Below are 57,671 nucleotides of genomic sequence, written 5' to 3' on the forward strand. Positions count from 1 at the left end.
CAATATGCATTGATCCGTTTTTATACTGGTGGAAAAAGTCATTGATAATGCGAACAATAAAAGTAATGTACTACTTGCCTTAGCGACCCAATTGGTTTTGAAATTTGTAAGTAATAAAATACCTAATGCAATTTCTAATCCTGTTGCTGTGTAAGCTAAAAAGGGGACTAAACTATCTGGTGCAGCCGGGGTTAAGATTTTGGTGTAATTAACAAAGTTTTGCCAATTACCCCAGGCTGAAACTTCTTTCGGCCACATTCCAAATCGGTCTGCAGAAGCAGATAAAAATCCTGCGCTTAATGCAATGCGTAAAAACCATTCTGCTATTTTTATTTCTGATAATTTCATATTTATTAATTTATATTTTGCTAAGTTGAAAGTACTAATAATAAAGTTTTATTTAAAATAAATTTTAGTTGAAAGAAATAGGGTGAAAAAAACATAAAATCTAAAACAAGTAGATTTTATGTACTTAAAATTGTTAACCTATACAATTATTGAAAAAAAAAAGACATTATAATTTTTGTAGATGATAAACTAATAGGAGGAAAAATTTTCAAATAAAAAAGTAAAGTACTGTACACTAGAAATTTAAATTCAAATAATTTAAATTTAAGTTTAGTTACGTGATGTTTAGAAATAATCAGTGTTCAGATCAGGAATGAATAGAGTTTAGGCATTACGCAAATTGGTAATTTAACTTTAGAATTTCTTAAATACTTGTCTTTTATTCTGATAGATATTATAGAATCGAAATTTCTAAAAAAAACAATGTTAAAATAAAAAAATGCTGTATTCTTACATTTTTTATTTCGCTCCCAATTTTTAATCAGAATGACACTTTCTATCTAAGTTTATATATGAAAAAACTATTAATATTTCTTTTTTTTACCACAGTAAGCTTTGCTCAGTCTATTTATAAAGGAAATGTCAGTGAAGATGGTATGGGGCTTCCGGGAGCGACTATTTGTGTTATAAATACTCTAAAATGTACAACATCTGATTTTGATGGAAATTATTTTATTGAGGCAGGAATTGGCGATCATTTGGAGATTTCATATATAGGAATGGAAAAAAAGATAATTAAAATTACAAATCGGTCCTTGTTAAAAAATGATGAAAGAGTAACTCAGATTTTAAGTAATGATTATATTCAAAATTTGAAAAAAGGCGACGACTCTTTAATCGTTTCAAAACCATCTGGCAAATTTAATTTTGTTTTAAGGAGTGCAAAATTTCGTGATGATGATATAATGAAAATTAGTAGAAATAAGGATGGTTTTTACAATATCAAATCGCGTAATGAGTATAATAAATTGTTTTTTGAAGTACATCAGGAATTTAATGTTTCAACACCATTTCGCTTACCGAAATACCAAACTACTTATGCACAAGGCAGAAATATAAATGGCGGATTAGCATATCAGTCGCCGGAAACAGATGAAATTTTTAGTTGGGGACCAAACGTAAATTCTTTACAATATTCTCAGAATTTTTCTGAATATTATCCACAGGGTACTATTGTGAATCGATCATCATTTGGTGCATCACCATTGCAACTTTACGATCCGAATCATTTTTATCAAAATACAATTGATAGTAAAACGGGATTTAGTGCTCAGATAATAAGTCCAAAAGGAAATTTTTTAAAGGTTAATCTGTCTTATAAAACAGGAAATATTGCAATTCCAGAAACGAAAAATAACGAAATATTAACCTCTTTAAAATATTTCAGAAATGTTTCAAAGTATAGTAAAATTGAAACTCTTTTTTCTTATAACAATTTTGACAATAATTTTTCTAATTCTAATTTTGGTATCAATAAAGTTATTTTTGCCAATGCTGTTACTCCGATTCATTTTGATACTAAATGGGCTTCAACTTTAGAAAATGGTTCCCAAAGAAGTTATTCTCAGTTCGAAAACAATCCTTATTATCTCATAGCAAATAATCAGGACACGAATAAAAGTGAGACCACATCTTTTAGTTTTAAGCATATATATTCGATGAGTAAAAATTTCAATACGATAAATGCAGGTTTTCAGTCTTCTATAATTTCAAATTTAAGCGGGCAGCATTTTTATTTCGCAGGTAATACTCCAAATTTTAATAATAGAATTGAGAAGTTTAAAACTTTTACCGTTTCAGATGTATATAAACGCTCTATTAGAAATGGAGGGTTTGTTGAATCGAAGATTGATTTTAGATTTCAGGAAAGGAATCTGCAAAGAAATTATTTTAGTGGATTTAATACTGCTGAAGACTTTCCTAATCAGAATGCACTTCAAAGTAAGCTAGATGTATCACAAAACAGATTTGAAGTTTTTTCTACTGTGACGGGTTCGTATAATTTCCGGGATATATTTTCTTACTATGATGAAATAGTTTTAAAAGCGATATCAAATTTTAATTATTCATCAACCGTTAGAAATTACATTCTTCCGGGGTCTTTTGTTTCCGCCGAGTTTAAAGAGTTTTTTCATGAACATCTTACTTTTGTATTTAGTCACAGTTATACAGAAACAGAACCCTCACTTCAAAATAATAATCTAAATTTTAATTCATTACGTTACAATGTGAATCAGTTTAAGTTATTAAAGAATGATTTAGAACTGTTTACTCCAAGAAAAGCAGTTGCTATAAGTGAAAATAACGCCAATCTGAATGTAACTTACAGGTCTAGTTATTATTGGAATGTTAATTTGAGTGGCTATTTTAAAAAAGTAATGAATTTATACACACCGGTTTTTAACCTGAATACTGTGAATTGGTCTCCAGATGTGAATTATAAACAAAAAGGTTTTGAATTTTCAGTTGATAAATTGAGTAGTGGTTATAGAAGGTTAGCATATGGTTTCAATTTCAATTTTACCTATTACAGAAACGAAGTAACAAGTCTTAATAATAATCAGTCAAGGATACCATTTGCCGGTTTTGCAGACGTTAATAAAAATTATATTGTAGGACAGCCGCTTGGAGTTATTGTGGGAAACAGTTATTTAAGAGATCAAAATCAGAATATGATTATTGATAGCGATGGTTTTCCGATAAAAGATGTACAACACAAAATTATAGGAAATCCGAATCCTGATTTTGTAGTCGGTTTTTTGAATTCTTTTAACTATAAAAAATTTACACTCCAGCTTTCTTTTGACTGGAGTCAAGGTGGAGAAATCTGGAACGGTACACAGCAGACTTTAAATTATTATGGAAAATCAGAATTGACAGAAAAAGATCGAAATATAACCAATTATGTTTTTCCTGGTGTCACAACGTCCGGAGCTTTAAATACTAAAGTGGTTTCTTTTTACGATGTGAATCTTCCGGTAGAACAAAATCGATGGACAAGATATGGAATAGACGGTGTTGCTGAAAATGCTGTTGAAGATGCAACCTATTTTAGGTTCAATTCGATTAACTTATCTTATCTCAATGACTTTTACGAATATAATAATAACAAGTTAAGTTTTAAGATTGCTCTTTTTGTAAACAACATTTTTATAATTACCAAAAACAGGACAGCTTTTAGTAATAACGCCATGTTTAATTCGATAGATTCAAGTGGGTTAGATTATTTTAATTCACCGCTGATGAGAAGTTTTGGTTCTTCATTAACAATTAAATTTTAAGATAATGAAAAATATAAAATATATTTTCTTTTTAATGATATTTCAAACTGTTTTGGGACAAAATACAGAAGAAAACTGGAACACTGTTTATAAAAACTCAATTACGGAAAAAGTATACTTGCATTTAAACAACGTCTTGTACGAGGCAGGTGAAACTGTTTATTTTAAAGGTTACATTGCAGAAAGCAGTAATACTCCATCTACTTTAAGCGGTTATCTTTATGTAGATGTATTTGATGGAGCTAATCAAAAAATACTTACCCAGAATTACAACATAGATAACGCAAATATAGAGGGTTCCTATTCGATTCCTGAAGGCGCAGCCTCAGGAATGTATAAAATCAAAGCCTATACCAAGGTACAAAATGAGATCGGTGAGAATATTTTTGAAAAGAATTTTTTTGTACAAAAAGTCGTTTCTCCAAGAATATTGATGACACTTGATTTTACAAAAAAAGCTTATGGCAAAGACGAAATTTGTGAGGCCAATTTTGAACTTAAAAATTTAGAAAGTCAGCCGATAAAAAATTATGCTTTTGAATACGATATTTTTGTTGATGGAAAAAAAATTAATTCGCTTCAGGGAAAGACAGATGATCTAGGAAAAGCCGTAGTTGTTTTTAAGCTTCCAAATGATTTAAAATCAAATGATGGAATCTTGAATGTGATGCTGGATTACGACAATTTCAAGGAATCTGTAACACGTTCGATTCCAATTAACCTAAATTTTATTGATCTTCAATTTTTGCCGGAAAGTGGAAATCTTGTGTTAAATGAAGTTTCATCATTATTTTTTATAGCAAAAAATGAATTTGGTCTTCCTATGGATGTGGCCGGATTTATTGAAGATGAAAAAGGAAATAGGGTCAGTGATTTTAAAAGTATTCATGACGGAATGGGAAATGTGATTTTGAAAACCATGAAGGATAAGAAATATTTTGCTGTAGTAACTTCTCCTTTTCAATCTAAAGAGAAAATCGCATTGCCATCTGCCATCAATAACCTTTTTGTATTAAATGCAAAAAAAAATCCTGAAGATGTTATTTTAAATATCTACGCAACGCTGACAATACCAGCAAGATTGCTAGTAAGGAATACAGCTCAGATTTATCAAACGACTGAATTGAATTTAACACAAGGATGGAATTCTGTTACTATAAAAACAGAAGACTTGCCAGTTGGTATTCATTCTTTTTCTTTATTAGTAAAAAATGAAATCGTAGCAGAAAGATTAGTTTTTCTTAATTATCAGGATGGATTAAAAATAGAGATAAAAACAGATAAAGAGATTTATTTGCCAAGAGAAAAAGTAAAAGTTTCAATTCTCACAAAAGATAAAAATAATACGCCAATTGCATCTAATCTTTCCGTTTCCGTAGTCGATTCAAAACTTTTAACTTACATTGATGATAAACAGGATAATCTTTTAACGTGGTTTTATCTGGGTTTTGAACTAAAGGGTAAAATTTACGAGCCTAGATTTTATTTTGATGAAAATAAAAAATTAGAGGATAGGGAACAAGGTATTGATCTGCTTTTAAACACTTACGGCTGGCGAAAATACGACCAAAAAAATCTTCAAGACTTATTAGTAGAAACGAGTACAATAAAACCAGAAACCACTGATATTATTGAGGGTTTTGTTTTAAATCATAAAGATAAGCCGGTTCGCACAAAAGTTTTATTTTTGACAGATCAGGGAAAAGTTTTTGAAACAAAAAGTAATTCAAGTGGTTATTTCCAGTTCCATAAGGTTTCCTTTTCTGATTTAGCGTATTTAGTAGCTGAAGGTAAAAGAAAGGAAGAATATACCATAAAAAATTCATTTACAAATGAAAACGAGTTTGCTAAAATGAAGGATACACTTTCTAATTCAGTTAGTGATAATGTAACCTACAATTACATCAATAAAAAAGAAAGTGGACAAATTGTAAATAATACCAAAATTACGGGAAATTCTGTTTCTTTAGATACGCAACAGTCTTTATTAAACGAAAGTATAGTGGTAGGATATGGTACGGCGTCAAAAAAAAACAATACCACGGGTTCATATGCTACCTTACGCGTACAGTATGAAGAAATCGCAAGTAATATATTAAGCGGCCGTATAACAGGAGTTCAGGTTACATCGGCTTCAGGACAGGTTGGTTCAGCTGATAAAGTCATGATTAGAGGAGCAGGTTCAATTTATGGCAGCAGAGCGGGTGGTCAGCCTTTAATTGTAATAGATGGAATCCCTTATGCCAATAATGAGAGCTCTTCGTTTTTAGGAAGTATTCCTGTAAATAGTATAGAATCAATTTCTATTTTAAAAGATGCATCAGCCTCAGCTATTTATGGTTTAAGTGGTGCATATGGTGTTATTTTGATAAATACAAAAAGCAGGTTATATCAATATCAGGGTAATCAAATTTTTGGAAAAAAACATACTTATACTTTTCAAGATATCTGGAGATCAGGAACAAAAGCATTAAGCGAAGCGGAGTATTTTTATGCACCCAAATATAAAACAGTAATTGTTGAAGAAAAGACTGATTTTAGAAGCTGTATTTACTGGAATTCAATTATCCATACGAACAAGAAAGGCGAGGCTAATTTTGAATTTTATAATTCGGATGATAATACTTCTTTTAAGATTCTGGCAGAAGGAACTTCCTATAAAGGTCATATCGGAAAATCCGAAGCTTCTTATGCTGTTAAAGAATTAATTCAGACAGACGTAAAAGTTCCTGTTTATGCTTCTCAGGATGATGTAATTTTGATACCGGTTTGGTTGAAAAATAATTCAGATAAAAGTCTCCAATTACAATCTAAGCTGGAGTTTAATAAGCAAAATGTACAACAACAGGATTCTGTAATTCATTTAAAACCTAATGAATCAAAAACAATTTATTTGTCATTGTTTTCAAATACAATTGGAAAAAAGCTTCCATTAGAAATTACTCTAACAGGAGAAAATTTAAAATCAAAAATAAAAAAAACGATTGATATCTATTCAAAGGGATTTCCTATGAATATCGATATTTCTGGATCTGGCTCTCAGGTAAAAGATTTTGTTATTACTGAGCCGCTTCCAGGTACAATAGATAGTGGTTTTAAATTATTTTATAATCCATTTTCTTCTATTTTTGATATTTTAGAAGGTATGATGAGTGAGCCTCATGGTTGCTTCGAACAAGTTTCGTCAACCAATTATCCAAACATAATGGCGATGCAATTGTTAGAGTTTAAAAAAGTTTCGCCTGAATTTAAAGAGAAAGTTCTAAATTTTTTAAATAATGGATACCAAAAACTGAAAAATTATGAATCTAAAGATGGTGGTTTCGAATGGTATGGTGGTAATCCCGGTAATGAAGCTCTTACTGCTTATGGCTTATTACAGTTTAATGAAATGAAAAATTTTATCAATGTTGATAAAAAATTAGTGGAACGATCAATAAACTGGCTCAATTCCAGAAAAGATAATAAAGGCGGCTTTAAACAAAATCCGGGAAGATATGGTTTTTCAGGAATAAAATATGAAGTAAATAACGCTTATATTGTGTATGTTTTATCTGAAATAGGAGAGACTAATATTGAAAAAGAATATCAAACTGCGCTACAGGAAGCATTAAAAAGTAATGATTTGTACAGAATGAATTTATTAGCATTATCTTCTTTTAATCTGAAAAAATATGAGGAATACAAACAGTTAATGCAGCTAATAAGAGTAGAAGTAAAAAGACTAGGATTTAAAGAGTTGAGAGCAGAGCAGTCGGTTATAAACAGTTATGGGAAATCAATGAATATTGAAATTGTTTCGCTGTACACTTTAGCCTTGTTAAAAGATCGAACAATTAAAAGAGAAGTCATGTATGCTATAGATTATATTCAGGCTTCAAAAACATCATATGGATTTGGCTCAACACAGGCAACTGCTCTCGCACTAAAATGCATTACAGAGTGTATGAAAATCAATAATATGACTAGTGATTCTTTTTTTTCTGAAGCAACGATGAGTTTAAATAATGAATCGATTGACCTGACTCAAAAAGATAAAAACGGAAACGTAATTCTCAAAGATTTAAAAGCGAATTTAGGGTCTAATAATTTTTCAATTAAGATGCCGAAGGATAGTTATATTCCTTATTTATTTTATGTACAGTATCAAACTTATCGACCAAATAATTCAGAAGAATGTAAGTTGGTTTTAAATACAAAAACGGCAAATAAAAAAGTAAAAATAAGTGAAACTGCACGAGTAGAAATCCAAATTCAAAATAAGAGCAAACAAGAAGTTTCAAATCCAATTGCCCGAATTGGAATTCCTGGAGGATTGACTCCTGAGCCATGGCAATTAAAAGAGCTTACAGAAAAAAACATTGTCGATTATTACGAAATTTTAGGCAATGAACTGGTACTTTACTTCAGAAAATTAAACAGCATGGAAATTCGAAAAGTGAATATCGATTTAAAAGCTATAATTCCGGGTAATTATAAAGCAGTAGCTTCTTCGGCTTATTTGTATTATGAAAATGAACATAGAAACTGGAATTCTGGTTTAGAAATTGAAGTTCTAAAGTAAGTGATTTTTGTTTGTTTTTTGAAAAGATCAAGATTAAGTAAAAAGATTAGATAATCTGAATAAGAAGAAATTCCAAATTCTGGTCATTAATGATATGTTTAATCAGTAAAGGATCATGCCTAAAAGGAATTGTATAAAAAAATCCATAAAATCTAAATAATGTAGATTTTATGGATTTTAAATTTTAGAAATATGCCGGAATAGGATTTACCCTTTTATCCACTTTATTTCTTCGTTTTCTATTGCTACCGTAATAGTGTCGCCATCTTTCACTTCGCCTGCAATGATTTTCTTTGCCAGCGGACGTCTCAGGTGACTTCTAATGATACTTTTAATTGGTCTTGCTCCGTATTTGGCGTTGTATCCGTTTTCTGCCAGGTACAATTTTGCATCCATCGGAATTTCAACTGTTACATTGATGTTTTTAAGTAAATCCATAAATTCCTTTTTAAGGTGGATTTCGAAGATTTTCAATGCATTTTCTTTGCTGATAGGAGCGAAGGGTACAATTTCTGTTAAACGTCCTAAAAACTCTGGTCTGAAATAATTCCCCATAATTTCCATTAAAGAAGAAGAAGTCGGAATCTGACCTTGATTAAATGTTTCTACAATATGATCTGCTCCAATGTTTGACGTAAATAGGATAATTGCATTTGAGAAATCTCCTTCTTTACCTAATCTGTCATGAAGTTTACCTTCGTCCATTATTTGAAGGAAGACATCGTAAACAGAAGCATGTGCTTTTTCGATCTCGTCAAATAATACAATTGAGTATGGTTTTTGTCTGATCTTGTTTACTAGTAAACCACCTTCTTCATAACCAACATATCCCGGAGGAGCTCCATATAATAATGCTGCAGAGTGTTCTTCTTTAAACTCAGACATGTCAAATCGAATGATGGCATTTTCGTCCTGAAAAAGAAATTCTGCTAAGCTTTTTGCTAATTCTGTTTTTCCAGTTCCGGTTGGTCCTAAGAAAAAGAAAGATGCAATAGGTTGTCCTGCTTTGCTTAATCCTGATCTTGATTCTAAAATAGAACCTGCAACGGTTGCAATACAATGATCCTGACCAATAACACGTTTGTTAAGGACTTCCTCAATATTATTTAGTTTTTGCTTTTCTTCTTCTTTTAATTTTCCTGCCGGAATTCCTGTTTTTTTAGCAATAATAAGTGATAAATCAAAAGCTTCTATGTGAACGCGTTTGTCTAATGCTTTTTGCTCCAGTGTATTAATTAATGTCTCAATATGTTCAATTAGTGATGCCGCATTGTCGAATGTTTTGTTTTCGTTTTCTTCGTCTACATCAATTAAAAAAGCAGTTTTATTAATTAAATCTGTTAAGAACCAATTGGCTTCTTTGATTAATTGCTCTTCGGATAATTCGGCTTCGTTTTTCTTTAAAACGGCAAGTTTATCAACGATCGTTTGTTTTTCTTTTAAGAATGTTTCACCAGATGTTTTTAAAACTGACATCGTATGGTCAATCAGGTTTATAGCTGATTCCGGAAGACTTTTTTCTTTTAAATAACGTCGTGATAATCGAATAGATTCAGATATAGTTTCGTCATCTATTTGAATTTTGTGATGATCCTGATACGTTTTGATAGACTCGCGAATCATTCTGAATAGCGTTTCATCGTCTGCTTCTTCCAGTTTTACCAGTTCGAACATTCCGGATAAACCTTGTTCTTTTTCGATTCTTTTTGAGTATTCATCGATAGTAGAAGTAGCAATAATCGTTAATCCTTTGGCTAATTCTCCTTTTAAAACATTTGAAACTCCTGAATCACCACCATTTTTATCCAGTAATGTATGGATTTCTTCGATGATTAGAATTGCTTTTGGATATTGTCTTAACTCCTGAATACAGTTTTTTAAGCGGTCTTCTATTTCGCCTTTGTACGATGCTCCTGCAATTAGCGAAGATAAATCTAATTCAAAAAGCTGTACTTTGTTTAAAGCATCCGGAACCTGATTTGAAATTACATTTTGAACCAAGGTATCAATCAGAATAGATTTTCCGATTCCTCTGTCTCCAATAAGTAAAACATTGGGTTTAGAGAAACGGCAAAGGATTTCTTTTATAGTGTTTAATTCTATTTCGCGACCAATAGCTGGAATGCGTTTGGCCTTTTTTTCTATGTTTTTATGAATGCAGTATTTTCCTAAGAAGCCTTTTTTTACTTCTTGTTTTGCGCCGGGAACATTTGTGTCAGGAATAACAATTTGATCTTCCAGCAGTTCATTTCTGGAGATCGGATATGTCTTCATCTGGTCAAAACTAAAAGCTACTCCTGGCGAGCTAATCGCAACAACGATGGCGTATAGTGTAATTTCATCTTCGTTTAATAAAACGCGAACCGCTTCAGCTTCATTAATGATTTCATCAATAGTGTCGGCCGGTTCAGCATCCATAACATGATTTGTTTTGGGTTCGTCTTCCATTCGGACTTCAGCCCATTCATCAAGATAATAAACGTCTTTTCCCATGGCTTCCAAACGTTTTAAAAGAGATAAATCCCTGTTTAAAATCGCTTTGAGCAGGTGTGAGGCTGAATAAAATTTGTTTGAATTGGTCTTGGCAATTTTTTTAGCAATTTCAAGTGCACTTAATAATTCTACGCTAAAAACGTTTTTTTCTTCTTCCATACAATTTAATCTTTAGACCAGATCATGAATTTTTTTACTTTATAACTAATATCTAATCCCTTAACACAGTTGCTTTGTTTGTCTTTGTTAAGGCGTATTGATTCAATTTTTATCTTTTTTCCTTTGATTGCAGCACATAATTGCGAAAAAGTTATAAGATCAGCGTCATTTTTAACTACAGGAGCTTCAAGATCATCGCATAAAAATTCTGCAAAATCATCTTTTACTTTGCTGCCTTCTGCTACTTTTAGTAATAAAATTTCGAATTGATCTTCAGATATTTTAGGTGCTTTTTTAGTAGAGCTAACGCTGTCTTTTTCTGTTTTTGTTTTAGGGGCTACAGGAACGTATTGCAGCATTTCTTCTAATGGATCTTTTTTAACCGGTCCTCTTGGTAAGGCAAAAGCTTCGGCCTTTTTTTCGTATTCATAGGACATTACATCCAGCGGATTGGTCTTTTTGATTACTTTTGGATGAACATAAATAACCTTCTTCGCTACAGTGCTAAAGTTTCCGTTGGTAACAAGTGTAATTGTTTTTTCTCCCGGTGTGCTAAATGTATAAACGGCAGTCGAAGATGTTTCGTCTATTCCTTTGTTTTCTCCAAATGCCCATTCCCATGTTCTTGCTTCTTCAGAGGTTGATTTGAAATAAGCAGGCTGTCCAACGGTGATTGTTTTTGGAACAATAATTTTTGGAGTTCCCATTACATCTTCTGCGTATTTGTCTTTTATTTTGAGTACTCGGTTGTGTACACAGTTTCCGTTTATTGTTAAAGTGACGATGTATTCTCCAGGTTTTTTGTAAACATGAAAAGTATGCATTCTTACATCAGTATCGGTGCCATCTCCGAAGTCCCATTTCCATGAATTTGCATTAGGCGTTTTGTCGTAAAACTCAACAGACTCTTCGGTTTGATAATGATCAGCAAAAATGTAAAATTTTGCATCTTCACAATCTACATGGTTGAACAACTGTAAAATAAATATTATGATTCCTAGTGATAACATGATGACAAAGAAAAATACAACTCTAATATCAATATTCTTATTATTCATTTCTAAAATTTAAGTTTTACGCGAAGTAAGAGATTTTTTAACAAAAAGAAAGCAAAAATAAGTTTTATTATTTTAATACAGCCTAAATTATTACTATAAAAATTACAAAAAATATTTGTATTCTTACAGAATAATTTATTACGTTTGCAACCATATGTTTTTGAAAAGTAAATAAATTCATAAGAATTGAATTTACTTAGAAAACGTTGTAATTGTGGGGACTTTTACACTAAATGAAAAAAAGCAGTTTTGCTTTTTAATGTTGTTGGATATTTAGAATGAAATAAGGTGAGTTACCTGATTTTGAAAATCTTTTTTCAAAATCGGTAAAAAATAAATAGGATATTTATATGAGGCAGGCGATTTTTTTAATTCTACTAATGCATTTTTCTACAGAATGTTTTGCTCAGAAATATATTTCTCAAATTCCGTTTAAATACGATTATTCGCTTAAGCTTTTAAAAGAACAGGCTCAAATGGATAAAGGAGGTTTAAAGAATAAGTCGATTGTAAACGATAATTCAGAAAATTTGAGCGATGAGATTCTGGCATTAAAAGAAAAGTATTCTATTGTACTTGCTGTAATGCCAGTAAAAATTACAAACTACAGATTATACGGTTATATTGATCCCTGGATTAATACACCTTACCAGGAAAAAAGTTTTTCTAAAAAAGGAATTGACTGCGCTTACTTTCTGCAGTCGCTCTACAGTGATGTTTATAAAGTTACTCTTCCAAAAGATCCTGCTGGAATGTGGAAATCAAAATCGATTCAAATTTTTACCGGAAGAAGTTTCTTAACTGAAGGTGACCTGATATTTTTCAGATACGACAAGGATCATCCAATATCTGATGTGGCTTTATATCTGCACAACGATAGAATTTTAGCATGTACCGATAAGGGACTTGCAATATATAATTTCAATGATGAATATTTTCAATTACGTTATATAGGCGCTGGACGAATCAATGAAGATGCAAAGAAAAAATAACAAAAGTCTTGAGGATCTGGTATATGAAATAGAAAATATTTCATACGATATTAGAGCCGAAGTTATCACCAATGAACTCATTGAGAATAATGTCCTGAATCAGGATGAAATTACGATTTCTAATAATGGACAGTTTTCAAGAGCCTATAGAAGTGATATTTTAGGCGCAAAGATTCAGGATGATAATTACGATAAATACGAATATCTTAATATCGAATTATCGCGTGACAGTATTTATGATGCATTGCCGGAAGGTTTTGTACACAGTTTAACAGAGAATAATGCTGATAAATCTGTTAGGCAGATGATCAGAGAACATAAGCATCAGAAAAAACAGGAAGCGGAAGCCCGTAATTTCTTTACACCTTTTGAGAATGAAATTTTTCATTATCGTACAAAAATTGAAGGTGTAGAAAGAGACTTTTTGTATAAGTTAAACGGTAGTAAACCTTTGGATTTTTTCTATGACTTCTGGGGATTATCACATGAATATCCGGCAGTTTTGGTGTCAAAATTTATTCAGTTGCTGCCTTATTCTTATAAAATCGTTGGAAATATTGATTTAGCCTGCCAGTGTCTGTCAAGTATTATCGAAGAACAAGTTAGGTTTACAACGGTTAGTTCTAAAGAGTTTCGCGACGATGGACAAACTGTTAAACTTGGAGAAAACAGGTTAGGCGTTGATTTTATTACCGGAAATAATTATATGGACTATTCTATGAATCTAACTATTAAAATAGGTCCAATAGCAAATAAAGCTTATCATTTATATGTAAATGATGGGGAAATTAAAAAATTTATAGATTGTTTTTGCGAACATTTTTTCCCGATGGAAGTAGAGGTAAAAACAGTCTTATTAATGAACAAAGAAACAGAAGAGTTTAATTTTAATAAACAACCTGTGTTAGGGTATACAACACGAATTTAAAAATGGTAAAAAAGCATTTAGGAGCACTTATTGACGTTAGGCTTATTGTATTTTTAGTCGTAATAGTAGCAATTAGCGTTATACTTACGATGGTATTTAGTGACAAGGTAAAGGAGTTTGCTACAAAGTATAAGAGAAGATTTTATATCTACGTTTTTTCATTTGTACTGATCTATGCTTTGGTTGGTTTTTTGGGTTACAATAAATTATTTACAGAGTTGTCTGATGAATTTCTTTTCTATCAGATCGCTTCGTTGCTCTTTGGTATTTTGAATGTGTACTTATATCGATGGTATTTTGATGAATTTGATTTAAAAGATGTTGTTGGTATCGAATTATTATTTTCATTATTGATCACTTTATATTCAAGTATATTATTTGTTATTATTTATACAGCTTTAAATGGTTTGGCTTTAACTTTTATAATGTGTTCACATTTCTTAGTTTTTATCGTACCAACCGGTGTTTATGCGGTATTTAATTATATGATGCAAATACCTCCTAAAGAGTATGTTACATGGAGGATACCAGAAAGAAAAGATCCGTTTCCTGAAATAGAAAACGTACAAATGAAGGATTTATTGCTGATTACACTTTTAATTCAGAAAAAACCTGACAGTACCAACTATACTTCGATAAGATCTAAAGGTCCTGTAAGAATTGATTTCGGAGCACTTTTTTATCATACTGTTTCCGGATATAACGAACATAATGCGGATAGTAAGATTGAATTAAAGCATAACGGAGAAAATTGCAATTGGGTATTTTTTCTTCAGCCAAAATGGTATCAGTCAGCTAAATATGTAGATGGGAAATATACATTAGGAATGAATGGAATAACGGAGAATTCAGTTATTATTTGTAAAAGACAGATTGAAAAAGAAATTCAGCCTGTTAAAAATGATAAAGGCGATAAGGGTTTTATGTTTGAGCCTAAAATGCAGGAAGCAAAATAATTTGCTTTACAGATAAAATAAAAAAAAACAGTTTATTTAAAATAAATGCGCAATACGCGTCATTACTGGGGTTTTAACCCGAATAAGCTTGTTATAAGTTCCTTAAGAAGTTCTTTGAAAAATAATAAAAAGAAAATAACGAATATAAAATGAAGGTAAATTTTTTAGTGCTCTTTTTAGTTTTTGCTTTTGGTAAAAATGCAGTGGCTCAGAATATATCGATACAAGTTCTGTCTGCTGTCGAAAAAGATAAAGTATTAAGTAATGCGGAGGTAGTAGTTCAACGAAACGGAGAATCATCGACTAAACAATTTACAAATGAAAGTGGAAAAGTAACAATCAATGGTGGTTTTCAAGATGATTCCAATACATTATTGATTATTAAGAAAGATAATTATTCGAGTCTTGTAGTAAAGTGTCCATGTAATGAATTGACCTATGCTTTAAGCCCGGTTATGAAAAATCTGGATGGAATGCGAATTGTTTTGAACTGGGGAAGATATCCGGAGGATTTAGATTCTCATTTGAGTTTTCAGGGGAATCATATTTATTTTCAAAATAAAAAAGGTGCTTTGTCAAATCTTGATGTTGATGATACTGATAGTTATGGTCCTGAAACGATAACAATAGAAAATAAAAAATTTGGAGTTGAGTATCATTATTTCGTTCATGATTATTCAAACAGAGAGGATTTAGATTCTTATAAATTATCAGGAAGTCAGGCAAAAGTATTTGTTTATGTAGGGCAATCATTGGTTAAGACATACTATGTGCCAACAGATAAAAAAGGAAATGTATGGAACTTGTTTAAAATAAATAAGAACGGTGAAATTGTAGATATCAACAGAATAATTTCTAAAACGAAGAAAGAAGTTGGTCTTGATAATCCTAATCAGCAAGAGACAGAAGAAGAAGTTTATGTTGCTAGTAATGACAAAAAAACGGCTTTGGCGTTGAATAAAAAAGGAGATTTGGCTTATCAGGCTAAAGATGTAGACGGAGCTTTAAGTTTTTATAAGCAAGCGTTGGAGTATTATCCAACATTTGGACAGGCGTATGGCAATTTGGGGCTAATGTATATTAAGAAAGGATTAAAGGCAGAAGCAATTTATGCAAATAGAAAGGCGATAAGCTATGCTTCCGGTAATTCTATTAACATCACAAAGGCTAGTGCATATTACAATATTGCCAAAATTTTTGAGAATGATAATGATTTTGAAGAGGCTTTAAATTATTACAAACTCGCAAAAGAACATAAAGAGAATGTAGTTTATGATAATGCAATAAGTAGAGTACAAAACAAAATATAGAGAATTAGATAAGAGTTAAAATCTTATTTCAAATAAAAAACATAAATAATTATGATTGAAAAATTACATCATTTTCCCGTAAACTGGATTGATGGGATGAAAATAAACAAGAATCACTTTTTAGCTATTCAGGATAATGTTTCTGAATTGGTAAATGATGCGATTGGAATTCATACTACTCCCATTAGTTATGGATTATTAGATTCTGGAAATCAAAATAAGGAAGCTACTAAAATCACATTAGGTGTTGATAACCATAAATTGCTTCGTGTACGTGTAGAAGAGTGTCATGCTATTACACCAAACGGATCAAGAATAGAAATCAGTAAAAGTAATACGGACACATTAGATCTTCAGGTACCTTATCCTGAAGGAACTTACGAAATGAAACCGGGTGAACAAATGGTATTGCTGGCTTGTATTTCTGTAAATACTAAAAAAAGAATTCCGTTTGGCGAGCCGGATCCGGATGAGGTTCCGCCAAGATATCCTTTTACACAGCCTGATTATAAACTTCATTTAATCAAAGCAGATGAATTTCGTTCAGGAATTGGATATGGAGGTTTTTATTTAGCAATTGGAAAAGTACTTATTGGAGATACGACTATACTTGATGAAAATTATATTCCGCCATCAGTAACCGTTTCCTGTCATCCAAAGCTAATAGACATACAGGCACAAATTGCGCGCTCATTAGGGCAGATCGAAATTTATTCGGTGCAAATTTCTCAAAAAATCAATAGAAGTCAGCAAACAGGAGTTTTGGCTCAGACTGTAATGCAGTTGGCTGATAATACGGGGTTTTTCTTAGGGAATTGCTTAACGCAGTTTCGCTGGTTCTCACTGCACCAGCATCCTGCATCAATGTTAAGTACAGTTGTTTCTTTTGCCAGAGTAATGAAGAATTTTATTGATTCGAAATCTGGTGCAGGAAAAGAGGAATTACTGAATTATTTTGCAGAATGGTGTGATATATCTCAGGGAGATTTAGAAATTCTTTTCACTACGCTTATCAATGCAGGATACGATCACGTTCATATTGATAAAACAGCAACTTTAGCTATTAATTCACTTACTAAGATAGAAACGTTATTCGAAACACTTTATAGACTGGATTATATTGGGAAGAAGAAAGAGAATATCGAATTATTCGTTGCAGAGACGGACAAGAAAGATATCATTCAGAACCCGAAACGTCACGGTTTTTTTATAAAAGATTAAAAAATATAGCAATATTAATTTATGGAAGTTTTAAACAAAAAAGAACGTCAAAAAGCATTTTTCGCATTTCTTATCGCCTTTACTTTAACTTTTACGGTGATGTTAATCGCAGTATCATTCAACTTTTACATGCCTAAGGCAGAGAATAAAATGTTAAAAGCAGAGAATGAAATGATGAAAAGAGAATATGATTATCAGACTAATTTTTCAGTAAAAATTGATAGTATCAGAATGACAGTCGATTCTATTAATTCACCAAAAGTAGATAATGATTTTCAGCAGCGTCTGGCGAATGTTATGATTGCCAATATTTATCAGAAAGTACCAAAAGATACAACTGAGAACAAAAGATTATACAACAATGTTATTTTGGCTTACAAGAATATCATTGATTACAAAAAACAAATCAGAAGCTTGACACACAACTCTCACTTAATTGATAGTTTGAATCAATCTGCAAAAACATATAAAGAAGAATTAGAAAAAGTTAGTAGAGATCTTGATGTCTGTCGCCAGATTTATCAAAATCAATAAGATTAAAAACCAGAGTAAAAAATTAATAAAATAATCATTAAAAAAATCAAACTATGTTATCAAACTATGGAATTGGAGGTAATGAGGTAAAAGTTGATGCTGATGAAGCAATCGTTGCGATCCCTCAAAACAGAACACTTGTTGCACAAAAACTAACGGTTGACGCTCCTGTTAAACCAGAATTAGTAGAAGGAATTACAAGTGTTGAACAAGCATTTGAACACTTTAAACCGGAGGTTAAAGTTAATTTCGAAACTGTTGACGGAGGTACTAAGGTAGAAGCATTAAACTTTAAAAACTTAGGAGATTTTGGTATCAAAGGAATCACAAACCAAAGTAGTTTCTTGTCTGAATTAGAAACAGAGAAAGATCAATATCAAAAAATTATTCGTCAATTAAAATCGAATAAAATTTTGAAGGCAGCTTTAGAAGATGGTGAAGCAAAACAAGCTTTGTTAGAAAGTCTTTCTACGTTAATCAGCGAATTAAAAGAAAATAAATAACAATATTTAAAAATATAAAGATATGTCAAATAAAGAAGCATATAAGAGTAGTGATGTTGAAGCTGCTGTATTAGAGCGTAAAGTTGTTGGTGGTTCGATTGAAAAAAATGTTGAAAAACTAGCTAAATACGGTGGTTTTGATTTGTTAGAAATGTCAATTGAAGGAATTCAAAACCTTAACCCAGACAGAAAAGCAAGAAGAAAAATTTTCCTTGGAGAAGCTAACAAAGCAAAAGAAAGAGAAACTCTTTTAAAAACTTTAGAGCTTTGGTCTTCAGTTTTAAGCAACAACGAAGCTTTGACTGATATGGTGGCACAAAGTGAAGACAAATGCAAAGAGTCTGAAGCTTTATTGCAAAAAAACTTAGTAAAAGCGATTGAAGATACAAGAGAAATCGAAGCTGCTTACAGAACTGTTGCTTTGTTTTACAGAAACACTGAAACAGATAAAGTTAAGAACGTTACGATTGTAAATGCTGACTTAGATCAGTTAAAAGATCTTGATAACACTCGTTTTATCGATGCAATTCATGCTGAATTAGTTGATAACTATGACCGTTTAGATCTTAAAAATAACTACGGTATTTTAGTAATTCCTGGTTATTTAGGATCAAATAAAGTGATCGAAAAATGGGCTAAAATTGCACACGAGAATAAAGTAATGCTTGTTACAGATTTCGAGCACCTTGACGAACCGGATGATGTAATGGAAATGTTTGATGCTGCTGCTTTAACAGGTGGTGATGCTTACCGTTCTAACGTAATCATGACTTGTAACTGGTTAGTAGGTCGTGGAAGATTTGACCAAATTGGTGAAGCTGATGATTTACATATCGCTCCATCTGCAGCTCTTGCTGGTAAAATTTACAAAACTTTAATGTCTCAGGTAACTGCTGGTAAAAAGTTTGGTGGTATCAATGAAGTTGACGGAGTTAAATTTGACCTTAAGAAAAGTGAAATTGCTAATCTTGAAAACTTAGGATTAGTTCCTATGGTAAACGAGTACGGAAAAGTAATGGCTTTCTCTGCAAAAACATTGTTTAGCGGTGACAACTTAGGTTTACAAACATATTCCGTAGTTCGTGTATTTGATTACGTGACTAAAGTATTAATGGATTTCCTTAACCGTCGTGCTTTCGAAAACTTTACTGCTAAAACACGTAAAGAAATCATGAATCAGATTGTTGCTTTCCTTGATGGTATTACAGGACCGGACAAATTGATCGAGAACTTCGAAATCCGCAGATTTGAGCAAGATCCAATTCAGAAAGACAGAATTTATATGGATATCCATATGAAACCTTACTTTCCTGCTAAAAACTTCCTTATCAAAATGGATGGGCAAAAAGGTACTGATGGTACAGAATGGGATACAGACTACGAGCAAAAATAATAGTTGTAGCATAAATTCTAAAAAGGGAACACATTTAATGTGTTTCCTTTTTAAACTAAAAAAACATTGATCTTTTGAATGATCAAACCAAATAATTCAAATTCATGAACGCATTTAAAATTTTACTTTTGGTCGCCTTTTTGTCAATTTCTAATTCGATTAAAGCACAAAAAGTAAATCCAGTTGATACTTTAAGTTGCCCCATTACGCAAAATGATTTATTGCTTGAAGGTAAACTGTTTGCAAGTGCACCACCAATTTTATTGCGAGTTTCTAATGAAGAGTACGAGTATGCAGCGTTTCAGCTTGGAAAAAGAAAAAGCCGCATTTATTTATATTTTAAAATTTTCACTGACAATGTTTGTGTAAAGCAAGAGCAGCCATTGGAGCTTTATTTTAAAAATGGTGAATCTTATATTTTAAAAAATTCTTATAAAGTTAATTGTGAAGGAACCGCAGCATTGGAGCTCACAGTAAGAGATGTTAAGAAATTAATGACTCATAGTATTAATACAATAAAGTTTTATACACTTAAAAAAGATTATGAATTTAATCCAAGTGCATCAGATAATCAGAATATTAAAATGTACTTGCATTGTTTAAAGTCGTATAAAGTCAGGAAGAAAAAACAATTTTAGTATAGACTTCAAAAGTAATTGAAGCAGAAATAAAATAGAAAGCGAACTAATTTTAAATTATTAAAAAATCTAATATGCCTTTTCCAGAATTAAATCTTTCACTAGGACTGACAGACAATGATGGTTCTGTTTTTTATGCAGGAAGCGGCGAAGGTAAGCTTATTGTTCGCACCGATTCTGCTTTAAGAAAACATACTATAACTATAACAATATCGGAACAGCAGGTAGGATCGGTTTTTTTAAGAACACATTTAAAAGGTGTTGAAACTCCGGCTGAGATTGAAGTTCCAACGTATCAAATGATTGTATCAGATGATAAAACGAATGAAACAGAGGTTTATAAAGTAACCCGTGACACTTATTTTTTTAAAGAGCAAAAAACAAAAAAAGGGTTGTGGAGCTTTCTGGGTTTGAAATTTCTGGCACCAAAAAACTTTCTATTTGACAATATTCCTTTTGAGCCTTTAAAGGAAGATATGGAAACCTATGATATTTCTAAATACAGAAATTTGAAAGAGGATGAATTAACATATAGCTTTAAAAAAGAAGATCAAAATATTCAAATTTTTGCAGGCGATATTAACATGTTGAAAGTAGAAAAGGGGACAAGTTATTTTGTTATTGTTGACGAGAAAAAAGGACAACGTTTTATAGGTGATATTTTGTATCGTGAAAAATTCTTAAAACTTACTCCAAAAGTTCAACTCAATATCATAAAAAGAAAGCAGGTTTCTAAAGGAGTAGAAACAAACAAACAAGGTCGTACAGATAGGTTAATTTATATTTAATAAAAAACGAGGAGATGAAAGGAGCTTTTTATAAACTGCCTATTGATTTTAATAGTATTATTCAAAAGAAGGAATTAGAAAAAACCTCTATTGAACATTCTATTGCACAACAAATTATATTATTAGCCACAACAACTTTTGGTGAATGTAAATTTGATGAAACATTTGGATCGAAGATTTGGGAAATAGATTTCGATTTACTGATGAATGAAAATACATTAAAAGAAATTATATCAAAAACCATGAAACAATCGTTGCTTTTTCATGAAAAAAGAATCAAAGTAAACGAGCTAAAAGTTGAATTATCAGAAACAATGTATTTGGTAGACGATGTTAGCAGAGCCAAAAAAAAGGTAGATATAATTATTGAAGCAACGATAAACAGCACAAATAGAAATTTTGACTTTAGGGGATACTTTTTTGTTGGTCCGTTATCGTACAAATAGTGTTGATTTTGAGGTGTTTCGGAGTGAAAAACTAAAAATTTTAATTTTCTGAAACGTACTAACTGCTTGAAAACTAGCAAATTATTTAATGTAAAAAATATTTTATTAAAAAAATACTAATGATAAGATTTTATTTATATATTTACAGTGTAAATAAATAAATTAATAACTAAAAATTTTTCATTATGTCGTTTTTAACATCATTAACAGTTGCAGGTAAGGATTACAAAGTATTAAACGTTAACTATGATTTAGCTCAGGAAACAGATGCTTCTGGACGTCCTTCTACCGTAACTCGTGGAGGCAGAATCGTAATTGAAGTAGAATCTACTGGAGGTACTGAATTGTTTGAATGGATGACTAATAATTTCGAAAGAAAAGACGGGTCAGTAAAATTCATCAAGCGTGACTCTAACGCTACTTTGAAAGAATTAAAGTTTGCTGAGGCTTACATGGTTAAGTACAAAGAAAACTTTGATCATAACAGTGAAAATCCGTTAACGGAAACTTTTACCATCTCTGCGCGTAAAATTTCGATGGGTGGAGGAGAATTTGATAATGCTTGGGTATAATCCAATGGACTTTATCAAACTTATTTAAGCTTGAACTATTAAAGGGAGTCCATAATTATGGACTTCCTTTTTTGTTTTAAAATCAGATTTCTTAAACCTAATATCTCTTTTAGGTTTCTCAACTAAATTTTTTATTGATAATTAAAAAGATAGAACACATGAGTTTTTTAGCAAAATTAGAATTAGATAGCGAAGTTTTTAATGTTTTAGAATTTGACGTAGCTTTTGAACAAGGTACTGATAATAATGGAAAGCCTGCCAACAGAACAAAAGGTGGACAAATAAGATTAGTTGTCGAAACCAACCAAACCGATCTATTCTCAGATTGGATGGTCTCTCATACGAGCATCAAAGACGGAAAAATTATTTTCTATCGCAGAGATGCCATGAGTACAATGAAAAATGTCACTTTTAAGAAAGCATACTGCATTTCTTTTGGTGAAAGTTTTCGAAGTGTAGGCGATAACCCAATGACTACACGAATTCTTATCACATCCAATGAAATAAAAATTGGAAATACTGTATTTGAAAATAATTGGAAGAACTCTTAAGGTGATAAGCTATGGGATATCGTACTCCTTTTGCCTTAATGCCTGATGAAGAATGCATTGATTTTGAAACAGATGTAACTGCTGGCGAATTATCAGCTAATGATGCCTATGATTTGTATCTTATTGCTAAAGGCAAAGATCCAAAAAAATACACATTAGTTTGCTTCATGAATTTGCAATTCTTTTTTGAGGATACCGGAAAACTTGTTTGGTCAGAACAGGAAAAGAAAAATTATATAAGCAAGTGGGAACAAAGTGTTCGTGCAGTTTGGTCTTATAAAATTTTAAAAACCTTAAAAGACGGAAGAAAAATAGTTTTAGATTTTAAGTTTAAAACTCAGATTGAAGGATTTTGGTTGTCAGATCACTGGGAACTTTCAGTTAAGAAAATCTCGCAAGATTTTGGACAGAGTAGTGTTACCACCTTTACAGGTAATTCACAATTGGATGATAAGGATTTAAACTTTGCACAAAAACCAAGTGGTGAAATGCAAAGAGGTTCTACTCATGAGTTTGGTCACATGCTGGGTTTAGATGATGAATATACTAAAGGAAATGTCTGGATTAATGATAAAAAATCTGTAATGAATAATGGGGAAGTTGTAAAAGGAAGACACTTAACATATTTCAGAAATTGGTTAGATAAAAAGTTAATTAAACATAAAATACAATGAAAAAAATAGGTCTATTTTTTTTAGGAATTTTTTCCTTATTCTCTTGCGAAAGTAAAGAAACAAAACTTTCTAATTATCTCGATAAAATAAGAAATAGTACAACTAGTACAACCGAGGCAGAAGAAATTGTATTGCTTCATAAGTTTATCGGAAAAAATAGTATTTCGTTTGAATCTAAAGTTCAGACTAAGGATGGAGCAACTTTTTATTATCCGGAGTTTTTTAATGTAAAAAATATCGAAAGCGTAAATATTGATTTCTTTATTTCTCCAGAGGATACATTGCATTTTAAAGGTTGGAAACCACAGAAAATGGAGAACTTTTTTTACTTATATAACGAATAAGGATGATCGTTTTGTTACAATCAATTATTTAATAAGTAATTGAAAGTAAAGTAATCAAAATCAATATTTCTGAAAAAGTTCTGATTGTATAATAACAATTTATATCCCTGGAAGCACTTCAACCTCTTTTCATTTATCATTAAATTAATACTATTCATTAATGTGTAAAACATGAAAAAGTTATTTTTATTAGTTGCTTCGATATTAATAGTATTATCAAGTTGTAAAAAAGAATCTGAACAGTGGAATGAAAAATGGATTTTATATCAAGATAGTTTATGTAAGGTTGCATTAGATTCTGTTCTTTTATTTTCAAGTGATTCTAATTATGTAAAAGCAAACGGTTATTATAAAATTTTATACTGGAAATCAAGTTCTTACAGTGTTGGTGAAATAAGAAATAATGCGAGGTTTGGATTGTGGAAATAAGGAGAATTAGATGGTTCCGCAATAAATTATGATTCTTTTACTGGTGATTTATTTTCAATCTATCATTTTGTTGATGGAGAGCAAGAAGGGATTCAGAAAGAGTTTCATCCTAAGAATATTTTAGCAAGGGTTTATACGTTGCATAAAAGTTATAATTATAGAGACGAATATATTTGTTATAATGATAATGGTAACGTTTTATATCAGGAAAACTTTGGTAATGATGGAACAGGTTATTACAAAGAATTTAATAATGATACCCTATTTCGAGAAGGAGCTATTATAAAAGACAAGTTTGTTGGAATGCACATAAGAAAAGAATTTTTTCATGGACGTAATCCGTTGATAGAGCAAACTTTTTACAATAATGATGGTCATTTTTTTAAAGTAAAACTATTTGGAAATTTAAAAGATGCCATTGAAACAAAAGGAGATTCTATTGTTTACGATTACGATAAAAACAAAACAAAAGTAACAACTTTTTTGAAGGGGACAATAATTACAAGCCAATCATATAACGATACAATATTGTTTTAATATTTCAATAAAAAACGATTTTTAAGTACTAGTACGATTAATAATCGGAAGGTAAGTTAAGCTGAAAAACGTTTTTAATTTTTTGACTAATTTTTGATTTTAATTTATAACCACAATAAACTAAAAAACAGACCATGGCACTACAGACAACAACAACGATAAAAATTGGCGAGACAGTAATCAAAAATTTCAGCCACTTACAGGTAAATCAGGAAATTCATGATCACCATACTTTTTCGATAGAAGTTCGACATGATATTTTAGTACGAGAATTTCAGAGTGTAATGCCTGTATCGCAAAAATTGGTGGGAGAAAAGATAAGTATAGAAATTAAAGCAATACCAGACCTTGATGATCTTATGGTGGTAAAAAGCCCTAAAGATTATGTCATGCAATTTTACGGTATTGTAACCGAGATTAGTATGCAAAAATCACGAGTTAGAGATATGGAAGAAACGATAGTCCTTCAAGGGTACAGTGTTTCTATTAGTTTGGATAACGGACCAGAGTCTAATTCATTTACAAAAAAGACTTTGACAGATATAGTAAGTAAAGTTAAATCAGATTATGAAATCGATATGGATATTATGCCATATCATAAAGATATTTTGGCTTATACGGTACAGTATAACGAAAGTGACTTTGATTTTTTGAATCGTCTGGCGATGCGTTACGGTCAATGGTTTTACTATAACGGACGTACGATGGTTTTTGGAACCCCTGGAACAGCAGGAGGTGAACCAAAATTGGTTTATGGTGTAAATATGCAAAACTTTAGTTATGATATAAGACTAACACCAACCTTGTTTAAAACGATTGAAAATGACAACAGAAAAGGAGATCATTTTCCTGATGAAACGGCTAAATTCGGAAGTGAAGCCGGTGGATTTCATCAAAACTTTATTAATAAATCGAATCAGGTTTTCAATAAACAAACCGTAATACAATTGAACCAGAATGGTGTTGGAGGAAGTGGTAAGTCTGCTTCTGAAGAATATGCTAAAAATAAAATGCGTTCAGCTCTAAGTGGTATGATGAGAGTAGAAGCTTCTAGTGAAGTTCCCGGCGTTACAATTGGTAATACCGTACAAATAAGTGGTGTCGATGTACAATTAGAAAGTACCTATACGGTAACACAAATAACGCACACTTGCGATGATGGTGGAGGATACGAAAATCATTTTACAGCAGTAAACTTTAACGGAGCTGTATTTTCACCAAGAACCAATCCGGATTTAATTCCGCGTTGCGAGAGCCAATCAGCAATAATCATAGATAATAACGATCCTGATGGACTTGGAGGAGTAAAAATACAAATGCCATGGCAAGAAGCCAAAGGCGAAACTACTCCGTTTGTACCAATGGTACAACCTCATGGCGGTGGTGACAAAGGATTTTATTTTATTCCGGAAGTAGGAGAAAAAGTATTTGTTGATTTTCAGGCAGGTAATGCCGAAATGCCGGTAGTGGTAGGAGCAATGTATAACTCTAGTTCAAAAAGCGGATACAGCACACCAAAGAATGATATGAAAGTGATGCACAGTCGCTCGGGAACAAAAATTGCTTTTAACGATGCCGAAGGAAGCATTTTAATCGAAGATCCGAGTGGAAATACCTATCAAATGGATGGAAAAGGAAATATAAATGTAACAGCACCTAAAAACATGACTTTCGATGTAGGTGAAGACCTTACGATTACAGTTGGAAAAAATATGATTACCAGCGTAGGTGAAGATAAAACAACTGATGTTGGTAAAAATAAAACAACAACAGTAACAGAGAAAATTAGTTTGCAGGCAATGGAGTACAAACAAAATATCGACGAAAATAAAACGATTACTATTGGAGGAGATTTAAAAGAAACAACCTCGACAACTACTCATAACGCTACGGGCGGTGATATATTAATAAAAAGTGTTGGAGTTTCTACTTTATTAGGTTCTAAAGATGCAAAAGTAAATATTGGATAACATGTTAAAAGAGTATTTAGATAAATATGTTTTGGTTTGGAAATCAATTTTTAATTTGAACGAATCAATGTCAAGAAAGGATTTTTGGCAATTTGTTCTTTTCAATTACTTGTGCTATTTCGTTGTTAGTTATCTTTTTAGTTTTTGGACCTACTATTTTTTTAATCTTCTGTTTTTGGTATTTATTATATCATTAATATTAACAGGCATTAAACGTTTAAACGATATACACTTGCCCTGGCCGTATTTGTTTTTTCCTTTTTACAATTTGTATTTATTAGTACAAAAAGGAGATGACAATTTAGGAGGTGGAAAGCCAGTAAAAGAAAAAGCACATTTAAGTTTTAAATCACTCGGAATTGCATTTGTGTTTTCTGTCGTTATATTTAATGCTGTTTTTAGTGGTAGTCCGGCTGGATTTTTTAGCATTATAGATGTTTTTGTGTTTGTAGGCTTTGCTGTAGTATTATTTATGATATGTTTTGTTATAATACGTTTGATAGCGTACTCTATTGTATACGAAAAAATATATCCGAATCTGGTATTCCAAATATTATTGCCCTTTTTCTTTATTGTAAGTGCTGCGTTTATTATATATGTAATTTATTACTTAAATTTCTCAGAAGGAATATATGATTTTGAAGAAATCATAAAACATTTTGCGACAGGAATTGTGTCTTACATAGCCATTTTTACCATCATTACTGGTGTAATTTTTTCAAGTGAAATTCAAAAAAAGGAGATAACAAAAAATGAATTAATGAATAAAAATATACAGCTTTTAGTAGCGATGACTATTTTGATTGCTATTGTTGCTTATCTCTTTTACAGGCAATATAAAATGCAATAGTCGCAATTGATAAGGAAAAAAACAGATTCAAAAGAATATAAGCCTCGAATAATTATTAAAAGAAAACTATGAATATTATAAGAACAAATATATATACACTAGCACTACTATTTACCTTAACAATATCTTGCCAAAACAAAAAAGAAAATAAAGAAATGAATATAGAAAAGTTTTATTATCAGCCTACTATTACTTGTCCATTAGGATATCCTGTTGAGGTATATAGAGGAGGACTTGAATCTCAAGATGGTAGTTTTGAACCATTAAATCTAGGAACACATACCGGAAAAGGGGGATGGGGACATACTGGAGGTAGTATGAGTAGTGGTATTAAATCTATACCTAATAGACTTAATCTTATTTGGGTTTCATATGCAGAAGATACTTTTTATAGTATTGATTGTGATATTGATTATAATAAAATGGTTGAAAAGTTTAAAGAAGGATATCAAGACAGTGCTTTCTTTTTTAATAAAAACGGAAAGTATAAGAAAGAAACTTATAGTTATATAGTTGTTGGTTTTGCTCCGGGTGGTATTGTGGTAGTATGGTTGGCAGGTTCTGGCAGACAGGTAGAAATTGGAAGATATGAAGGTGAGAAAATTGTAGTTTCTAACGAAGAAATAGCCAAATTAGACAATCATGATCGGCTTATTTTTCAGCAAGATTATAGAGAGAAAACAATGCTTAACGAAAAAATTGTGCCTATAGAAGTTCAACAGGCGAATAAAAATAAAGCGATTCCATATGGGGTATGGGACGTTTATAGAAAACGTTATACTTGGAGACCTTCCTTTGATATACAAAAAGAAGGGACAATGATTGATACACGTTTAGACATGTTTAATGGTGAGTTTGAAGAACAATTTGATCAAGTTTTGGTAAAAAACGAATTTACTGAAAGAGCTATTCCTAAAAGGGTAAACATTGGATGGAGAGATAATACTGGACAAAATTATTCAGGCACAATGTATTTTGATGAAAAAGAGATATTTGATGCTTTTAATACTATATACAAAGATGATAAAAATAAGAAAGCACAACTTGAGTTTAGAGTAAACATTCTTAATACTTTTATTACTGTACTGTTAAAAAGTGATGATCAGGAGATAAGTTTGCCAAAGACAAAAATTGACGTTTTTAAATCTAGAAAAAGATATTAATTATGGGAAAATCAATTGTTTATAATACTGGTTTGAGTGAAGATGATTTGCTAAGTGATGAATTGCAACTTTCGTTTGGTGTTTTCATTGATGGTACACTTAACAATAAAAAGAATACAGAGCTTAGACGAAAATATCGAAACGGTGGTGTTGAAAATTTAACGGACAAAGAAATAAAGCAATCAGTTAAAGATGATGAAGAAGCTTATGATGCTCTGGAAAACACAGAGATTACGGATGAAACACCGGAGTACGATAGGTATCTAATAGCATCACACAGAAGTAGAATTGATAAGTTAGGTACAGATAATAGCTTTAGTAATGACTATACTAATGTAGCGAGAATGTGGAAATGTTGTGAAGAAGTTATCTATCGAATTTATATCGAAGGAATGGGAACTGAGGATAATTCGAAAGATAGTCAGGATGGTTTTGCATTTGGTTCAGGTTTAACGGGTATTCGTGCAAAAGTTCGCAAGGGATGTAAGGACTTGGCAGCAAAAATCGTTGCTGAAAAAAAGAAAGATAGTAAGAAAGTAGTAACACAAATTGTAGTAGATGTTTTTGGTTTTAGTCGTGGTGCTGCATCTGCACGTAATTTTGCACATGAAGTAAATGTAAAAAAAGCCTATGCACCAAGATCTATACAAATACCAGATGGATTTTATCCTGTAGATCCTTATTCTACAAGAGATGAAATGCCACAGCCAAAGTATAGACCTGCACTTGCTGATGCTGATGGTTTGGAAATAGAAGAAGATGGGCTTATAAAGGGTATGTTGCCTAGAATGGGATATTTGGGTTATTGTTTGCAATTAGGAGGTGTTTTATCTGAAGAAGAGATAGAGAATTTAAAGATAGTGGTTCGTTTTTTAGGCGTTTATGATACGGTTTCTTCCTATTTTGAAAATGGTGATCAGTTAGGTCAGTATGATTATAAAGGTGATGTTGTAGACGATAGTCAGCTTCCGAAATTGGCTAAACAAAAAATGTCTAATCAATTTTTAAATAATGTTAAACCTTTGCATCTCAATGATTTTGGATATGTTGAGAAAGTAGTTCATTTTACAGCAAAAGACGAGCATCGTGAAAATTTTGATTTAACACGAATCGCCGGAGCAAACTTGATAACAAGGATAATTGAAAAAAACTTTCCAGGTGTGCATTGTGACATTGGTGGAGCGTACGAAAATGAAATGGAAAGAATTGAGAAACTGGAAACTTCACGATTTTTTCATAAAAGTTTGTATGAACTTAGAGAAAGACTTATTAAAGAATATTGGTTTACCGAAGAGCAAATATTCATAGTAGGTACGTTTTGGAACTTTGTAACAAGAGGTCTAACCCGCAGAATTATAAATACAGAAAGATTTGTACGAAAAGAGTATAGCTATATTCCTTTACATTTTATGGAAGAATTTTGTCGAGAAACAAATATGAATGAATATTTGATTAGAAAGACAGAAGAAGATTACCCCATAGATGATAATGAACTTTTAGTAGGAGCCAGAAGTTATCTTAGAAATTATGTTTTTGGCGACAGTAAAGAATGGGAGTTCAAAGATGATGAACAGTTGGCTATGGAAAAAATGGAGAAGGAATATAAAAAAATGCAGCTTGACCAACCTTTGTATGATTTAAATGAACAAGGAGATTATTATAGTCCAAAGCCATTATCAGATTATTTGCCTAAAGTAGATGAAAGTGCAAATAATGTTGATGTTGATATCAGTGATGAATTAGAGCCCAAAACAGTTACGCTTGAGGAAGTGGTAGTAAGAGGTATTGATCCTCAAAAGACTTTGCGAGAGTTAAGGAGAGGATATTTACACTGGTCTTCGCACAGAAGATGGTTTGGTATGGAACCGGCTCCAACGGATGACAGGGTGCGTGTTGAACATTAATTTCTTTAGAATATGGTACCAAAGAGTTTTTTTTTACCAGAATTTAACTTAGATCCAGTTTTAAATAAAAAGGAGATTTATAGATTCGAAACAATAACTACAGATTTCACTAATAGAAAACAGATTAAGGAAAAATCAATTATTCGCGAGGTGCGTTTAACGTATTATGGAAAAAGAAAAGAGTTATTTGTTTTTGTTCTATTTACAAGAAAAGTAACTATTCTGTTAAATCAAAAAGTGGAGAATAATAGATTATTAAAGGAAGATATTTTTGCTTTTGGTAATTTAGAAATAGGTGTAAATGAAGCAGGTGAAATTGTAAAAGTCTTCAATATAAAAGAGCTTCAAGAACGCTGGATCAGAAAGAAACTTGAATTAAGAGAAGGTAATGCAGGATATGTATTTGATGCTTTTCTTAATGATATTTCTAATGTTTTAAATAGTGAAGAAAGGACACTTTTTTTTCTAAACTCTAAAAATATGTTTGGACTGTATTTTCATGGATTGTTTGGAGAAAATGATGTAAATAGTGCACCTAATAAACGTATAGTTACTATTATGGAATTTGACGATGTGCAAATTACAGAAGAGATCTGGACAGATAATAGAATCCCCGGATTTATTATTCAAGGACAAAGGAGTGATGATGAATACAAGACCATTATTTCTAATGTTGATAATATAAAGAAATACACAGGTGAATTAATATATAATAGAGAGAATCAATTACAAGAAGGTTTTTTGGAAATAGAAAACAATAATATTAATATAAAACATAATGTAGTATGGGCTGGTTAGACAATATTTTTGGTGGGCTAAGTATGCCTGATTACGATAAGATGTTGCAAGAACGTTTGCAAAAAGAAAAAAAGGAAAAAGATGAAATCTTTGACATGAGCCAAAATGTAACTCAGATTAATGAACGTCTGAGCGAAGATAGTATATCATATAAAATTTCCGAAGACAGTAAGGAAAATAAAAAAGAAGAAGAAGAAAGAGAAGAAGAAGAAAAAGCGGCTGACGAACTCAAGCTTGTTATCGACGGTGCGAAACTGCAGTGCAGTATGTGTACCAATCCGACGGGAGATCTTAAAGTGAATTTTAAAACTCCTACAATACAGGGTAAAAAAACTGCTACTGTAAAGGAGAAAAGCATGACAAGCATAATGTTTAAAGGCAATTGTACTAAAAGCCCTCAAAGTGCTAGTCCTTGTGCTGCAGTAATGCAATTAGGAGAATGGAAAGATGTAGGTACTGTAAAAGTTCAGGATCAATTTCCATTACTTCTAAAAAGTACTATCAAATGTAACTTTGGAGGATCGGATATTAAAATTACAGATTGCGGACAGATTAATGAGCCTACAAAGATCGAGGCACTACCTAAAAAAGTAGGCAAAGTAATCAGTATGCACTGGACGTACGACGATACTAAATTAGGAAGTAAGTCAAGATTTTATGTAGATATGAATTTGGTTGTAAAAACTAAAGATTACCAAGAAGGAGAAAGTATTGTGGTATGCATAAAAACTGAAGATGGACAACCATTAACTGATGATTTGGCTGAATTAAGCCTTACAGGAACAGTTGGTAAGGATGATACTGTAATTTTTGAAAAAGTATTTAAAGATTATACATTAAATCTACAGCCAAAAGATGATTCTGAATAATTAGTTGATAAAAAACAATGAATAAAAAGAAACTATAAAATTTTAATTATGGATTTTGAAAAAATAATCCCTGTTGAGTTAATGCAGGTAGTTCTTGTACCAGAGTCAAATGGTGTTCAATTTAAAACTGTCACTACAGGTAGACCTTCATGGAAAGATGTTTATGAAGGTTATCCTAAGAATGCAACAAATACAGATGATTTACCCGCTACTACAATTTTCACTGACTTGTTAGGGAGTAATTACGATAAAGCTATATTTGGAAATGCTTGTGCTACTAGGGTTTCTTTGGGTCTTTTAAATGGCAAGATGGTAGTTAAAACAGCATTTAAAATAACTAATAAAAAACATGCTTTTTATAATAAGGGATTTCAAACTAGTGCAAGTGGTTTGCAAACTTGGCTTTCAAAAAAAGATGTATGGGGTGAAGCAGATGTTATTGTTAAAGGCCCTTCCGATATTAGTACTGTCGCAAGTAAAATTAATGATAAGACAATTAAAAATGGAGTTTATATAATACTGGGTGGATTTGGAGGTGGAATTTCGGGGCATGCAACGCTTTGGATTGGAGCTAATAAAAACGTTATTGGAGGACATAATTATGTCGATTATGGTGGTACTGTTTATTTTTGGGAATTAAAATAATATTAATATGAAGAATTTTTTCAGAATAGTGATAATACTTTTTTCAAGTTATTTGTATTCTCAAGATGATAAAACATTTGATTTGGTGATTGCAAAGCTTAAAGATGATAAGAAAGCCTATGAACAGTTTGTCAATTTAGGTAAGATATATTGTGAGGATGTGTCAAAAAAGACAGATTTGTTTACAGATCAATATCTAAAATTATTTAATTCTCTTTATGCTTTTCCAAGATTAATAGAGAAAGATATTCTTGAAAAGGAATATAAAAATTCTCAAAAAAATATTAAAAAGAATAAATGTTCTTGTTTTTATTTGTCAAAAAATAAAGAATTAAAAGCATTGTATATTAAGATTATTCAAGATAAAACCTCTTATCATGGTAATCAAGAGTATTATTTAGAAGAGGATATGCAAGATTATTTAAAGATTGGCATGATAGACGCAAATAGGTTTAAATAAAATAGTTTTAAGAAAATATGTAATGAAAGCTTTTAATTTATCATTGATGTTTATTTTATTATTGATTAATAGTTGTACTTATTCTCAAGGTACAAAATCTAAAAAACTGGATTACATGAAGAAATTTGCTTTAGAAAATTGTATCTACAATAATTATAATAAAATTGATTCAACATTTTTTAGTAAGTATCGTGATGTATCTGCTGTAGCTTTAAGTAGTTATGGAGAATTAACAGAATTGGAGCAAAATAAAATTCGAGAATTTACAAAAAGCAAAACATCATCTTTTTATTCAAATGGAAATACTTTTCATTTTGAAAATGGAAAAACAAACATTGTTATATGCGAGTGCTTACTTTTTTATGATTCAAAAGAATTGCTTGCTTTTTTAAAGAAGATATGAAAAATATAATGGTTAAATTAAAAAATACAGAAGCGTGATTTGGAAGAGATTATTGTTGTTACTTGTTTTGTTTAGCGTAAAAATATCATCACAAACTTTAGATTTAGCAAACAGTACTTTTGTGAAATTGAAAAATGATCAAAAATCCTTTGAGCAATTTGTGTTTTATGGGTATTGCAATTGTACAGATCAATTTTTTTATACCGAAACCTATCTGGATAATTACATTAGATCATTTAATCGTTTAGAACCTTTTCCAAGATTTTTCCAAAAAAGCGATATAAAAGTATTGTTGGATAATTATCAAAATTCAAAAAAGAAAGATTTTAAGGCTGTTCAGGAAAAATATTATAACGGTTATGTAATCATAACTAAATGTCTAAAGATTTATGATCTTGAAAATAAGGATTTAAGAAAAATCTATAATGATATCATTTCAGATAAAGGAATGCAAAATGAATGGAGTAGTGATTACATGAAAGATTATTTGAAAAGTTACTTTGTAAAAGTGGAGACAGAATAAAAGACTTACACTTATGTCAAATTTATTTGTAAATAATCGCATTCAGAAAAAATTAAAGATCGTTGTAATAGCGCCTCTTCTAATAGTGATTTTAATCCTTTTAAGTTGTAATAAAACAGAAGAAACGAACACTAATTTTGAGATTTTTGGCGAAGATGCTTTATTAAAAAACATCAAATTAAACATTATTAAAAATAGTGAAGATGGTGTAGAGAAAAAACAAACATTTGTCTTCAACGGAAAGCAATTTAGTGTAAAAGAAGAAAATGAAACAGCCTATTTTTACAGAATTTATCTCTCCTACAAAGATTCTTTGGTTAGCGTATTAGAATACGAAAATATACTTCGAGGCGATAAAAATCAAATCAATCAGATTTATTTGTTTAAAGAAAAAGACGGTGTTTCATTTAAGTTTATTGGCTCTAAAGAATTCTTACCAGATATAGACAATCGATCAGCTGAGCGCTTTATAACTTTAGAAGAATATTTTCAGAAAAAAAATATAAATACAATAGAAGAAAAAAGTAAAGCCAGAGAACTTTTTTTTGACTTTTATGAATAGATATCTCAAATCTATTTTTAGTTTACAAGATAAATAAAGAATGATGAAACATCAAACATTACGCATTAATTACAGTAAACGAATATCCTTTCATGCTTTTGTTTTGTTGCTATTATTAAACCAAAACGGATTCAGTCAGCAATTTAAAAATAGTAAAGTTTTATCTTTCGAAAAAGCAGATAGTGTTGTTGTTTCAAAAATATATTATCGCGCCAAAGAGTCCAGTGCCCCTTTGGCTAAAAATTTTGTACCCTCAAAAAAAGATTCTATTACAGGAGAACTGACACTTCCATATTATAAAACAGAAAAAGACACTATTTACGAATTATCCAGGCGCAAGTTGAGCACTAAAGAGTTGATTACTTTAAATAATCATTTGCAAAACAAAAAGTCATTTAGCCAAAAAGGTGTTGCCTTACAGCATCATTACGATTATGAAATCAACTACTACCAAAAAGGAGTTGTATTTCAGTACGTTCGGATTTCATCACTAACGAATAAAATAAGTATTTCGCGAAACGGATGCAAAAGTGTTTTAGATGAGAATAAACAAGAAATAGATCCGTGTTTGTTTTACGGAAGTGTAACTACTCCTTTAAAAAACTACATTTTGAAATTAGAAACAAAGTAGTGTAGTGCATCAAAAAAAATCCTCTTTTAGCGCTGTAAGATTAAGTTATAGCCGTAAGAATAGGCTATTTCTATTCAAAATAAAATCTTATTAATTTTTGTAACAATTAAATGAAATAATAGTAAGTATTTTTTTATTTTTGAAAGTAAAAAACATATATTTATTGCGCGGTATTAAGAAGATTATTCACGCCAGATATAGACAACCAGAAAGTAAATCTGTTCCTGTTTTATAGCAGTATAAAACATTTTTTAAAGTTTAAAATAGGATAACAGAATATAAAATCTATTAGATAAAGAAATAAATAATGAGACAAGAGCGAATTAAAGACAGAGTACTAAAAAGAGCAGCAAGATCATGGGGCTTTTCAGATGTTGAAATGGAAACTTCATTTGACCCTGTAGTATCTATGATGTTAAATGCACTATCGTACGAGTTAGAGAAAGTAGCACATGAACTTGAAGATTCTAAAACCAGAGTAGTAGAAAGAGTATTGGAAATCATGTTTCCGGAAGTTACTTCGGGTGCAAAACCAGCCCGCGCCATTATGCATGCTTCGCCAATCGACAACAATATTAAAGTTTCGCTGCAAAACCAGATGATGGTAAACAGACGAATGCATAACATTTACAATCCGCTTGAGCCAATTACCAAAGAAATTGCCCTTTCGCCAACGCTGGAAGTGAAACTGGCAATGGGTGAGGTAAAGTACATCGCGTATGAAAGAAACTTGTTTGAGGTTTCTAATGTATTCTATAAAGATCCAATAAGAGATTACAAACATTCGTTGCCTTCAGGAGAAGTTTTTCTGGGAATAGAATTAAGAGATGGAACTGTATCTGAATTAGAAGATTTGATGTTGTACATCGATATCAAAAATACACACCAGAAAGAAATGTTTCATTACTATTTAAAGCAAATGAAATGCTTTCAGGACGATGTAGAAATTAAGGTAGAACAAGGATATAACGTTCCGGTAAACAATCTGGATATCGAAAACATCATCAATCGTAATTATACGCACCTTAGCGAGTTTATGCAGGAAGTAAACGAATATTATTTTGATAATTTTTATACGTTTAAAGGAGCCTTAAAACATAAAAAAATACAGGAGTACAGACAGGAATACCAGGTTTTTCAGGATGTAACTGTAAAAAATGACAATCCTATCATTTGGGTAAAGATGATTTTCTCAGAATCATTGATCCCTCAGGTATTGGACAATGTTTCTTTTACCGCGAATTGTTTTCCGGTAATCAATAAAAAGCGTCATGTCATTAATAAAACAATTAACGGATTTTTATCCTATGTAGCACTTGATACAGGTAACAATATCTACCTTGATGTTGATGCAGTAGTAGATGGATATGCTAACAATTTTGAGATAAAAGAGTTTAAAGATGGTGTGATCGAAGAAGGAAGCGCTGTATTGCGTACTGGTGGAGTCTCCAGGTTCGATTCCCGAAGCGCATCAGAACTGTTGCAGAATGTATTGGATTTATTAAAAGATGAAAGTTCTTCTTTTGCCGGTTTGGGTAAAGATTTCATGAATAGTGCCTTAATCGAGATCAATCAGTTGTTGGCTTCTGTAGAGCAACAGGCAAAAGAAAGCAGTTTTTCTAAGAATAACGATCCTTATCTAATGATTAAGCCAAAAGTGGAAGAAACTACAGGAAAATCATTTAGCATCAGTTATTGGTCAACTTGTGCAGAGGAAGGAAACGATATTAAGGCCGGTACAATCTTGGATTGTAAAGACGATTTATTCTTTGTGAGTAAAGAAGCTGTCTTAGTAACCAATACAGTAGGAGGAACCAACAAACAAAATAATAAAGACCGTATTCTCGCTTATCGTAATGCTTTATTAACGCGTGGTCGTGTGGTAACGTTTGCAGATATTAAAGCTTTTGGCTTTAATCACTTTAAAAGTTGTATTACGGATATTAAAATCGAAAAAGGAACACGTAAAGAAATATCTGTAAAAGCAGGTTTTAGCCGTACGGTTGATATCCATTTGAAAGTAGATTTGACTGAAAAAGGATATTTGTCGGTTACAGAATGGGAATATTTATGCGAAAGCTTCATGAAAAATCTAAAAAACAGATCTTCGAATGTATTTCCGTATCGATTATTTATCGAGGAATAGGGGATAACGACCGAAATTAGGTTCTGGTTTTAATTCTTGAATATTTTTTTTGATTTTTTTTAAGTTTTAAAATATTGAATATGTGGGTACTAGTTCCGGATCGATAAAAAGAGCGAAAAAAAAATAGTTTTCATGCTTTTTTATCTAAAATATAGTTCTATATTTGCACCCGCAATGAGGTAATAAAAAAAACGAAGTTCTTTTCACTACTAGATTTGTAAATGGACGCATAGCTCAGCTGGATAGAGCACCTGCCTTCTAAGCAGGCGGTCGAAGGTTCGAATCCTTCTGCGTTCACAAGAAGCCTCTCATTTTGAGAGGCTTTTTTGTTATGTGTAAAATCGTAAATCAAATGAATTATTTTTATATTTTATTTTCAGAAAATTTGAATCAATATTATGTTGGTCATACTTCTGAAAGTTTGGAAGAACGTTTACGTAAACACTTATCAAATCATTCTGGATTTACAGGAAAGACAAAAGATTGGATCGTAGTTTATTTCGAAGAATTTGAAACCAAATCATTAGCTTATAAACGGGAATTAGAAGTTAAGAAATGGAAAAGTAAAGTACGAATTATAAAATTGATAAAAAGCTCAGCTGGGTAGAGCATCCCGATTTTAATCGGGACGGTCGAAGGTTCGAATCCTTCTGCGTTCACAAGAAGCCTCTCATTCGAGAGGCTTTTTTGTTTTTATGCCTTTTGTTTCTACATTTTATATGTTTTGACTAACATGAAAATAGAAGTGAATAATGATGAAAAGTCGGATTTGTCATTTACTACACAGATGAAACTGATTCGCTATGCGAAAACGCGAATTAATACGGATTTTATATGCGCATTTTTGTCCTTTCGACGTCAGGAGAAATCTTCGCAAGAAACTCCGCAAATTGAGTAAACCATTATTGAATTGATCTTATTCAAGACCTGCAAACTTAAAAGGTTGTGTTACTTTAAAGTTAATTAAAGAGTCTCCGGAATAGTTTTCATTACTTTCTAAACTGAGTTTTCTTGTTTTAGCTTTTTCACTAAAATCGATTTTACTAAACTCTACCCATATTACATTCGGATTTAGAACATTGTCAAAGTAATAAATAAGATTTTTTTGATCCGAAACGGTTCTCCATCTCGTCGAAGAAATATTTGGTTCGGTTGGTGAGGAAATTCCAAGTGGAACAGAGCAATTTCGAATAACGCTAAATACACTCGCGGTTGCTACTCTTGTGTTATCTGTTTTGGGAATAGCATCAATGTAATAGGATGCTCTTGTGAATCTGTCAGCTGCTCTGTTAGTTCCGGGAAGCATAATAGTTCCGGGGATTCCTTTCCAGTAGCTGTTTATTGCTAGTTGCTCTTCAAAAATAGGAGAGTTTGTCATTACAACAAATTTTTTATCATGATGTATCACTAATTTTCCGTTGATATATTCTAAAATGGCATTGTCTCCTGTGGGATCAGAAATAGAAAGATGAACTGTTGCGAAAATATCTGTTCCGGGAATATGCGAGGAAACAACCGAAAAATCAATTTTTTCAAATGCATTTACTGCTTCTGATACTGTAGCAAAATTGTCAAGAGTATATTGTAGCCAAAGAGAAACAGTGAGACCTTTTTTTGTTCCATTTTTTTCGAAACTAGGAAATTCCGACTCAGCCAGCCATAAAAGATTGCCGACCAAACCTTTTTCATTCATTCCATCAGATGCAGCTATATCCCAAGAACTGGTTATAACACTTCCATATTTCGACTTCCACTTTACAGAATTAATCCCGGTTTCACCATTCCTTTCGATTCCTCGCGGAAAGATCCATAGATTGGCTGGAATATCCGTTTTCCAATCCATAGAGCGTGCTGTCATAATCATTCCATTTAATCCTTTATATACAATCCTTGTACAGGCAATTGTATCTTGACTTAGAATTACCAGAGTTAGTAAAGTAAAAGTTATCAAAATTTTGTTTTTTATTTTCATCGATGCGTCTTTTAAAATTACATTATACTTCCTTAAATTAAATATATGGATTATGCTTTTAAGTAAAACTTTTAGATGTTAAATTTGTGCTTAAATAATTAATAAAGAATGTTTTAAGTTATTACTAAAGTACAAATTAAAACAACACCTGTACAATTTTTCATATAAAATTAATTGGATTGTAATTATTTAGCTATTTCAATAATTGACTATTTAATTTACTTTTTCAAATAACATTTTATTTGCTCCCATATCAATTTCCTGTTTCAATAATTGATTGGTTTTAGAATCAAAATAATAGGTGTTAATGACTTTGTTGTCTGAAATGTCATCTGTTACCGTAACGATCCATACCGATTTGTTAGCGTAGGAACCTTTTTGAGTGTTGGTTATGTTTGCTTTCAGAATTCCGGTTTTCTTCATTGGATTATAATCGAAAATGGAGATTTCTGTTTTGTAGTTTTCTTTTAGCGGAAGCCAGCGAATTATTTGCGGATAAAGGTTACTGTCAAAAAAATCTCCTGTTGTCTCTTCGTTGATCTCTGTTTTTTTGTTTCTAATTTTATCCAGATAAAAACCTGTCGTTTGTTTTCCAAAATTAAGTTCGATATCTCTTTGCATGTTGACCGAAGTATGTTTTACAGCCTTTAGTTTAGTAAGTTCCGCAATAGTTTCATCAATCCAGTCTGGTTTGTTTTTCATTTTTACCGTAGTGGTAATTGTCAGTGTGTTTTTTGTTTTGGAGATTTTAGTAAATACTTTTCCAATTTCCATTTTTGTTGTATCACGAACGGCAAACCAATTCATTTCATACTCTTCATTTTTAATTCGCGATTCAATTATTTCATTTTGACTCGGGGATTGTGCCTTTTTCTGAGCATTAGAAGTTAAAAACAACAGAGAAAAAGCTGCTGTAAGGAGCAGCAACGGTTTTGTAGATTTCATAGGATTAAGTTTGTTTGTAACAATTAGTATGTGGAAATAAATAAAAGTTACAGCTAAACTGCAGGACACTTTAGGTAAACTACATTGCTATTCTGTTTTACTTTTTTGTGTTTTTGTCTTTAATAGAATGTTAAGTGAACGAATAGTTTTCGTGTTATAAGTTAATAATGACTATAACTTTGAATGTAAGTGCAAAGAGTAGTTTTATTTGTTACCTTGCTTCAAATCCTAGAAAAGAGACTTATGAATAAAACTGGCCCGATAATAATAATAGAAGACGATCAGGATGATCAGGATTTTTTAGCAGATGTTTTCCAAGGACTTCAGTATAAAAATGAGATTATTTTTTTTAGCGATGGAGAGCAGGCATTAGATTATTTAACAAAAACCACCATCGAGCCTTTCATTATATTTTCAGATATCAATATGCCAAAATTAAACGGAATAGAGCTTCGGGCAAAAGTTCATGAAAATGAAGATTTGAGAATGAAGTCGATTCCATATTTGTTTTTTTCAACAGTTGCCGAGCAACAGCATGTTGTCGACGCTTATTCAAAGTCAGTTCAGGGCTTTTTTGTAAAGCCATCTGATTTTAACAAGATGAAAGATATGATAAAAAATATAGTGGAATATTGGCAAAATTGTGTTTCACCAAATTATATAAAATAGACAGATTACCATTATTTTTAAGTCACTTATTTACAACTAAGAATCTTAACAACCATAGCATATGACGCTGATATCAAAAGAGAAGTTTTCTAAAGCAGCCGGCCTTTCTAAAATTCCTATTCCAGGGCTTTCGTCTTATTTAATGAAAGTAATGAAAATTAACAATTTAAATACGATGGTAGAACAGGCAGGTAATCTCGAAGGAGAAGCTTTTGCCAATTATGCCTTAACGACAATTGGCGTAAAAGTGCAATTTACTGCTGCCGATTTGCTGAATATCCCTGCAAAGGGCGCTTTTATTGTTATTGCCAATCATCCTTATGGTGGTATTGAATCATTGGCTTTGTTAAGTACAATTGCCAAAGTACGTCCGGATACCATGTATATGGGGAATTTTTTACTGAAAGAAATTCCAAATCTTGAAAAATGTATTATTGCTGTAAATCCGTTTGAGAATGTACAAAATTCGGCAAGTATTACAGGATTAAAAATGACGCTGAAAGCGCTCGAAGACGGTATTCCTGTGGCCATATTTCCTGCCGGAGAAGTTTCTTCATATAATTTTAAAACCAGCGAAATCACAGATCAGGAATGGCATCCTGTGGTAGGCAAGATTATCTGCAAAGCCAATGTGCCTATTTTACCGGTTTATTTTCATGGCAATAATGGTATTTTCTTTAGTATGCTAAAGTCTATTCATCCTATGCTGCAAACTTCAAAACTGATTTCTGAACTTTTCAACAAGCAAGGACATGAACTAAAAATGACGATTGGTAAAACAATTTCGTTAGCTGGTGCAAGAGGTAAGGGTTTTGATTCTTTACTCTTAAAAGATCTTAGATGTAAACTGTATGCACTCAAAAATCAGTCGTATAATTAGTTTTTTTAGATTAAGCTAAGCTTTGTGTTTATGTAAGATACGCAGATGACGCGGATTCGCTATGCGAAAACGCTGATTTACACGGATTTTTTTACGAGTGCTTTTTGCACTCATTTTGTACACTTTCTTTGTACATTAAGGAATACTCTTCATACAATAAAAAGGGATGATTTTAAATCATCCCTTCCTGTAAACATTAAGACATCTCAAGTTTTCTTTCAATAAAATAAAATATCTAAAAAGTTATATTTTTAAACTTATATTGATTGATAAACTTTGCTCACTATTTTCCACTGATCTCCATCTTTTACTAATGTAAACATATCGGCATACTTGTTGGCACCAAACTGAGATTCAATTCTGGCAATAGCGACATTTTTTTCTACATTTAAGTATGTCAATTCATAATGTGCTTCCATCGGTTCGCCGTTATCAAAGCCATCATACAATACCTTTATCGGTACACTTTTCAAAACACCATTCTCTGTCCATGACATAGTTGCTGTATCAGCAAAAGCATTTGCCGTAATTTTGCCGTCAGCTTTACGGCCTCCTTCTACATAAAAATCTATAGCACGAATAACACCTTCTTTTTCTTCTTTTGTAACTTCCATAATTTGATTGTTTTTAATTGATTTATTTCCATTATTGCATGACAGCAACAGGCTAGACGCTATTACGAGTAATGCGAAAATTTTTCTTTTCATTTTATACATTTTTCTTTTAGGTATTGATTGAATTAAGCTTCTATTTGTACCCAGCCCTCCAGTTTTTCGAATATTGCCATTAACTTTGCGGGGATTTTTTTCTCTTTTACTGTCGCTAGTTTAAGAATTGAAGTAATTTTATCTTCTTCTCCGTTTTGAGTTAATTCTACCCAATCCGGATTAACAATCAAAGTTCTGCCAATTGCCACCATAGAAACACCATATTCTACAACTTGATCAGCCATTGCAGGTGTTGTAATACCTCCGGCAACAAGAACAGGAACTCTGTTGTTTACATAATTGTTTAGCGTAACAGATATAGGTTCTTTAGAAATTTCTGAATCAATTGGTTTTTGGTTGACGGCATCAAACAAAGAAAAATGTAAATAATCAATTTTTTCTTCAATTAATTGATCTATTAGATTGAACGTATCTGGAAGTCCATAAGTTTGTTGTGGCAATTCTTCCGGCGAGATTCGGTAACCTATAAGAAAAGGACGATCAGCATATTTTGAAACTATATTTTTTACTTCTCTTAAAATTTCCAGACTAAATCGCAAACGATTTTCAAGAGAACCTCCCCATTCATCATTTCTATTATTAAAAAAAGGTGAAATAAAATTTTGAAGCAAGAATCCGTGTGCCCCGTGAATTTCTACACCATCAAAACCAGCTTCAATTGCTCTTCTTGTAGTTTCGCCAAATGCTTTTATGATTTCCAGAATTTCATTTTTACTCAATTCTTTTGGAAGATTTTCTTTTTCAGAAAGCAGTATAGGCCCACTTAAAATGGCACTTGCACTTACTACTTTACCATCTGGAATAAGCCCTGGAATTGCTTTATTACCGGCGTGAAACATCTGTAAAATTGCAGGTGCTCCACCACTTTTAGAAGCATCTGCTAATTTCTTCAAACTTGGAATAAAAGTATCATCATATCCTGCAAATTCGTGGGTAAAACCAATGCCGTTTGCCATCACATGCGTACATCCTGTAATTACTAAACCAACACCATTTACTCTTTTTTTGTAATATTCTACTTCTTCATCAGATATACTGAAGTCTTCATTAGATGCCCAAGTAGTCATAGGCGACATTACAATTCTATTTTTTAAACTAATTCCATTCCCAAATAACAAGGGAGCAAACAACTTATCATATTTATTCATTACTTAATTTTTTGAACATAATTTACTGTGCAGCTTAACAGAATAATTAAGTTCTATTTCTAAAACAAAGGTACAATGACTAAAGAGTGGTGTTTTTTCTAATTAGCTCAAAGATTTTTTCTAATTAGTCCTTTTTGAAATTGGAAATATGAAAATTGGAAATTTGTTTATTAAGAAGATTTAATGTTGAGGTGCTACTTTATTATTTATAAGAGTTTTAATCTTTCGATTTCGCCCAATTAATACTCTTGTATGATTGAGTTTAAATTTATTAACTAACGGGAGATACTGGGTGCCTGTCCGTGAAATTCTTTGTATATTCTTGAAAAATGAGAGACATTTTCAAATCCTAGGGAATAACAGATATCTGAAACCGACAAAGCTGTAGTTTCCAGCATATCTTTTGCTTTTTCTAATCTTTTTTCTCTGATCCAGGTTGCAGGCGCAACATTGTATATATTCTGAAAATCTCTTTTAAAACTTGATAAACTTCTGCCGGAAAGATAAGCCAGTTCAGCAACAGAAACTGGTGAAGCATAATGCTGTTCTACCACATTACGGATATCAGTTTTTACAGGCTCGTGCAATTGGAGAATTTGTAAAAACATATTTCGGTTACATTCTGCAACATCATAAAGTAATTCCATAATCTTCAGGCGAAGCTGTCCGGGATGAACCACAGAATGATCAAAAAAGTAAGGTTTTAGAGAATAGACAAATGCAACCAAACATTCATTCATTGGGTAAACTCCTGTCTTAATTTCTCCCTCAGGTTTTGATACCTTAATTTCAGAGGTTGATAAAAATGATTTTAGCACATCATCTTTAATACTGAACATGAAACTATCGTAAATATTATCATTTTCAGTATTTCCAAATTTATGATACTTTACAGCAGTTGCTTTTTTTAGCAAAATCATATCATTCTTGCCGAGCTTATATTCCTGTTTTCCATAATTCAGGACAACGGAGCCTTCAAGAACAATTAGCAGTAGATGCTGTTCTAAGTACATGATTCCCTTAGCTTCTGTACTGTGTATACACTGTTCTATAACGGAACAGCCATCTAACATCAGGAAGTTTTGCGGCGCATCACAACCAATTAGAGAAGTTGGAACTTTAATCATTTTCTTCATACTGCAATTATTAAAGCTTTAAAGCAATTTTAATTTTATTTTGGAATTAATCCAAACATTATAAACTTAAACTGCAAAGATACAAGCATTCAGAAAAACAAATTTTTCTTTTTAGTCCAAATATTTTGCTCTTTTAGTCCGGAAACGATTCATTCATTTATAAGTAGAAAATATTATGTAAAAATGCTTAGGACTTAATAACGAATCTACAGTATACATTACTATTTAAACAATTGATAGGCAGTATTTCTAAAAAAAGGAGAAAGGAATTTATAGTGTAGGGATTAAACATTAATAGTATTAAAGCCAATACATTAAAATTAGTCTCTTATTATAATTTATCCCTTCTTAAAAATCTATTATGAGCTAATTCTCGTAAATAATAGATAAAAGCAATTGTCATGGAAACATTACCAATTTTTGTTATAAGAGTTTTGCATATACTTGCCGAAAGATACGGCATGAGTTGTGCTTTAGAAGAGCTTACGAGTCTTTTAACTCCTGTTTTTAATGCCAGGACACCATTTAAAGACAGTATATCTAATGAAAAGGAAAATCAAGCTAGAGTGCTAGATGCTTTACTACTTTTGAATAATGAGGGATTTATTTTTTTAAATTCAAATTCTAACCAAAGTACAATAAGTATAAAAGGTTTAATTGTATTAGATAATAAGATCTTTTGCAATTAGTTTAATTTTGTTTTTACAGATCTTCAAAAGCATGTAATTAGAAGATCAGAAGAAAATACAGATGAGATGCAATTTGTAAAGACAGGCTTTAACGAACTTGAATATAAAAACCTTTACAATTGGTTGGTAAACTTTTTGAAAACAAAATTCAAAAAGTTTGTCTGGTTTACCAAAAAACTAAATTAAACTAAACCAAATTTTCCAATCCAAAAGCAGCAATTTGATCGATGATGGGTAAGGTTTTCAAACCTAGTTCTGTCAATGTATATTCTACCCTTGGAGGGATTTCCGGATAAGCCTTTTTAGCGACCAGTTTGTTTTCTACCAGAAAATTCAATTCCTGAATCAACATTTTTTCACTAATACCCACTACAGCTCTTTTAAGTTCTCCATATCTGATTGTTCTGGTATTAATCTGATATAAAATCATCATTGTCCATTTACCGCTCAAAATATTCAATGACTTTTTTACAGGGCAGTTTGTGTCACACGCATTAATTATTTTTAGATTTTTTTCCATTGATTTTCAGTATTTCTAACCATTTGGTAAGTACCAAACTAAAACGTAAGTACTTGTACAAAAGTAAGTTATTAATTAGTTTTACCGAAATTTCAAAACAACTAAATCAAAAATAAAATGAAAGTATTAGTATTTGGAGCCACAGGTTCACAGCAATTTTATGTAATTGGAGAAGCAAAAAATAAAGGTGCAGAAGTATACGCTGTAACAAGCTCAGAAAAAAACTTTTCTAAACTGGAAGGTGCAGGTGCAATCCCTGTATTAGGTGATATGTCAGATAAAGCGAAAATGAAAGAAATCACTAAGGGTATTGATGCTGTTGCTTTACTGATTCCTGTCTCTTTGCCTAATCCGGCAGATGGATTTCAACTTGCCAAAAATGTAATAGATGCAGCTAAAGAAAATGGCGTAAAAATGATAGTTTGGAATACCAGCGGATTTTTGGCACCACAAAAATTAGGAATTCCTATGGAAGATGTAAAGTTAGATACAAAGGAATATCTTAAAAATTGTGGAGTACCTTATGTAATTATTGAGCCGTCTATTTATGCCGAAAATTTGCTGGCTCCCTACACAACTGACTATGTGAAAAAAGAAAGAAAAGTAGCTTACCCGACTCCGGAAAATATGCCTATTGGCTACATTGCATCAAGAGATGTTAGCGCCTTTGTGGCAGAAGCTATCTACAAACCGGAACTATCGGGACAATCATTTCTTGTGAGCGGTCCGGATGACCTCAAAGGAAATGGTCTTGCCGAAAAATTCTCTATTGGTTTGGGTGAAAAAATTGATTTCTATGCAATGCCGCCACAAGAGTTTGGAGATAAATTAAGCATTCTTGTTGGAGAAGAAAGTGCCAGAGGAGTACAAGGATATTATGAAATGTTGGCCAGTCTTCCTGTATATCCAACAAAATTCAACCCTAACCTGCAAGAGGTTTTAGAAAAATTGCCTGTAAAAATGACTCCAATCGAAGATTGGGTTAAAATTCATAAAGATTTTTTTATTAACTAAGTTGCAAAAAAAAGCAGTAAAAATAGAGAACTATTTTTACTGCTTTTTTAGTTTCATTGTATCTCAAGAGATCAATATTTTGCTTGTAATTTATTTTTTCAAGACTTTATTCATTACAAATCTAAACCTTAAGTAGAGTAAAACAGATGATGTCAACAACCCCAGAGTCAAACCATACCAGATTCCTTTTACTCCTGCATCAAAATGGATACCTACAATATAGGCTACAGGCAGACCAATAAGCCAATATGCCACAAAGGTTATCAAAGTTGGAATGTTTACATCGCCCATTCCTCTTAGTGTTCCTAATCCCACTACCTGAGTACCATCAAAGAGCTGAAATAGCGCAGCAATTATCAATAACTGTGCAGCCAGTGCTATAACACTTGTATCATTGGTTATTAAGTAAGGTAAATATTGATTAAAGAGTGTAAAAACTAAAGCAAAGAACAGCATGAAAATGATCACTAAATGATAGGATGCATAAGCAAACTTCTGAAGTCTTTTGTATTTTTGATTTCCAAAACTATTTCCAACCTTAATAGTTGCTGCCGATGCAAGTCCTCCCGCCATCATATAGGTCATTGACGCAAGTGTTATTGCTGTCTGATGAGCAGCCTGTTCAATTGCACCTATATTACCCGCCATTAAAGCTGCAACTGCAAATACTCCAATTTCGAAAACATACTGCATTGCTACAGGCAATCCTATTTTTACCACTTTTAGAATTTTTGAAAAATCAATAAACTTAACAGAGAAATGTTCTATATAAACCCTAAAATTCTTTGATCGAAGTACATACCACATCATAACCACCATCATTAAAACACGATCTATCAATGTTGCAATTCCTACTCCCAAAACTCCCATTGGCTTAATGCCAAACATTCCCTTTACCAGAATTACTGCGATAATTACATTGAGTATATTTCCCCATATCGTTATAGACATGGCTTGTTTGGTAAAACCCAGTCCTTCTGCAAACTGTTTAAAGGTTTGAAATAGCATTAAGGGCAGGATAGATAAACTTAAAATAAATAAATACGGTTTTGCCGTTTCTACAACCTGAGGATCCTGCTTCGCATGCTGCATGGCAAACATGGAACCATAATAGACTACTATAAAAAGAAAAATAGCAGACGCGACATTTAGCCATAAGCTGTTAGAAAGAAGTTTGGCGCATTCTTTAAAATTTGATTTCCCATTTTCCTGCGCAATCAAAGGTGTCAATCCGTAGGCAACGCCTAATCCAATTACCAAAACTACCATGAAAACAGAATGAACCAGCGAAACTGCTGCTAAGGATATAGTTCCTGCATAATGTCCTATGATAACGGTATCGACAGTCTGCACCAAGGTATGCCCGAGCTGAGAAATTACGACAGGTCCTGCAAGTGCTATTGTACTTTGGTAATATATCTTATTGGATTTGTAATTTTTGATCATATTAAAAAATTTACTGCCTTAAGGAAGATTTTGTTTTATGAAATTTGACTGTTGCCATTTTTCTTCAATTAATTAATATGTTGAAATCGTTTCTCTTACTTTATTTATAAGAAGGAGGCTCAAATATTATAATTAAAGCAAATTTACAACTTCATTTGCAAATTACTCCTAACAAAAAAATGAGCAATAATAAATTACCGCTCATTTTATAATAGTGATTACTTATTTCCCCTTTATTTTTCGACAGCAAATAATCCTTTGCTGTTGTAATTCGGCTCTACTATAAATAAAAAAGAAGCCCTGTGTGTGTCAGCATCAACAGGGCTTCAAACTATCAAAATTTAAAAGAAACTTCTTTTGGTGGACACTTTTTAACTAATACAGTCCCTTTATAAATTGATAATCCTTTTCTAGTGGGTTTTCTTGATTGTTAATTTCCTTAGACTTTACAAGCTGAAGGGTAACGGATTTTATTTTTATCAGAAAAACAATTGCAAGAAGAACAAAAATTAAAATCATAATGGAAAAAACTTGAGTCATACTATATTATTTTAAGTTAGAAATTCGATACTGCTGCTTTTTATTTATTTGATATTTAGGATATATTCCGAAAGCTGATCTAACTGCTTTTGATCCAGCTGCGATTCAAAACCGGGCATTTGCGGATAATCGGGACGTTTCTTTCCGGGATTCTTTATCCATTTTTGTAAATCTGCAATATTGCCTTTATAGATTTTTGCCATTTCTAAAACGGGCGGTCCCACTAATTTTTCATCTATTTTATGACAGGAAGCACAATACTGACTGAATACTTTCTGACCTTTCTCAGCTTCTGTCATAGTTGCCGATGCTTCTCCTGCTTCCTGAGCTTTTACTTTGGCGACAGCTTCTTTTTTCAGAATCTGAAATTCAGCGGTTTTAATTTTTACCAGCTCCTGATGTTTTTCCAGTGCATTAGCTCTGTATATCTGTCTGCCAGATCCCATGCATAAAACTGTGATGCCCAGCAGCATTGCTATTTTATAAAAGTCTTTTTCAATATTTTCTTTTTCTCCTGTAAGTCTCTTCCATATCAGCCACATAGCCGGAATGGCAAAAGCAACTCCCGAGAAAATGATCAAAATCAGATTCCATCCCATACCTTTAGAAGGCAAAGTCAGCAATACCAGCGGACCAATCAAAAACTGGCAGACAGAAGCTGTCAGCGCAAGAGAATAGCCTTTCTTTTGCATATCATATCGGGTAAATTGCTGGTATATCGCTTCAAACGGGTAACTTTTACGGCTGTTATACCAAAATAAAAACAATCCTGTAACAGCGAGTGAAGACAATATAAAATGCAGGTATCTCGGAAAAACATTTGGTAGAAACAGTGCATCAACAAATCCTTTTACTATTCCCCATTTTTCTGGGAAGAGCATTAAATTAATGTTGGTTAAAAATATAAAAGGAATAAACAGGAAGATCACGGTTGCCAAAGCCAAAATTGAAATATGAACTGCTTTGTGATTCTCTAATGTCTCCCAGGTATATTTGTGCAGATAAGTAAGCAGAAATGCTACAGTTACCAATGGTATCACCGCAATCCACATCAAGCCTGTGAGAGCATTTGCCGAGTAAAAATAGATTGTGTACAAAACATTAATACTCAAAAGGGGAGCAATACCCAGTACAACGGCGATACTTTTGTTAACCGTTATTGTTTTGGCTATTTCGTGAGCAAGGGTGTCGTATTCTTTATTTTTAAGTCCTTTGATCTGAGCTATTAAAGCCAAAATGGAACCGCCAAGCATCAGGTTGACAAAAAGAATGTGCAATAGAAATGACAGCACCAGAACAACCACAAAAAACCATTCAGGCATTGGCAGCGGCAGTGGAATATCTTTTGGAACCGGAACGTTATTTTGTAACGCAATATATAAATTGATCATTTTTAAACTTTATTATTTTTTAATTGTTAAAACTGCCTGTGTATTTTGAAGCTCACTCACTTTTACGCCTTCAGATTGTGCTCCCTCCAGTACATCACCTGTATCCTGAATGTTGCGGATATAGGCGGCGAGTGCTTCACTTTCTTCCTGAGTACCCGGAAATGGAGGCATATAAGTACGTCCGTTGTGCATATTGGGTATATAAGAAGCCATCGAATTAATGTCCAAAGGTTTTCCTATTCCGTACATGCGCTCAAAAACATAGACAACACTATTGACACCTTGCGCCGTATGACAGCGGCTGCAGGCAATTGCAAAAACATTTCTGCCGGCTTCAATTTTATTTTCAGGCGTTATTTCGGTAACTGTAGTGTAGGTTGCATTTTTAAGAAGTCCAAATTGCTGGTAAACAGGATAATCTTCCTCAAGTAACAGGTTAGAATACATGTAACCTCCAATTACATACGGTTTTCGAACAAATTCACGTACTCTTTCAAAAAAACCAAGATATCCAAATGCCATCAGTACTGGGAAAAGAACAATATAACTTTTAATCCATTTGGCTTTATAAACACCCAGAATGGCCATTATTAAAGACGATGCTATTCCAAATAATATAAAATACTTCATTAAATCGTAGTACTTATTAAAATCCATTGTACCTACAGCTGTACTCATATTAGCGGTCATAGCATCAGGAATGGCATTATAATAAATCACTGCTCCTAAAAGCGAGATCGGAGCCCAGAGAATGATCCATTTCGAAACGTATTTCACTGCCTTGAGTCTTACGTCAGTTCCTTTTTTAAAGAACAGCGTAACGAGCATCATTCCAAAACTTCCCGCTACAAGCATGGCAGTTGGCGTTCGGAACAATAGCTGAGGGAGGTAAATAGGATTGGTAAAACCATTAAGCAGACTCTTTTGCGTGTTCCAGTTTCCGGGATCCATCATAAAACTCAAAATGGAAACAATGATCGCCATAGTAATCCAGGAGAACAAACTTAAAAACCATCCGAAACGAATGTGCAATAACTTAGCTCTTAACGATGTGTTGCTGCTCTTCCATGTCAGAAAGTAAATCATAATCAAAATTACTTCGGTAACAAATACCAGCCATTCTACAAACCACGCCCAATAAAAAACACGAATCAAACTTCCGATCGATGTGGGACTGACAAGCGCAACCGAGAACCAGATACCAACTCCGGTCATAGCACCTAAGGTTGTGGTGATGATAAAAGCAACTTTCATCATATTATAAATTCTATTGTCCCAGTCTAAATTAGTAATCTGCTCTCTGCCGCTGTTTTTTACCCCTTTTTGTTCAAGCCATGTAATAAGCGGCATAAACCCCACAGCTAAACCATGATTAATCATTACGTGAATAATGGCGATGATAGCGATAAGCATTCTATTATTAAGCCAGTCTAAATGAAACATTGGAAAATCCATAAAATAATCTGTTTTTATGCTGCAAATTTCAGTCAGTAATCCGGAAATTGCTAAAAACAAAAAAGCGGGAAGTTTAAAAAAACGGTACTTCCTGATTCATTAATTGTACTTTCTATACCGTAGTTTATTCCGCTTAATTTAGTTTTTCAATTCTTTGTATTTGTTAACTACACCATTCTTCTGAAAGTGTAGAAATACATCCTAATTCAAACTGCAACAACTAAAAATAAATACCTAAAAAACAACAGATTAAAACAGCTAAACGAATTATTTCTGCGAAAGTTTAGTACCATTTTTAAACTACGATAGTTTCAGGTAGGGAAAAATCCTCTTTTGCTGTTATATATAAGTATTGAAGAATAATAAACGGAAATGCCGAACACCGTTTTACAAAGTAGGCAGATTTAATTTTAAACAAAGAAATGGAGAATCAATTTAAATCATTGGTGATGCTATTTACAGCAGCCCTTTTGGTTTCTTGTAACGGCGAAACAAAAACAGAAAAACCAAATTTACATTCTACCGAAAAAGAAGCTGTCAAACCTGTAGTCTCTCATGTAATGACTAAGGAAGAACAAACCAGACTTACGCCTGACGCAATTTTAGAGGAATTTATAACAGGAAACAAGCGTTTTCAAAGCGGTACGACTACTGTTCGCGACCATAGTAAACAAGCCAGAAAATCGGCACCGGGTCAGTTTCCTAAAGCTGTTGTATTAAGCTGTGTTGATAGCCGAGTACCGGTTGAAGATGTATTTGATCAGGGCTTGGGCGATATTTTTGTGGGACGAGTAGCCGGAAATTTTGTAAACGAAGATTTATTAGGAAGTATGGAATTTGCTTGCAAAGTGTCTGGTGCAAAATTGATTTTAGTAATGGGACACCAGCATTGCGGCGCTATAAAAGGTGCAATTGATGATGTTAAACTCGGAAATATTACCACTATGCTTTCAAAAATAAAACCCGCTGTAGCAATGAGTCAGGATTTTAAAGGTGATAAAACCTCTAAAAATGACGAATTTGTAAAACACGTTTCAGAAAACAACGTTCTTTATGCGATGGATCAGATTCGTAAAAAGAGCCCAATTCTAAAAGAAATGGAAGATAAAGGAGAGATAAAAATCGTAGGTGTATTTTATAATTTGACAGATGGAACGCTTCAGTTTTTAAAATAAAAAGCTTCGGCATTATTTTAAAACACATTCTGATCTAAAATACAGTGACTTTACATAAAAAAGGCTGGGAAGTTGAACTTTCCAGCCTTTTGTTTGCTATAAGCAGACGAAACTATTTCTGATTCTTTGCCAGATATTCATCCGGTTTTTTCATGAAGTCATCTTTGCAGACTGAGGAACAAAAACCGTATAATTTCCCTTTGTAAGTAACCGTATCACTAACGCCATATTTGCTGATATCCATGTTACAGCTAAAGTCTATTTTGCTGGCATACGTTAATTTATCAAGCGGGTTGTTAGGATTTTTATACGTTGTTTCGGATTCCATAGTATGAGGATGATCGTGAGGATGTGCTTTTTCCTCTTTTTTATTACAGCTTAATACAGCGGTAAGGACAACAATAAGAAGGATTTTTTTCATAATAGTGAGTTTTGATTATTATTTTATCAAAGTAGAATTATAGCGGGCGTTAACCTCATTCCAGTTGATGACATTCCATATAGCCGATAAGTAATCGGCTCGTTTGTTTTGATATTTCAAATAATAGGCATGCTCCCAGATGTCGATACACAAAATAGGAATTCCTTTATTTTGTGCATCATCCATTAACGGATTGTCTTGATTGGCGGTAGAACTAATCTCTAATTTGTTATTCTTTGATACACAAAGCCATACCCATCCGGAACCAAAACGGGAAAGTGCCGCCTCGTTTAATTTTTGTTTTAAATTTTCAAGACTTCCAAATTTGTCTGTTATTGCTTTTAGCAAATCGGCAGATGGTTTTGTGTTTTTCTCCGGTGTCAATATCGACCAAAACATTTCGTGATTATAGTGCCCGCCTGCATTATTCCTGATTGGAGCAGGTAATGTTGCTATTTTTGAGAATAACTGTTGCAGTGTCATTTTTTCTTCTGCTGTTCCTTGGAGCGCATCATTCAAATTTTTCACATATCCTGCATGGTGCTTACTGTAATGAATTTCCATTGTTGTGGCATCGATGTAAGGCTCTAATGCATTATAACCGTACGGAAGCGGTTTTTGTACAAACTGTGCCGATACTGATAAACACAGCAGCAGCATTACTATTAAAATCTTTTTGTCTAACATGTTTTTTTTTTTATTGATTTGATAATCTTCGGAACTGTTCCGGGGTTTTGCTAGTTTGTCTTTTAAAAAAAGTAACAAAGTAGGACGCATTTTCAAAACCCAGCTGATCAGCAATTTCATTTATAGAATAATTGGTAAAATGAATGAGCCTTTGCGCTTCGATCACAATACGTTTTCGTATCAGATCGCCAGCCGTACAATTCGTAACCTCCTTACATATCTTGTTGAGGTAATTTGGTGTCACGTTGAGCAGATCCGCATACGCCGCAGGCATTTTTTTAATTTTAAAATCCTTCTCAATCAGTTTTTCGAACTCTTTTATCTTTTGTTGTTTCGGCGAGTTGTTTACTATAAATCCCGACGGATCATAAAGACGCTCTAAATCGAAAAGCAAAATATTAAGATAAGATCGAAGCACTTTTACCGATTCTCTTCTGTGAAGCCTGAACTCCTTAAAAAATATTTCAAGCAGATACATCCACTTGTTTTTCTCCTCCTCACTAAGTCTAATAAATACTTTAGAAGTATCATGAAGAAAAGAAAATTGGTCTAAAATGTTATTGTTATAACGCAGGGAGAAAAAATCTTCTGTGAAGCAGATTATTTTACCCTTTGCTTTGCTATTGATGTCTATACTGCTAATGCAGCGCGGCTTTATGACGATGACCTTGGCATTATCCATTCGGATTTTCTGATTGTCAATACTAATTTCTCCTTCTGCATCATCAATAAAGAGAAGCATAAAGAAATCCTGCCTGTGAGGATGTTCCAACTGCGGAAAACGCTGCAGGAGGTTCATTAGATTATCCATCCAAAAATGACTGTTATCATCTGAGAATAAACCCAGACCGCGGACTGGTATTTCTGATAGTTGCATTTTTTTGATTTTTTGATTAATACTAAACGAAAGTATTAATCGCATCTGGGAGGATGGTAAATCGAAAAAATAAAATCAGATTTTTGACTTCCCGCCAGAAGCACCGGATATTTTTTTAGGATTGCAAAACGTATCGTTGTGAATGAAAATTCGAAAGGACTTTCAAAAAAAAGCTGTACTTCTTTATATGTTACTGTTGGAAATTTCTGTTCCTGTTTATCATTTGCTTTTAATTTATTATCCAGATAGCATTTTCCATTACAAATTGGAACAGCATCAAACCTGTTGATACAGACATTTTTGGCAATATAATCCCGATTGATGTAAAAATCACCAATAATCCAGATACTGCCTGCATTTTGAAACACAAACAGCATGAGAATAAATAAAGTGATACCCTTTTTCATCATTAAACTATTATTTGGTTGAACCTTCTTCTAAAAGATTTTTTACATCGGCAATTAACCTTGTTGTTTCCTTAGGATCAGTACCATCGTACACCCCGCGAACGTGTCTTTCTTTATCGATGAGTAGAAATCCGCCGCTGTGTACAAAACCTCCCGGCTCATTTTTATCCGGATATGCCGTTGCAAAGTAACTCTCGGTTGCAATTTTATAGATACTGTCTCTGTTTCCCGTAACAAAATGCCAGTTCTTTTTGATATCGTGATCTACCGTATAAGCTTTAAGGCGCGGTATCGTATCATGATCAGGATCGATAGTATGAGACAGAAACAATACCTCGTCGTTGGTTTTGTATACATCGTACACTTTTTTAAGCTCCGTATTCATTTTGGGGCAGATAGTAGGACAGGAAAGAAAAATAAAATCGGCTATGTAGATTTTCCCGTCAAAAGTTTTGTTGGTTATCTGCAGGCTATCCTGATTGATAAACGAAAAGTCTTTAATGCGAGGGTATTGTGTTTCATATCCTTTTACTATCGGATTTCCTAAAAATGGAAGTTTCTCCTGTGCCTTCTCACATGATATTACAAGTAAAGAATGCAAAAGAATTAAAACTATTTTTTTCATTTTTTTTAATATTTAATGCAACAGCTTATGCTATAAACTGCTGACTTTTTAGAATGTATAATTTAGGTGAATATTGAACGATAAAGTTCTTTCGGTTCCAATAAGAATAGTAGTGATTTAATGCCAGATAGCACTAAATTAAGTTGTTAGCCCTTCATCGATGTTGATGTTTGACTTCAGAAATAAATTTAGTTCACAGCAATAGTACCATTGTCAGGTTGCAAAAGGCAATGACAAATTATTCTTAATGAATCTGAAAGAAGTTTAGATGTATAAAATACGGGCGGGTGGACGAAAAGTAGCAGAGGAAATGCCAATTGGTTTGCTGTTGAAAAAAGCAAAATTCTTTTGCTGAAATTCTACAGAAGGTATAAAAGTAAAGTTTATTTCAGAACTAATGCAGATATAAACAATCTCTAATTTTTCTTTAAGATTGTCCTGCATTTGTTTTTCGTTATCAGCATACTTTTTTAGGCTTTTTTGCAATTCGCATCGCCCATTACAAGAGTTAAAAATCTGTTTACGCTGTACACAAATGGTTCTGGCGATTTCCTGCTGATTCAATTTAAATGAAGTATAAACAAATATACTGCCCAGAGAAGGCAGAAAAATAAGACCGCAAAGTAATATGATAATATACTTTTTCAAGAATGTCAATTTGTTTATAAATGCAAAAATACATTAATTTTATTTTTCTTCAGAAGAAACTTTTTGTTTGCTTCAACAAAAAATAATATTCAGGATATTGCAATTACTCACTTCTTCATCTGTTGTAACTTGAGTTTTCTTTTGGCGAAATCACCTACTGTGTGTGACTTTCCTAAATACCTAACAGGTTTTAGAAACCTGTTAGGAAATGTAGTTGAGATCCGTTATCCTAACAGGTTTCTAAAACCTGTTAGGAATAAAATGTACCACTTTACAAAATCAAATCAACACTCCTTAATTTTCTCCACCTGACTTTCCAATAACAATTGACTTGCGTCGAGCATTTTTATTACATGAATGTAAGGCGTAAGCAAATCCGAATCGAATTCTACAATAGTAGGACGTAACGCCAGATGAATTACTTCACAGAGGAAGAATTCGAAATCGGCTAGGGAATGTTCTGCAAAGGCATTTTCGAAGACACTAAAAGGATTTTCGTATTCTTCTGCTGTTAAGGAAGCCAGCGAGAGAATCGATCTTTTTTCAGCGGATATTTCGGTAACCTTCCATTTTTTGCTTTTGTGTTGCAAAGCCGAGCAAGCTTTCAGAAAAGAACGAAAAGCGGTGTAAGTGAAGAACACATCACCCGGACATT

General features: G+C 32.3%; 57 protein-coding genes and 2 tRNA genes (1 of these 59 running past the window's edge). 40 read left to right on the forward strand and 19 right to left on the reverse strand.

The window, feature by feature from the left end; all coding sequences use genetic code 11:
• On the reverse strand, positions 1 to 348 hold a 348-nt coding region (locus tag B0A66_RS18560), incomplete at its 3' end, for a MauE/DoxX family redox-associated membrane protein (protein ID WP_089051358.1).
• Between the two features lie 512 nt (positions 349 to 860).
• On the opposite strand from B0A66_RS18560, the gene B0A66_RS18565 reads away from it, so the two are divergent.
• Positions 861 to 3,629, forward strand: a complete 2,769-nt coding sequence (locus B0A66_RS18565) for a carboxypeptidase-like regulatory domain-containing protein (protein WP_089051359.1) — start codon at positions 861 to 863, stop codon at positions 3,627 to 3,629.
• A 4-nt stretch (positions 3,630 to 3,633) separates the two neighbouring features.
• Complete coding sequence (locus B0A66_RS18570) at positions 3,634 to 8,193, forward strand: TonB-dependent receptor plug domain-containing protein (protein WP_089051360.1); 4,560 nt, start codon at positions 3,634 to 3,636, stop codon at positions 8,191 to 8,193.
• Between the two features lie 207 nt (positions 8,194 to 8,400).
• Here the strand turns inward: B0A66_RS18570 and B0A66_RS18575 are convergent, their stop codons facing one another.
• Both B0A66_RS18575 and B0A66_RS18580 read right to left on the reverse strand, forming a co-directional pair.
• Positions 8,401 to 10,845 (reverse strand): AAA family ATPase, encoded by a 2,445-nt coding sequence (locus B0A66_RS18575; RefSeq protein ID WP_089051361.1) that lies wholly within the window; start codon positions 10,843 to 10,845, stop codon positions 8,401 to 8,403.
• A 5-nt stretch (positions 10,846 to 10,850) separates the two neighbouring features.
• Complete coding sequence (locus tag B0A66_RS18580) at positions 10,851 to 11,903, reverse strand: PKD domain-containing protein (RefSeq protein ID WP_089051362.1); 1,053 nt, start codon at positions 11,901 to 11,903, stop codon at positions 10,851 to 10,853.
• Positions 11,904 to 12,253: 350 nt separating this feature from the next.
• Here B0A66_RS18580 and B0A66_RS18585 point away from each other — a divergent pair, with 350 nt between their 5' ends.
• The 33 genes from B0A66_RS18585 to B0A66_RS18745 all read left to right on the forward strand — a co-directional run bounded on the left by B0A66_RS18585 (position 12,254) and on the right by B0A66_RS18745 (position 38,299).
• Positions 12,254 to 12,895 carry a C40 family peptidase gene (locus B0A66_RS18585; RefSeq protein ID WP_089051363.1) on the forward strand — a complete coding sequence of 214 codons (642 nt, stop codon included), beginning with the start codon at positions 12,254 to 12,256 and terminating at the stop codon, positions 12,893 to 12,895.
• The gene (locus B0A66_RS18590) at positions 12,879 to 13,823 is read left to right on the forward strand and encodes a type VI secretion system baseplate subunit TssG (RefSeq protein WP_123868262.1); all 945 of its coding nucleotides are present in this window, start codon (positions 12,879 to 12,881) and stop codon (positions 13,821 to 13,823) included. The genes B0A66_RS18585 and B0A66_RS18590 overlap by 17 nt, the downstream gene beginning before the upstream one ends.
• Before the next feature lie 2 nt (positions 13,824 to 13,825).
• A complete protein-coding gene (locus tag B0A66_RS18595; protein WP_089051365.1) occupies positions 13,826 to 14,779 on the forward strand; it encodes a TssN family type VI secretion system protein in 954 nt (317 codons plus the stop codon).
• A gap of 149 nt (positions 14,780 to 14,928) precedes the next feature.
• Positions 14,929 to 16,089 carry a tetratricopeptide repeat protein gene (locus B0A66_RS18600; RefSeq protein ID WP_089051366.1) on the forward strand — a complete coding sequence of 387 codons (1,161 nt, stop codon included), beginning with the start codon at positions 14,929 to 14,931 and terminating at the stop codon, positions 16,087 to 16,089.
• 51 nt (positions 16,090 to 16,140) lie between these two features.
• On the forward strand, positions 16,141 to 17,310 hold the full coding sequence (locus B0A66_RS18605; RefSeq protein WP_089051367.1) for a hypothetical protein: 1,170 nt from the start codon (positions 16,141 to 16,143) through the stop codon (positions 17,308 to 17,310).
• A 21-nt stretch (positions 17,311 to 17,331) separates the two neighbouring features.
• Positions 17,332 to 17,844 carry a type VI secretion system TssO gene (tssO, locus tag B0A66_RS18610; protein WP_089051368.1) on the forward strand — a complete coding sequence of 171 codons (513 nt, stop codon included), beginning with the start codon at positions 17,332 to 17,334 and terminating at the stop codon, positions 17,842 to 17,844.
• 53 nt (positions 17,845 to 17,897) lie between these two features.
• Entirely contained in the window at positions 17,898 to 18,347 is a 450-nt protein-coding gene (locus B0A66_RS18615) for a hypothetical protein (protein ID WP_089051369.1), read from the forward strand.
• A 22-nt stretch (positions 18,348 to 18,369) separates the two neighbouring features.
• Positions 18,370 to 19,740, forward strand: a complete 1,371-nt coding sequence (locus tag B0A66_RS18620) for a DUF5458 family protein (protein WP_089051370.1) — start codon at positions 18,370 to 18,372, stop codon at positions 19,738 to 19,740.
• 104 nt (positions 19,741 to 19,844) lie between these two features.
• Positions 19,845 to 20,378: a hypothetical protein gene (locus tag B0A66_RS18625; protein ID WP_089051371.1), complete on the forward strand. Its 534-nt coding sequence runs from the start codon at positions 19,845 to 19,847 to the stop codon at positions 20,376 to 20,378.
• A gap of 74 nt (positions 20,379 to 20,452) precedes the next feature.
• Positions 20,453 to 21,166 carry a hypothetical protein gene (locus B0A66_RS18630; protein ID WP_089051372.1) on the forward strand — a complete coding sequence of 238 codons (714 nt, stop codon included), beginning with the start codon at positions 20,453 to 20,455 and terminating at the stop codon, positions 21,164 to 21,166.
• A 14-nt stretch (positions 21,167 to 21,180) separates the two neighbouring features.
• Complete coding sequence (locus tag B0A66_RS18635) at positions 21,181 to 21,612, forward strand: GPW/gp25 family protein (RefSeq protein ID WP_089051373.1); 432 nt, start codon at positions 21,181 to 21,183, stop codon at positions 21,610 to 21,612.
• A gap of 185 nt (positions 21,613 to 21,797) precedes the next feature.
• Positions 21,798 to 22,184 carry a type VI secretion system tube protein TssD gene (gene tssD, locus B0A66_RS18640; RefSeq protein WP_089051374.1) on the forward strand — a complete coding sequence of 129 codons (387 nt, stop codon included), beginning with the start codon at positions 21,798 to 21,800 and terminating at the stop codon, positions 22,182 to 22,184.
• 158 nt (positions 22,185 to 22,342) lie between these two features.
• A complete protein-coding gene (tssD, locus tag B0A66_RS18645) occupies positions 22,343 to 22,735 on the forward strand; it encodes a type VI secretion system tube protein TssD (RefSeq protein ID WP_089051375.1) in 393 nt (130 codons plus the stop codon).
• Between the two features lie 11 nt (positions 22,736 to 22,746).
• Entirely contained in the window at positions 22,747 to 23,409 is a 663-nt protein-coding gene (locus B0A66_RS18650) for a hypothetical protein (protein ID WP_089051376.1), read from the forward strand.
• Positions 23,406 to 23,753, forward strand: a complete 348-nt coding sequence (locus tag B0A66_RS18655) for a hypothetical protein (protein WP_089051377.1) — start codon at positions 23,406 to 23,408, stop codon at positions 23,751 to 23,753. Before B0A66_RS18650 ends, B0A66_RS18655 begins: the two co-directional genes overlap by 4 nt.
• 171 nt (positions 23,754 to 23,924) lie before the next feature.
• On the forward strand, positions 23,925 to 24,182 hold the full coding sequence (locus B0A66_RS18660) for a hypothetical protein (RefSeq protein ID WP_089051378.1): 258 nt from the start codon (positions 23,925 to 23,927) through the stop codon (positions 24,180 to 24,182).
• A gap of 138 nt (positions 24,183 to 24,320) precedes the next feature.
• Entirely contained in the window at positions 24,321 to 24,719 is a 399-nt protein-coding gene (locus tag B0A66_RS18665) for a hypothetical protein (protein WP_089051379.1), read from the forward strand.
• 134 nt (positions 24,720 to 24,853) lie between these two features.
• Positions 24,854 to 26,689 (forward strand): type VI secretion system Vgr family protein, encoded by a 1,836-nt coding sequence (locus B0A66_RS18670; protein ID WP_089051380.1) that lies wholly within the window; start codon positions 24,854 to 24,856, stop codon positions 26,687 to 26,689.
• A gap of 268 nt (positions 26,690 to 26,957) precedes the next feature.
• Complete coding sequence (locus B0A66_RS18675) at positions 26,958 to 27,539, forward strand: hypothetical protein (RefSeq protein WP_123868263.1); 582 nt, start codon at positions 26,958 to 26,960, stop codon at positions 27,537 to 27,539.
• Between the two features lie 68 nt (positions 27,540 to 27,607).
• A complete protein-coding gene (locus B0A66_RS18680) occupies positions 27,608 to 28,702 on the forward strand; it encodes a DUF2931 family protein (protein WP_089051382.1) in 1,095 nt (364 codons plus the stop codon).
• Positions 28,703 to 28,704: 2 nt separating this feature from the next.
• Positions 28,705 to 30,606 carry a phospholipase effector Tle1 domain-containing protein gene (locus B0A66_RS18685; protein ID WP_089051383.1) on the forward strand — a complete coding sequence of 634 codons (1,902 nt, stop codon included), beginning with the start codon at positions 28,705 to 28,707 and terminating at the stop codon, positions 30,604 to 30,606.
• Positions 30,607 to 30,618: 12 nt separating this feature from the next.
• The gene (locus tag B0A66_RS18690; protein ID WP_089051384.1) at positions 30,619 to 31,404 is read left to right on the forward strand and encodes a hypothetical protein; all 786 of its coding nucleotides are present in this window, start codon (positions 30,619 to 30,621) and stop codon (positions 31,402 to 31,404) included.
• A complete protein-coding gene (locus tag B0A66_RS18695; protein WP_089051385.1) occupies positions 31,392 to 32,273 on the forward strand; it encodes a DUF4280 domain-containing protein in 882 nt (293 codons plus the stop codon). Before B0A66_RS18690 ends, B0A66_RS18695 begins: the two co-directional genes overlap by 13 nt.
• A gap of 48 nt (positions 32,274 to 32,321) precedes the next feature.
• Positions 32,322 to 32,918 carry a T6SS effector amidase Tae4 family protein gene (locus B0A66_RS18700; RefSeq protein WP_089051386.1) on the forward strand — a complete coding sequence of 199 codons (597 nt, stop codon included), beginning with the start codon at positions 32,322 to 32,324 and terminating at the stop codon, positions 32,916 to 32,918.
• A gap of 7 nt (positions 32,919 to 32,925) precedes the next feature.
• Entirely contained in the window at positions 32,926 to 33,378 is a 453-nt protein-coding gene (locus B0A66_RS18705; protein WP_089051387.1) for a hypothetical protein, read from the forward strand.
• Between the two features lie 22 nt (positions 33,379 to 33,400).
• Positions 33,401 to 33,781 carry a hypothetical protein gene (locus B0A66_RS18710; protein ID WP_089051388.1) on the forward strand — a complete coding sequence of 127 codons (381 nt, stop codon included), beginning with the start codon at positions 33,401 to 33,403 and terminating at the stop codon, positions 33,779 to 33,781.
• Positions 33,782 to 33,815: 34 nt separating this feature from the next.
• Complete coding sequence (locus tag B0A66_RS18715; protein WP_244283540.1) at positions 33,816 to 34,304, forward strand: hypothetical protein; 489 nt, start codon at positions 33,816 to 33,818, stop codon at positions 34,302 to 34,304.
• 13 nt (positions 34,305 to 34,317) lie between these two features.
• Positions 34,318 to 34,866 (forward strand): hypothetical protein, encoded by a 549-nt coding sequence (locus tag B0A66_RS18720; RefSeq protein ID WP_089051389.1) that lies wholly within the window; start codon positions 34,318 to 34,320, stop codon positions 34,864 to 34,866.
• A 40-nt stretch (positions 34,867 to 34,906) separates the two neighbouring features.
• The gene (locus B0A66_RS18725) at positions 34,907 to 35,497 is read left to right on the forward strand and encodes a hypothetical protein (RefSeq protein ID WP_123868264.1); all 591 of its coding nucleotides are present in this window, start codon (positions 34,907 to 34,909) and stop codon (positions 35,495 to 35,497) included.
• 307 nt (positions 35,498 to 35,804) lie between these two features.
• Positions 35,805 to 37,643, forward strand: coding sequence for a type VI secretion system baseplate subunit TssF (locus B0A66_RS18730; protein WP_089051391.1), 1,839 nt, complete (start codon positions 35,805 to 35,807; stop codon positions 37,641 to 37,643).
• 223 nt (positions 37,644 to 37,866) lie between these two features.
• A tRNA-Arg gene (locus B0A66_RS18735) sits at positions 37,867 to 37,940 on the forward strand.
• Positions 37,941 to 37,974: 34 nt separating this feature from the next.
• Positions 37,975 to 38,250: a GIY-YIG nuclease family protein gene (locus B0A66_RS18740; protein ID WP_244283541.1), complete on the forward strand. Its 276-nt coding sequence runs from the start codon at positions 37,975 to 37,977 to the stop codon at positions 38,248 to 38,250.
• Positions 38,234 to 38,299 (forward strand) — tRNA-Lys (locus B0A66_RS18745). The genes B0A66_RS18740 and B0A66_RS18745 overlap by 17 nt, the downstream gene beginning before the upstream one ends.
• Before the next feature lie 260 nt (positions 38,300 to 38,559).
• Here the strand turns inward: B0A66_RS18745 and B0A66_RS18750 are convergent.
• Both B0A66_RS18750 and B0A66_RS18755 read right to left on the reverse strand, forming a co-directional pair.
• Entirely contained in the window at positions 38,560 to 39,615 is a 1,056-nt protein-coding gene (locus B0A66_RS18750) for a linear amide C-N hydrolase (RefSeq protein ID WP_089051393.1), read from the reverse strand.
• Between the two features lie 213 nt (positions 39,616 to 39,828).
• Positions 39,829 to 40,560 (reverse strand): DUF3108 domain-containing protein, encoded by a 732-nt coding sequence (locus B0A66_RS18755; RefSeq protein ID WP_089051394.1) that lies wholly within the window; start codon positions 40,558 to 40,560, stop codon positions 39,829 to 39,831.
• A 243-nt stretch (positions 40,561 to 40,803) separates the two neighbouring features.
• On the opposite strand from B0A66_RS18755, the gene B0A66_RS18760 reads away from it, so the two are divergent.
• The gene (locus tag B0A66_RS18760) at positions 40,804 to 41,229 is read left to right on the forward strand and encodes a response regulator (protein WP_089051395.1); all 426 of its coding nucleotides are present in this window, start codon (positions 40,804 to 40,806) and stop codon (positions 41,227 to 41,229) included.
• A 61-nt stretch (positions 41,230 to 41,290) separates the two neighbouring features.
• Positions 41,291 to 42,109 carry a lysophospholipid acyltransferase family protein gene (locus B0A66_RS18765; RefSeq protein ID WP_089051396.1) on the forward strand — a complete coding sequence of 273 codons (819 nt, stop codon included), beginning with the start codon at positions 41,291 to 41,293 and terminating at the stop codon, positions 42,107 to 42,109.
• A 257-nt stretch (positions 42,110 to 42,366) separates the two neighbouring features.
• Here B0A66_RS18765 and B0A66_RS18770 read toward each other — a convergent pair whose 3' ends face one another.
• The 3 genes from B0A66_RS18770 to B0A66_RS18780 all read right to left on the reverse strand — a co-directional run bounded on the left by B0A66_RS18770 (position 42,367) and on the right by B0A66_RS18780 (position 45,121).
• Positions 42,367 to 42,816: a nuclear transport factor 2 family protein gene (locus tag B0A66_RS18770; protein ID WP_165766654.1), complete on the reverse strand. Its 450-nt coding sequence runs from the start codon at positions 42,814 to 42,816 to the stop codon at positions 42,367 to 42,369.
• 32 nt (positions 42,817 to 42,848) lie between these two features.
• On the reverse strand, positions 42,849 to 43,985 hold the full coding sequence (locus B0A66_RS18775) for an NADH-dependent flavin oxidoreductase (RefSeq protein WP_089051398.1): 1,137 nt from the start codon (positions 43,983 to 43,985) through the stop codon (positions 42,849 to 42,851).
• A gap of 275 nt (positions 43,986 to 44,260) precedes the next feature.
• Positions 44,261 to 45,121 carry an AraC family transcriptional regulator gene (locus B0A66_RS18780; RefSeq protein WP_089051399.1) on the reverse strand — a complete coding sequence of 287 codons (861 nt, stop codon included), beginning with the start codon at positions 45,119 to 45,121 and terminating at the stop codon, positions 44,261 to 44,263.
• Between the two features lie 401 nt (positions 45,122 to 45,522).
• Between B0A66_RS18780 and B0A66_RS18785 the strand changes: the two genes are divergently transcribed.
• Entirely contained in the window at positions 45,523 to 45,810 is a 288-nt protein-coding gene (locus tag B0A66_RS18785) for a hypothetical protein (RefSeq protein WP_123868265.1), read from the forward strand.
• Between the two features lie 187 nt (positions 45,811 to 45,997).
• On the opposite strand, the gene B0A66_RS18790 is transcribed toward B0A66_RS18785, so the two are convergent.
• Positions 45,998 to 46,330, reverse strand: coding sequence for a winged helix-turn-helix transcriptional regulator (locus B0A66_RS18790; RefSeq protein ID WP_089051401.1), 333 nt, complete (start codon positions 46,328 to 46,330; stop codon positions 45,998 to 46,000).
• 117 nt (positions 46,331 to 46,447) lie between these two features.
• Here B0A66_RS18790 and B0A66_RS18795 point away from each other — a divergent pair, with 117 nt between their 5' ends.
• The gene (locus B0A66_RS18795; RefSeq protein WP_089051402.1) at positions 46,448 to 47,344 is read left to right on the forward strand and encodes an SDR family oxidoreductase; all 897 of its coding nucleotides are present in this window, start codon (positions 46,448 to 46,450) and stop codon (positions 47,342 to 47,344) included.
• Positions 47,345 to 47,434: 90 nt separating this feature from the next.
• Here B0A66_RS18795 and B0A66_RS18800 read toward each other — a convergent pair whose 3' ends face one another.
• From B0A66_RS18800 to B0A66_RS18810, 3 genes are all read right to left on the reverse strand, one after another.
• On the reverse strand, positions 47,435 to 48,790 hold the full coding sequence (locus B0A66_RS18800) for an MATE family efflux transporter (RefSeq protein WP_089051403.1): 1,356 nt from the start codon (positions 48,788 to 48,790) through the stop codon (positions 47,435 to 47,437).
• A gap of 584 nt (positions 48,791 to 49,374) precedes the next feature.
• Positions 49,375 to 50,721, reverse strand: a complete 1,347-nt coding sequence (locus tag B0A66_RS18805; protein WP_089051404.1) for a c-type cytochrome — start codon at positions 50,719 to 50,721, stop codon at positions 49,375 to 49,377.
• Between the two features lie 12 nt (positions 50,722 to 50,733).
• Complete coding sequence (locus B0A66_RS18810; protein ID WP_244283542.1) at positions 50,734 to 52,236, reverse strand: c-type cytochrome; 1,503 nt, start codon at positions 52,234 to 52,236, stop codon at positions 50,734 to 50,736.
• 362 nt (positions 52,237 to 52,598) lie between these two features.
• Here B0A66_RS18810 and B0A66_RS18815 point away from each other — a divergent pair, with 362 nt between their 5' ends.
• Positions 52,599 to 53,351 carry a carbonic anhydrase family protein gene (locus B0A66_RS18815; protein WP_089051406.1) on the forward strand — a complete coding sequence of 251 codons (753 nt, stop codon included), beginning with the start codon at positions 52,599 to 52,601 and terminating at the stop codon, positions 53,349 to 53,351.
• A 112-nt stretch (positions 53,352 to 53,463) separates the two neighbouring features.
• On the opposite strand, the gene B0A66_RS18820 is transcribed toward B0A66_RS18815, so the two are convergent.
• The 7 genes from B0A66_RS18820 to B0A66_RS18850 all read right to left on the reverse strand — a co-directional run.
• Positions 53,464 to 53,772, reverse strand: a complete 309-nt coding sequence (locus B0A66_RS18820) for a YHS domain-containing protein (RefSeq protein ID WP_089051407.1) — start codon at positions 53,770 to 53,772, stop codon at positions 53,464 to 53,466.
• Positions 53,773 to 53,790: 18 nt separating this feature from the next.
• A complete protein-coding gene (locus B0A66_RS18825) occupies positions 53,791 to 54,459 on the reverse strand; it encodes a superoxide dismutase (protein ID WP_089051424.1) in 669 nt (222 codons plus the stop codon).
• Positions 54,460 to 54,469: 10 nt separating this feature from the next.
• The gene (locus B0A66_RS18830) at positions 54,470 to 55,336 is read right to left on the reverse strand and encodes a helix-turn-helix domain-containing protein (RefSeq protein WP_165766655.1); all 867 of its coding nucleotides are present in this window, start codon (positions 55,334 to 55,336) and stop codon (positions 54,470 to 54,472) included.
• A gap of 35 nt (positions 55,337 to 55,371) precedes the next feature.
• The gene (locus B0A66_RS18835) at positions 55,372 to 55,746 is read right to left on the reverse strand and encodes a hypothetical protein (RefSeq protein WP_123868266.1); all 375 of its coding nucleotides are present in this window, start codon (positions 55,744 to 55,746) and stop codon (positions 55,372 to 55,374) included.
• A gap of 7 nt (positions 55,747 to 55,753) precedes the next feature.
• The gene (locus tag B0A66_RS18840) at positions 55,754 to 56,368 is read right to left on the reverse strand and encodes an SCO family protein (protein WP_089051410.1); all 615 of its coding nucleotides are present in this window, start codon (positions 56,366 to 56,368) and stop codon (positions 55,754 to 55,756) included.
• A gap of 264 nt (positions 56,369 to 56,632) precedes the next feature.
• Positions 56,633 to 57,016, reverse strand: a complete 384-nt coding sequence (locus B0A66_RS18845; RefSeq protein ID WP_244283544.1) for a hypothetical protein — start codon at positions 57,014 to 57,016, stop codon at positions 56,633 to 56,635.
• A 284-nt stretch (positions 57,017 to 57,300) separates the two neighbouring features.
• A protein-coding gene (locus tag B0A66_RS18850; protein WP_089051412.1) for a hypothetical protein crosses the window boundary here: on the reverse strand, positions 57,301 to 57,671 show its 3' portion. Its footprint extends 169 nt past the window's final position; 371 of the gene's 540 nt are visible here — the last part of the coding sequence; its start codon lies off the right edge, out of view; its stop codon occupies positions 57,301 to 57,303.

The organism is Flavobacterium hercynium, from assembly GCF_002217285.1.
In the GTDB taxonomy this organism is placed as follows: Bacteria; Bacteroidota; Bacteroidia; order Flavobacteriales; family Flavobacteriaceae; genus Flavobacterium; species Flavobacterium hercynium.

What these genes read in the sequence shown, in the direction of transcription:
- B0A66_RS18565 (WP_089051359.1), top strand. Translation starts at nt 861, where the DNA reads ATGAAAAAACTATTAATATTTCTTTTTTTTACCACAGTAAGCTTTGCT.
- B0A66_RS18570 (WP_089051360.1), top strand. Translation starts at nt 3,634, where the DNA reads ATGAAAAATATAAAATATATTTTCTTTTTAATGATATTTCAAACTGTT.
- B0A66_RS18600 (WP_089051366.1), top strand. Translation starts at nt 14,929, where the DNA reads ATGAAGGTAAATTTTTTAGTGCTCTTTTTAGTTTTTGCTTTTGGTAAA.
- B0A66_RS18755 (WP_089051394.1), bottom strand. Translation starts at nt 40,560, where the DNA reads ATGAAATCTACAAAACCGTTGCTGCTCCTTACAGCAGCTTTTTCTCTG.
- B0A66_RS18805 (WP_089051404.1), bottom strand. Translation starts at nt 50,721, where the DNA reads ATGATCAATTTATATATTGCGTTACAAAATAACGTTCCGGTTCCAAAA.
- B0A66_RS18785 (WP_123868265.1), top strand. Translation starts at nt 45,523, where the DNA reads ATGGAAACATTACCAATTTTTGTTATAAGAGTTTTGCATATACTTGCC.
- B0A66_RS18800 (WP_089051403.1), bottom strand. Translation starts at nt 48,790, where the DNA reads ATGATCAAAAATTACAAATCCAATAAGATATATTACCAAAGTACAATA.
- B0A66_RS18795 (WP_089051402.1), top strand. Translation starts at nt 46,448, where the DNA reads ATGAAAGTATTAGTATTTGGAGCCACAGGTTCACAGCAATTTTATGTA.
- B0A66_RS18630 (WP_089051372.1), top strand. Translation starts at nt 20,453, where the DNA reads ATGCCTTTTCCAGAATTAAATCTTTCACTAGGACTGACAGACAATGAT.
- B0A66_RS18780 (WP_089051399.1), bottom strand. Translation starts at nt 45,121, where the DNA reads ATGAAGAAAATGATTAAAGTTCCAACTTCTCTAATTGGTTGTGATGCG.
- B0A66_RS18670 (WP_089051380.1), top strand. Translation starts at nt 24,854, where the DNA reads ATGGCACTACAGACAACAACAACGATAAAAATTGGCGAGACAGTAATC.
- B0A66_RS18690 (WP_089051384.1), top strand. Translation starts at nt 30,619, where the DNA reads ATGGTACCAAAGAGTTTTTTTTTACCAGAATTTAACTTAGATCCAGTT.
- B0A66_RS18625 (WP_089051371.1), top strand. Translation starts at nt 19,845, where the DNA reads ATGAACGCATTTAAAATTTTACTTTTGGTCGCCTTTTTGTCAATTTCT.
- B0A66_RS18760 (WP_089051395.1), top strand. Translation starts at nt 40,804, where the DNA reads ATGAATAAAACTGGCCCGATAATAATAATAGAAGACGATCAGGATGAT.
- B0A66_RS18820 (WP_089051407.1), bottom strand. Translation starts at nt 53,772, where the DNA reads ATGAAAAAAATCCTTCTTATTGTTGTCCTTACCGCTGTATTAAGCTGT.
- B0A66_RS18635 (WP_089051373.1), top strand. Translation starts at nt 21,181, where the DNA reads ATGAAAGGAGCTTTTTATAAACTGCCTATTGATTTTAATAGTATTATT.
- B0A66_RS18585 (WP_089051363.1), top strand. Translation starts at nt 12,254, where the DNA reads ATGAGGCAGGCGATTTTTTTAATTCTACTAATGCATTTTTCTACAGAA.
- B0A66_RS18790 (WP_089051401.1), bottom strand. Translation starts at nt 46,330, where the DNA reads ATGGAAAAAAATCTAAAAATAATTAATGCGTGTGACACAAACTGCCCT.
- B0A66_RS18705 (WP_089051387.1), top strand. Translation starts at nt 32,926, where the DNA reads ATGAAGAATTTTTTCAGAATAGTGATAATACTTTTTTCAAGTTATTTG.
- B0A66_RS18655 (WP_089051377.1), top strand. Translation starts at nt 23,406, where the DNA reads ATGAAAAAAATAGGTCTATTTTTTTTAGGAATTTTTTCCTTATTCTCT.
- B0A66_RS18730 (WP_089051391.1), top strand. Translation starts at nt 35,805, where the DNA reads ATGAGACAAGAGCGAATTAAAGACAGAGTACTAAAAAGAGCAGCAAGA.
- B0A66_RS18660 (WP_089051378.1), top strand. Translation starts at nt 23,925, where the DNA reads ATGAAAAAGTTATTTTTATTAGTTGCTTCGATATTAATAGTATTATCA.
- B0A66_RS18765 (WP_089051396.1), top strand. Translation starts at nt 41,291, where the DNA reads ATGACGCTGATATCAAAAGAGAAGTTTTCTAAAGCAGCCGGCCTTTCT.
- B0A66_RS18815 (WP_089051406.1), top strand. Translation starts at nt 52,599, where the DNA reads ATGGAGAATCAATTTAAATCATTGGTGATGCTATTTACAGCAGCCCTT.
- B0A66_RS18590 (WP_123868262.1), top strand. Translation starts at nt 12,879, where the DNA reads ATGCAAAGAAAAAATAACAAAAGTCTTGAGGATCTGGTATATGAAATA.
- tssD (WP_089051374.1), top strand. Translation starts at nt 21,798, where the DNA reads ATGTCGTTTTTAACATCATTAACAGTTGCAGGTAAGGATTACAAAGTA.
- B0A66_RS18740 (WP_244283541.1), top strand. Translation starts at nt 37,975, where the DNA reads ATGTGTAAAATCGTAAATCAAATGAATTATTTTTATATTTTATTTTCA.
- B0A66_RS18615 (WP_089051369.1), top strand. Translation starts at nt 17,898, where the DNA reads ATGTTATCAAACTATGGAATTGGAGGTAATGAGGTAAAAGTTGATGCT.
- B0A66_RS18680 (WP_089051382.1), top strand. Translation starts at nt 27,608, where the DNA reads ATGAATATTATAAGAACAAATATATATACACTAGCACTACTATTTACC.
- B0A66_RS18685 (WP_089051383.1), top strand. Translation starts at nt 28,705, where the DNA reads ATGGGAAAATCAATTGTTTATAATACTGGTTTGAGTGAAGATGATTTG.
- tssO (WP_089051368.1), top strand. Translation starts at nt 17,332, where the DNA reads ATGGAAGTTTTAAACAAAAAAGAACGTCAAAAAGCATTTTTCGCATTT.
- B0A66_RS18825 (WP_089051424.1), bottom strand. Translation starts at nt 54,459, where the DNA reads ATGTTAGACAAAAAGATTTTAATAGTAATGCTGCTGCTGTGTTTATCA.
- B0A66_RS18750 (WP_089051393.1), bottom strand. Translation starts at nt 39,615, where the DNA reads ATGAAAATAAAAAACAAAATTTTGATAACTTTTACTTTACTAACTCTG.
- B0A66_RS18775 (WP_089051398.1), bottom strand. Translation starts at nt 43,985, where the DNA reads ATGAATAAATATGATAAGTTGTTTGCTCCCTTGTTATTTGGGAATGGA.
- B0A66_RS18830 (WP_165766655.1), bottom strand. Translation starts at nt 55,336, where the DNA reads ATGCAACTATCAGAAATACCAGTCCGCGGTCTGGGTTTATTCTCAGAT.
- B0A66_RS18700 (WP_089051386.1), top strand. Translation starts at nt 32,322, where the DNA reads ATGGATTTTGAAAAAATAATCCCTGTTGAGTTAATGCAGGTAGTTCTT.
- B0A66_RS18580 (WP_089051362.1), bottom strand. Translation starts at nt 11,903, where the DNA reads ATGAATAATAAGAATATTGATATTAGAGTTGTATTTTTCTTTGTCATC.
- B0A66_RS18605 (WP_089051367.1), top strand. Translation starts at nt 16,141, where the DNA reads ATGATTGAAAAATTACATCATTTTCCCGTAAACTGGATTGATGGGATG.
- B0A66_RS18840 (WP_089051410.1), bottom strand. Translation starts at nt 56,368, where the DNA reads ATGAAAAAAATAGTTTTAATTCTTTTGCATTCTTTACTTGTAATATCA.
- B0A66_RS18725 (WP_123868264.1), top strand. Translation starts at nt 34,907, where the DNA reads ATGATGAAACATCAAACATTACGCATTAATTACAGTAAACGAATATCC.
- B0A66_RS18650 (WP_089051376.1), top strand. Translation starts at nt 22,747, where the DNA reads ATGGGATATCGTACTCCTTTTGCCTTAATGCCTGATGAAGAATGCATT.
- B0A66_RS18710 (WP_089051388.1), top strand. Translation starts at nt 33,401, where the DNA reads ATGAAAGCTTTTAATTTATCATTGATGTTTATTTTATTATTGATTAAT.
- B0A66_RS18575 (WP_089051361.1), bottom strand. Translation starts at nt 10,845, where the DNA reads ATGGAAGAAGAAAAAAACGTTTTTAGCGTAGAATTATTAAGTGCACTT.
- B0A66_RS18770 (WP_165766654.1), bottom strand. Translation starts at nt 42,816, where the DNA reads ATGAAAAGAAAAATTTTCGCATTACTCGTAATAGCGTCTAGCCTGTTG.
- B0A66_RS18595 (WP_089051365.1), top strand. Translation starts at nt 13,826, where the DNA reads ATGGTAAAAAAGCATTTAGGAGCACTTATTGACGTTAGGCTTATTGTA.
- B0A66_RS18720 (WP_089051389.1), top strand. Translation starts at nt 34,318, where the DNA reads ATGTCAAATTTATTTGTAAATAATCGCATTCAGAAAAAATTAAAGATC.
- B0A66_RS18695 (WP_089051385.1), top strand. Translation starts at nt 31,392, where the DNA reads ATGGGCTGGTTAGACAATATTTTTGGTGGGCTAAGTATGCCTGATTAC.
- B0A66_RS18620 (WP_089051370.1), top strand. Translation starts at nt 18,370, where the DNA reads ATGTCAAATAAAGAAGCATATAAGAGTAGTGATGTTGAAGCTGCTGTA.
- B0A66_RS18835 (WP_123868266.1), bottom strand. Translation starts at nt 55,746, where the DNA reads ATGATGAAAAAGGGTATCACTTTATTTATTCTCATGCTGTTTGTGTTT.
- tssD (WP_089051375.1), top strand. Translation starts at nt 22,343, where the DNA reads ATGAGTTTTTTAGCAAAATTAGAATTAGATAGCGAAGTTTTTAATGTT.